43 protein-coding genes and 4 tRNA genes are annotated in these 47948 nt (G+C 65.9%); 25 read left to right on the forward strand and 22 right to left on the reverse strand.

What is annotated here, in order from left to right:
• Positions 1-90 precede the first annotated feature (90 nt).
• The 5 genes from RBT54_RS15060 to RBT54_RS15080 form a co-directional block, all read right to left on the reverse strand.
• On the reverse strand, positions 91-3627 hold the full coding sequence (locus RBT54_RS15060; RefSeq protein ID WP_320367878.1) for a PAS domain S-box protein: 3537 nt from the start codon (positions 3625-3627) through the stop codon (positions 91-93).
• A complete protein-coding gene (locus tag RBT54_RS15065; protein ID WP_320367879.1) occupies positions 3624-3914 on the reverse strand; it encodes a circadian clock KaiB family protein in 291 nt (96 codons plus the stop codon). The genes RBT54_RS15060 and RBT54_RS15065 overlap by 4 nt, the downstream gene beginning before the upstream one ends.
• Positions 3911-5662, reverse strand: coding sequence for a circadian clock protein KaiC (gene kaiC, locus RBT54_RS15070; RefSeq protein ID WP_320367880.1), 1752 nt, complete (start codon positions 5660-5662; stop codon positions 3911-3913). Before kaiC ends, RBT54_RS15065 begins: the two co-directional genes overlap by 4 nt.
• A gap of 117 nt (positions 5663-5779) precedes the next feature.
• Positions 5780-6388, reverse strand: coding sequence for a chemotaxis protein CheB (locus RBT54_RS15075; protein ID WP_320367881.1), 609 nt, complete (start codon positions 6386-6388; stop codon positions 5780-5782).
• Positions 6378-6713 (reverse strand): J domain-containing protein, encoded by a 336-nt coding sequence (locus tag RBT54_RS15080; protein WP_320367882.1) that lies wholly within the window; start codon positions 6711-6713, stop codon positions 6378-6380. Before RBT54_RS15080 ends, RBT54_RS15075 begins: the two co-directional genes overlap by 11 nt.
• A gap of 427 nt (positions 6714-7140) precedes the next feature.
• Here RBT54_RS15080 and RBT54_RS15085 point away from each other — a divergent pair, with 427 nt between their 5' ends.
• The 3 genes from RBT54_RS15085 to RBT54_RS15095 all read left to right on the forward strand — a co-directional run bounded on the left by RBT54_RS15085 (position 7141) and on the right by RBT54_RS15095 (position 11162).
• The gene (locus tag RBT54_RS15085; protein ID WP_320367883.1) at positions 7141-7653 is read left to right on the forward strand and encodes a DUF421 domain-containing protein; all 513 of its coding nucleotides are present in this window, start codon (positions 7141-7143) and stop codon (positions 7651-7653) included.
• The gene (ligD, locus tag RBT54_RS15090) at positions 7650-10205 is read left to right on the forward strand and encodes a DNA ligase D (RefSeq protein WP_320367884.1); all 2556 of its coding nucleotides are present in this window, start codon (positions 7650-7652) and stop codon (positions 10203-10205) included. The genes RBT54_RS15085 and ligD overlap by 4 nt, the downstream gene beginning before the upstream one ends.
• Before the next feature lie 75 nt (positions 10206-10280).
• Positions 10281-11162 (forward strand): Ku protein, encoded by an 882-nt coding sequence (locus RBT54_RS15095; RefSeq protein WP_320367885.1) that lies wholly within the window; start codon positions 10281-10283, stop codon positions 11160-11162.
• Between the two features lie 19 nt (positions 11163-11181).
• Here RBT54_RS15095 and RBT54_RS15100 read toward each other — a convergent pair whose 3' ends face one another.
• Complete coding sequence (locus tag RBT54_RS15100; RefSeq protein ID WP_320367886.1) at positions 11182-12687, reverse strand: NAD(P)H-dependent oxidoreductase; 1506 nt, start codon at positions 12685-12687, stop codon at positions 11182-11184.
• 246 nt (positions 12688-12933) lie between these two features.
• Between RBT54_RS15100 and RBT54_RS15105 the strand changes: the two genes are divergently transcribed.
• Positions 12934-13422 carry a hemerythrin domain-containing protein gene (locus RBT54_RS15105; protein WP_320367887.1) on the forward strand — a complete coding sequence of 163 codons (489 nt, stop codon included), beginning with the start codon at positions 12934-12936 and terminating at the stop codon, positions 13420-13422.
• 406 nt (positions 13423-13828) lie between these two features.
• Here RBT54_RS15105 and RBT54_RS15110 read toward each other — a convergent pair whose 3' ends face one another.
• Positions 13829-14848 (reverse strand): alpha/beta hydrolase, encoded by a 1020-nt coding sequence (locus tag RBT54_RS15110; RefSeq protein WP_320367918.1) that lies wholly within the window; start codon positions 14846-14848, stop codon positions 13829-13831.
• A gap of 256 nt (positions 14849-15104) precedes the next feature.
• On the opposite strand from RBT54_RS15110, the gene RBT54_RS15115 reads away from it, so the two are divergent.
• Positions 15105-15563 (forward strand): hypothetical protein, encoded by a 459-nt coding sequence (locus tag RBT54_RS15115; protein ID WP_320367888.1) that lies wholly within the window; start codon positions 15105-15107, stop codon positions 15561-15563.
• Between the two features lie 72 nt (positions 15564-15635).
• Here the strand turns inward: RBT54_RS15115 and RBT54_RS15120 are convergent, their stop codons facing one another.
• From RBT54_RS15120 to RBT54_RS15130, 3 genes are all read right to left on the reverse strand, one after another.
• On the reverse strand, positions 15636-16910 hold the full coding sequence (locus RBT54_RS15120; RefSeq protein ID WP_320367889.1) for a PHB depolymerase family esterase: 1275 nt from the start codon (positions 16908-16910) through the stop codon (positions 15636-15638).
• A 22-nt stretch (positions 16911-16932) separates the two neighbouring features.
• A complete protein-coding gene (locus RBT54_RS15125; RefSeq protein ID WP_320367890.1) occupies positions 16933-17301 on the reverse strand; it encodes a CopG family transcriptional regulator in 369 nt (122 codons plus the stop codon).
• Between the two features lie 169 nt (positions 17302-17470).
• Complete coding sequence (locus tag RBT54_RS15130) at positions 17471-18973, reverse strand: sorbosone dehydrogenase family protein (protein ID WP_320367891.1); 1503 nt, start codon at positions 18971-18973, stop codon at positions 17471-17473.
• 215 nt (positions 18974-19188) lie between these two features.
• On the opposite strand from RBT54_RS15130, the gene RBT54_RS15135 reads away from it, so the two are divergent.
• Positions 19189-19899 carry a PRC-barrel domain-containing protein gene (locus RBT54_RS15135; RefSeq protein ID WP_320367892.1) on the forward strand — a complete coding sequence of 237 codons (711 nt, stop codon included), beginning with the start codon at positions 19189-19191 and terminating at the stop codon, positions 19897-19899.
• Between the two features lie 96 nt (positions 19900-19995).
• Here RBT54_RS15135 and RBT54_RS15140 read toward each other — a convergent pair whose 3' ends face one another.
• Positions 19996-20502 (reverse strand): retropepsin-like aspartic protease, encoded by a 507-nt coding sequence (locus tag RBT54_RS15140; RefSeq protein WP_320367893.1) that lies wholly within the window; start codon positions 20500-20502, stop codon positions 19996-19998.
• A gap of 298 nt (positions 20503-20800) precedes the next feature.
• Between RBT54_RS15140 and RBT54_RS15145 the strand changes: the two genes are divergently transcribed.
• Positions 20801-21361 (forward strand): glycine zipper 2TM domain-containing protein, encoded by a 561-nt coding sequence (locus RBT54_RS15145; RefSeq protein ID WP_320367894.1) that lies wholly within the window; start codon positions 20801-20803, stop codon positions 21359-21361.
• Here the strand turns inward: RBT54_RS15145 and RBT54_RS18470 are convergent.
• The gene (locus RBT54_RS18470) at positions 21277-22290 is read right to left on the reverse strand and encodes a hypothetical protein (protein ID WP_413788464.1); all 1014 of its coding nucleotides are present in this window, start codon (positions 22288-22290) and stop codon (positions 21277-21279) included. The two genes, RBT54_RS15145 and RBT54_RS18470, sit on opposite strands and share 85 nt — an antisense overlap.
• Positions 22233-22577, reverse strand: coding sequence for a hypothetical protein (locus RBT54_RS15155; protein WP_320367896.1), 345 nt, complete (start codon positions 22575-22577; stop codon positions 22233-22235). The genes RBT54_RS18470 and RBT54_RS15155 overlap by 58 nt, the downstream gene beginning before the upstream one ends.
• A 318-nt stretch (positions 22578-22895) precedes the next feature.
• Between RBT54_RS15155 and RBT54_RS15160 the strand changes: the two genes are divergently transcribed.
• Positions 22896-24071, forward strand: a complete 1176-nt coding sequence (locus RBT54_RS15160) for an AI-2E family transporter (RefSeq protein WP_320367897.1) — start codon at positions 22896-22898, stop codon at positions 24069-24071.
• Between the two features lie 85 nt (positions 24072-24156).
• Here RBT54_RS15160 and RBT54_RS15165 read toward each other — a convergent pair whose 3' ends face one another.
• Both RBT54_RS15165 and RBT54_RS15170 read right to left on the reverse strand, forming a co-directional pair.
• On the reverse strand, positions 24157-24699 hold the full coding sequence (locus RBT54_RS15165; protein WP_320367898.1) for a ferritin-like domain-containing protein: 543 nt from the start codon (positions 24697-24699) through the stop codon (positions 24157-24159).
• A gap of 78 nt (positions 24700-24777) precedes the next feature.
• Positions 24778-26424: a peptidoglycan-binding protein gene (locus RBT54_RS15170; protein WP_320367899.1), complete on the reverse strand. Its 1647-nt coding sequence runs from the start codon at positions 26422-26424 to the stop codon at positions 24778-24780.
• A 398-nt stretch (positions 26425-26822) separates the two neighbouring features.
• Here RBT54_RS15170 and RBT54_RS15175 point away from each other — a divergent pair, with 398 nt between their 5' ends.
• The 4 genes from RBT54_RS15175 to serB all read left to right on the forward strand — a co-directional run bounded on the left by RBT54_RS15175 (position 26823) and on the right by serB (position 30164).
• Positions 26823-27260 carry a PRC-barrel domain-containing protein gene (locus RBT54_RS15175; protein WP_320367900.1) on the forward strand — a complete coding sequence of 146 codons (438 nt, stop codon included), beginning with the start codon at positions 26823-26825 and terminating at the stop codon, positions 27258-27260.
• 162 nt (positions 27261-27422) lie between these two features.
• On the forward strand, positions 27423-28094 hold the full coding sequence (locus RBT54_RS15180; protein ID WP_320367901.1) for a hypothetical protein: 672 nt from the start codon (positions 27423-27425) through the stop codon (positions 28092-28094).
• 160 nt (positions 28095-28254) lie between these two features.
• Positions 28255-29334 carry a 3-deoxy-7-phosphoheptulonate synthase gene (locus tag RBT54_RS15185; RefSeq protein WP_320367902.1) on the forward strand — a complete coding sequence of 360 codons (1080 nt, stop codon included), beginning with the start codon at positions 28255-28257 and terminating at the stop codon, positions 29332-29334.
• Entirely contained in the window at positions 29331-30164 is an 834-nt protein-coding gene (gene serB / locus RBT54_RS15190) for a phosphoserine phosphatase SerB (protein ID WP_320367903.1), read from the forward strand. Before RBT54_RS15185 ends, serB begins: the two co-directional genes overlap by 4 nt.
• Positions 30165-30279: 115 nt before the next feature.
• Here serB and RBT54_RS15195 read toward each other — a convergent pair whose 3' ends face one another.
• Positions 30280-30990, reverse strand: a complete 711-nt coding sequence (locus RBT54_RS15195) for an ABC transporter ATP-binding protein (RefSeq protein ID WP_320367919.1) — start codon at positions 30988-30990, stop codon at positions 30280-30282.
• Between RBT54_RS15195 and RBT54_RS15200 the strand changes: the two genes are divergently transcribed.
• Positions 30974-31612 carry an arylesterase gene (locus tag RBT54_RS15200; RefSeq protein WP_320367904.1) on the forward strand — a complete coding sequence of 213 codons (639 nt, stop codon included), beginning with the start codon at positions 30974-30976 and terminating at the stop codon, positions 31610-31612. The genes RBT54_RS15195 and RBT54_RS15200 overlap by 17 nt on opposite strands.
• Before the next feature lie 7 nt (positions 31613-31619).
• Here RBT54_RS15200 and selD read toward each other — a convergent pair whose 3' ends face one another.
• On the reverse strand, positions 31620-32660 hold the full coding sequence (selD, locus tag RBT54_RS15205; RefSeq protein WP_320367905.1) for a selenide, water dikinase SelD: 1041 nt from the start codon (positions 32658-32660) through the stop codon (positions 31620-31622).
• Positions 32661-32718: 58 nt separating this feature from the next.
• On the opposite strand from selD, the gene mnmH reads away from it, so the two are divergent.
• The gene (mnmH, locus tag RBT54_RS15210; protein ID WP_320367906.1) at positions 32719-33795 is read left to right on the forward strand and encodes a tRNA 2-selenouridine(34) synthase MnmH; all 1077 of its coding nucleotides are present in this window, start codon (positions 32719-32721) and stop codon (positions 33793-33795) included.
• Between the two features lie 46 nt (positions 33796-33841).
• Here the strand turns inward: mnmH and RBT54_RS15215 are convergent, their stop codons facing one another.
• A complete protein-coding gene (locus tag RBT54_RS15215; protein WP_320367907.1) occupies positions 33842-34435 on the reverse strand; it encodes a class I SAM-dependent methyltransferase in 594 nt (197 codons plus the stop codon).
• 164 nt (positions 34436-34599) lie between these two features.
• Here RBT54_RS15215 and RBT54_RS15220 point away from each other — a divergent pair, with 164 nt between their 5' ends.
• From RBT54_RS15220 to RBT54_RS15270, 11 genes are all read left to right on the forward strand, one after another.
• A complete protein-coding gene (locus tag RBT54_RS15220; RefSeq protein WP_320367908.1) occupies positions 34600-35997 on the forward strand; it encodes a sensor histidine kinase in 1398 nt (465 codons plus the stop codon).
• Between the two features lie 183 nt (positions 35998-36180).
• Positions 36181-38868, forward strand: a complete 2688-nt coding sequence (locus RBT54_RS15225) for a GNAT family N-acetyltransferase (protein ID WP_320367909.1) — start codon at positions 36181-36183, stop codon at positions 38866-38868.
• A gap of 3 nt (positions 38869-38871) precedes the next feature.
• Positions 38872-39723, forward strand: a complete 852-nt coding sequence (locus RBT54_RS15230) for a D-hexose-6-phosphate mutarotase (protein WP_320367910.1) — start codon at positions 38872-38874, stop codon at positions 39721-39723.
• 152 nt (positions 39724-39875) lie between these two features.
• Complete coding sequence (locus RBT54_RS15235; protein WP_320367911.1) at positions 39876-42236, forward strand: Tex family protein; 2361 nt, start codon at positions 39876-39878, stop codon at positions 42234-42236.
• Between the two features lie 20 nt (positions 42237-42256).
• Complete coding sequence (locus RBT54_RS15240) at positions 42257-42610, forward strand: ArsC family reductase (RefSeq protein ID WP_320367920.1); 354 nt, start codon at positions 42257-42259, stop codon at positions 42608-42610.
• A 56-nt stretch (positions 42611-42666) separates the two neighbouring features.
• A complete protein-coding gene (locus RBT54_RS15245; RefSeq protein ID WP_320367912.1) occupies positions 42667-43530 on the forward strand; it encodes an Hsp33 family molecular chaperone HslO in 864 nt (287 codons plus the stop codon).
• A 141-nt stretch (positions 43531-43671) separates the two neighbouring features.
• Positions 43672-44457 (forward strand): septum site-determining protein MinC, encoded by a 786-nt coding sequence (gene minC, locus RBT54_RS15250; RefSeq protein WP_320367913.1) that lies wholly within the window; start codon positions 43672-43674, stop codon positions 44455-44457.
• Positions 44458-44485: 28 nt separating this feature from the next.
• Positions 44486-45301, forward strand: coding sequence for a septum site-determining protein MinD (gene minD / locus RBT54_RS15255; RefSeq protein WP_413788465.1), 816 nt, complete (start codon positions 44486-44488; stop codon positions 45299-45301).
• A gap of 1 nt (position 45302) precedes the next feature.
• Positions 45303-45563: a cell division topological specificity factor MinE gene (gene minE, locus RBT54_RS15260; protein ID WP_320367915.1), complete on the forward strand. Its 261-nt coding sequence runs from the start codon at positions 45303-45305 to the stop codon at positions 45561-45563.
• Positions 45564-45572: 9 nt separating this feature from the next.
• Positions 45573-45657 (forward strand) — tRNA-Leu (locus RBT54_RS15265).
• Positions 45658-45726: 69 nt separating this feature from the next.
• Positions 45727-46212 carry a DUF1178 family protein gene (locus RBT54_RS15270; RefSeq protein ID WP_320367916.1) on the forward strand — a complete coding sequence of 162 codons (486 nt, stop codon included), beginning with the start codon at positions 45727-45729 and terminating at the stop codon, positions 46210-46212.
• A gap of 12 nt (positions 46213-46224) precedes the next feature.
• Here the strand turns inward: RBT54_RS15270 and RBT54_RS15275 are convergent, their stop codons facing one another.
• The 4 genes from RBT54_RS15275 to RBT54_RS15290 form a co-directional block, all read right to left on the reverse strand.
• Entirely contained in the window at positions 46225-47412 is a 1188-nt protein-coding gene (locus RBT54_RS15275) for an alkaline phosphatase family protein (RefSeq protein WP_320367917.1), read from the reverse strand.
• Positions 47413-47502: 90 nt separating this feature from the next.
• A tRNA-Gly gene (locus tag RBT54_RS15280) sits at positions 47503-47578 on the reverse strand.
• Between the two features lie 69 nt (positions 47579-47647).
• Positions 47648-47721: transfer RNA gene (locus RBT54_RS15285), tRNA-Cys, on the reverse strand.
• A gap of 73 nt (positions 47722-47794) precedes the next feature.
• A tRNA-Gly gene (locus RBT54_RS15290) sits at positions 47795-47870 on the reverse strand.
• Positions 47871-47948: the final 78 nt, after the last annotated feature.

Raw genomic sequence — 47948 nt, forward strand, 5'->3', positions numbered from 1 at the left:
TTTGTGCGAGGGCCTCGACGAGCACGACATGGGTCAGCGCGTCGATGAGGCCGTTTTCCTCGGCCACGCCGATGAAGTCGTCCGGGAATATCAGGCCGTCGTCAGGGTGTTGCCAACGCACCGGGTTTCAACCCCGGTGAGGGCACCGCTCGCCACGTCCACCTTGGGCTGGTAGTGATTCACCAGCTCGCCGCCGCCTATGGCGCGCCGGACCTCCTCGGCGCCATAGCGCCGGCTGGCCTTGCCGGCGGCCTCTGGCGCCGTGCTGTGCCAGCCGTCCAGCAGCGCTTCGAGGTGCTCTGACTGGACCGGTTTGTTCAGGTAACCGAGCACGTTCAGGTGATGGGCGCGGGCAAGACGTTCCGCGGTCTCCAGGATTCGCGCGTCCTCGCCGCTGACCAGCACCAGGGCGCCGGCGTACCCGCGCTCCACCAGCCGACGGATGAATTCCACCCCGTCCATATGAGGCATGTTGAGGTCGAGAAGGATCAACTGTTCGCCGCCCGCCTGTGCGTCCAGCCAGTCCAGCGCCTCCTGGCCGGACGCGCGGGCCACCACCCGGTCCATTCCGAGGATGGCGAGCTGGCGCGCCAGCAGTTGCAACTGAAAGACATCGTCGTCGACGAGCAGCACGTCCGCCGGCGCCACGTCCTTCCGGCTCAGGGCACCGAGGGTGGCGACCAGGGCATGTTCGAACTCGAGCGCCAGCGTGGCATCGGCAACGCCATCCGTGCCCGCCTGCTCCAGCCGCGCGCAGACATCCCCCAGGGCCAGGGCGCCGACGGCGCGCGACGAGGATTTGAGCTTGTGGCCACCCTCGCCCGCCGTTTTCCAGTCGCCCTGGATGATCGCCGCGCGAATCTCGTCGGCCGTCTCCTGCGCCGAACGCCGGTAGTCGACGAAAAAACGCGCAATCAGCGCCGGATCGTCACCGATCTGCCTCGGCAGCACTGATCTGTCCAGCACGGCCAGCGGTTGCTCGACGGGAGGCACCTCGTCGTCGTCGGGGGTTCCATCCTGACCCGGGGTCGGCAGCCATTTTTCCAGCATGGCCTGGAGCTGGTCGAGGAGCACCGGCTTGGTCAGGTAATCGTCCATCCCGGCGGCCATGCAACGAAGCGCCTCGCTCTTCAGAGCGTTGGCGGTGAGGGCGATGATGGGCAGATGCTGGCCACTGCCTTCGGCGCCCCGGATGGCGGCGGTGAGGCCGTAGCCATCCATTTCCGGCATGTGCAGATCGGTCAGCAACAGGGCGTGGCCCCCCTGACGCCAGCGCGCCAGGGCCTCGCCACCGTTGTCGGCAATATCGGCAACGTAGCCCAGGAGGGCCAGCTGATGCTGAATGACACTCCGGTTGATCTCGTTGTCCTCGGCGACCAGTATCCGCTCGCCGCGTCGCCGCAGCATTTCGCTGGACAAGGACTTGAGGGGGGTTTTGGTCACACCGGCCACCTCCTCGCGCGGCGTCGGGACCAGGCCGGCGGCAATCGCCACCGCATCGAGCACGGTCCGGCGCGTCAGTGCGTTACCGTCCACCGACACCAGATGGCTGTCCTCCTCGCGCAGCCCCCGGCGCAGCCCCCTCCGGATGACCACGAAGTGGGTGTCGCTTTCCGGCTGGGCGCGGGCCGTGGCGCGCAGTTCATCGAGCGGTGGGTTGGGGACATGGGCATCGATGACGACGATGAGCCGACCGGACGGTCGACTGGCGATCCATTGCCGGGCGATCGCCGGATCCGCCGTGCGTTCCACAACGGCTTCGTCATACGCCAGGTAGGTGGCCAGATCGCTCGCCATGCCATCGGGAGCGCCGAGCACGAGACAGGACAGCCCGGCGAGCCGGCCGGGGTGCCGTGCGGCAGCGTTGGGGCCCGGCGCTAGCTCGAGGGGCAGGCTGAAACTGAACAGCGAACCGACACCCGGCTCGCTGCTCACGCGGATCTCACCGCCCAGCATGTGTGCCAACTGACGCGAGATGGCCAGCCCCAATCCGGTCCCGCCATATTCGCGGGTGGTGGACACGTCAGCCTGAACGAAGGGTGAGAAGATCCGCGCCAGACTGTTCGCATCGAGGCCGATGCCGTTGTCGGCGACCTCGAACTCCAGCCGAGGGCCTTCGGCGTCGCTTTCAACCAACAGCGCGCGAACGGAGACCTGCCCCGGGCGCGGGGTCGCACTGGAAAACTTGATCGCGTTGTTGGTGAGATTGATCAGGATCTGGCGCAGCCGCCCCGGATCGCCCATCACCTGCTCAGGGATGGCAGGGTCGGTGAACAGGGTCAACTCCACGTTCTTCTTCAGGGCCATGCGGTCGACGATCCCGCAGACCTTCTCGACCACGTCGGCGACACTCATCACGACCTTGTCGACCTCGAGCCTGCCGGCCTCGATCTTGGAGAAGTCGAGGATATCGTTGATCACGTCCAGCAGCGCAAACGACGAGTCGCGGATGATGTTGGCCATCTCCATCTGCGGGCCGCTGAGGCTGCTTTGCTGCAACACCTCGATCATGCCGATGACGCCATTCATCGGCGTGCGGATCTCATGGCTCATGTTGGCGAGGAAGGTGTTCTTGGCCGCATTGGCGCGCTCCGCCTCGACCCGGGCGGTGACCAGTTCCCGCTCCACCGCCTTGCGCTCGGTGATGTCGCGCACCACGCCGGTGAAGTGGCGCTCGCCGCCCAGTGTCATCTCGCTGACCGAAAGATCGAGCGGAACCGTGCTGCCATCCTTGCGCAGCCCCATGACCTCACGCCCGATGCCGACGATGCGTGCCTCGCCGGTGCTGCGGTAACGCGCGAGATGGCCGTCTTCCTGACTACGATCCGGCTCGGGCATCAGCATCCTGAGTTTGTGCCCGACCACCTCGTCGGCCGCATACCCGAAAATCCGCTCGGCGGCCGGATTGAACGTCTCCACCTCGCCGTGCTTGTCGATGGTGATGACGCCGTCCGCCACGGTGTCGAGGATCGCCTGCAGGCGCGCGGCGATGTCGCGCACCGCCGCAGCGTCGGCCCTGGATTCCATCGAAATACGCTCGCTTTCGCGTGATTCCTGCTCGGCCTGCTTGCGTTCGGTGATGTCCAGGTGCATGACCACAACGCCAGTGGGGCGCTCGTCGGTCAGGGGGCTTGCGGTCATCAGGAACCAACGCTGCCGGGTGGGCGAATGGCAGGGGTATTCCATCGAAAAGTGATCTGTCGCGCCATTGAGCAGCGCACGGATTCCCCTCGCGGCCCGTTGCGCGGTGGCGGTGTCGTCGCCCTGCGTGCCGTCGCAAGCGTCAAGATAATTGGCCCCGACCCCGAAGCCCGCGCACTGCAGCCCATTCGCGTCGGCAAAGCGCTGCCAGGCCTGGTTGACCGAGACGATGCGCCCCTGGCTGTCGAGCAGGGCGATATGCGCGGGTAACGCGTCGAGGATGGTGGTCTGCCTGGCGGCCTCGTTGTCGCGCACCCGCTGCTGGACGTGGCGCAACAGGAAGGTCTGGCCGTCCTCGTCTGCCACCCCGTCTACCTCTCCGGCCGTCAGCTCCTCCAGGCGTCGCCCGGTCGAGTGCAAGGTGTCGATCAGCGCGGAGATCTCTTCGTTGTCCGCTTGCAGCGGCGGCGGCTTGGCGGGCTTCATGGCGCGCTGTCCAGCAGGCCCAAGGTCAGCAACACGGTCTGCGTATGGCTGAGGGTACCGACGATTCGTCGCACCGGCGGCGGCGTCATCGCGACCAGCGTCGGGGTCATGAAGATGCCTTCCGCCAGCGCGCGCTTTGGCTCGCGAAAGACATCGACGATCTCGATTTCAAAGCGATCCGCCAGGTGGTCGCGGCAGAACGCCGCGAGGTTGGCGACCGCCTGGAGGGAGTTTGGCGCATCGCCGGCGACGAACAGGCGGAATGTGAACTGGGGCGGGCGGGTCATCGCGGGCTCCCCTTTTCGTCCGCGATCGTCTCATCGTCGCCACGCAACTCCTTGATCTCGCTGCGGCCGCGCGACATCTCGCCTTCACGGCGCTGCGTGGAGCGGACCAACAAGGCAATTTCGGCCTGTGTCGAGACGAGTTCGGCCTGCAAGGACTTCACGCGCAACGCGAGCTGGGCCTCCTCGGCATCGAGCTTGAGCCGCTTGAGTTTCGCAGCGGTCTCGGCGGCCTCGGCGGCGATCCGCTCGGCGCGTTCCTTCTCCCAGCGCAGGGTGCCCATCAACACCTCGCCGCCGGCCGTGTAGGTGTCGGTCAGCGTCACCCCCTTGTCGCTCAGGATCAGTTCGCGCACCTGGTTCGAATGTGCCGTGCCTCGCGATTTGATGATGGACAGGCCGCGGTTGCGCTCGCCGGCCTGGACCAGGTAGTTGAGGTGGATCCAGGTATCGGCCAGGGTGGAGATCTGCAGCGTCGAACCCCTTTCGATGCGGGTGGTCATTTCGTCAAACAGGCTGGTGCAGATCAGGGTGATGCCTTTGCCCTTGGTCCAGTCGATCAGGTGGTCCGCCACGCTGTGCGCGTTGGTGTCGTAGCTGGATTTGTACCAGGTGGACACCGGATCGGCGACCAGGCAGCGGGCGCCATGCTCTTGCGCGAGGTTCTTGATGCGGACCAGATAAGACTCCGCGCTACCGGAAATGGCGCGCGCGGAGATCATGCGCAGACAGCCGTTCTTGACGTATCGATCCAGCCCGATCCCGACCGAGGCCAGGTTGCGGATGACCTCGTTGCAATCCGAATCGAAGCTGACGAACAGGGTGGGTTCGCCGCGCTTGCAGGCGGCCTCCGCGAAGGCAGCGCTCAGGGTGGTCTTGGCGGTGCCGGAGTAGCCGGTGATCAGGATGCTGGCGCCGCGGTAGTAGCCGCCTTCAAGCATGGTATCGAGCCGCTCGACGCCGGTGGACACGCGCTCGTTGCTGATCTTGGGGTCGACATGGGTGCGGCTGCGGGCGACGTTGACCACCACCCCGCCGTTTTCGATCAGGAAAGGTGATGCATTTTCGTCAAAGCCGGAGCCGCGATACTTCTGCACCCGCAGCGTGCGATGCGATACACCCAGCGTCACGCAATGGTCGAGAATGACGGTGCAGTCCACCATGAACTGCATGACGGAAAACGGTTGGTGGATGACATCGCTGTCTTCGTCTCCGCCCGACTTCGCGGTGATGGTGGCGGTCAGCTCGTGCGCCAGTAACCACTCATGCAGCCGGTAAACCTCGCGCCGCCTCGCCGCCGGGTCGGGCAGCAGCGCCAGGACGACATCGAGCGCGTCGAACACGATCCGCCGCGCGCGCATCGCCTTGGTCTGTGCCTCCAGTGCCGCGAGCATCCCACCGAGATCGAAATCGCCAGACTGGATGAGATCGGCCTTCGGTTGCGCGTCGAGGAAGAACAGTTTTTTCTTGCGCAGCAACTCGGCGAGTCCCCAGCCGAAGCTCTCGGCATTGGACTCGATGCGCCCCGAGGTCTCCTCGAAGGCGACGAAGATGCCCGGCTCCTTGCAGTCCCTTGCGCCATGCGCGAGGGACTGCAGCGCGATGATGGTCTTGCCTGAGCCGGGCCCCCCGACCAGCAAGGTTGAGCGCGCACGCGGCAAACCACCACGGGTGATCTCGTCGAAACCCACGATGCCGGTCGGCGCCTTGCTGGACTCTTGCGCGGTCTGCGCGGGCCGGTTGGATTCCATGCGGCTTTTCCATTTCGTGATGTGCCATGCACCATCCCGCCTTGTGCTCAAGGCTGTCTGTGCGCTGGCAAACATGTTCGCCCCTCTTTCGGTCATCCCACCTCGTGCGGATCCGGGCTAGTCCGCACGCGCAATCCGCACAATTTCGGCGGCAATCTCCTCGGGTGACAGGATCTGATCGATGCAGCCGCTGGCGATCGCACTTTCCGGCATGTCGGGCTGCTTTGCGGTCGCCGGCCTTTGCGCAAAAGTGATGCCGCCGTTTTCCTTGATGTCGCACAGCGCGTCGGCGCCATCACCGTCGTAGCCGGAGACGATGACAGCGATCAGCCTTCCGTCCCAGTTTTCGGTGAGCGAGCGCAAAAACACCGTGATCACGTCAGGCCAGCCCCGTGGCTTCGAGATTGGCTCGAGGTGAAACTCATCGTCCTTGACGTGCAAGTCCCGATTGGCAGGAATGATGAAGACGTGGTTCGGCTCGATCGACAGCTCGTCGGTGATCAGATCGACCGGCATCGTGGTGAAGCGCGGCAGCACTTCATGGAGCTGCGTAGGCATGATCGTGATGTGATTCACGATGACGATGGCCACTCCCATGTCGCACGGCAGGTTCTGCAATAGCCGGATATAGGCGTCAAGGCCGCCGGCTGAACCACCAACGCAGACGACTGGAAATTTTTTCACTTCAGTCTCCGATCGGGCGTCGATGAAATCTTCATTCTCCATGTCCGCCTGGATGGATCCAGAACCACGAAAAATATTGAATCAGGGCCCATCCCCAGTCGAGATTCGCGATGCCTGGATCGCTTCTGGTGAAGACGGCCTTATCAGCGCAATCATTGCTTATCTGATGATCGTAGGCGACCTTCGAGTCGGCGCGTCTGAGCGTTCGATAGGCTTCGGCGACCTCCTTGAATTTGCGCTCGCCATCCCGGTCCTTGGTCACATCGGGATGAAAGCGTTGGGCCAGGGTGCGGAAAGCCGACTTGATCTCAGCACACGAGGCGCATCGATCGATGTGCAAGGTCGCGTAGTGGTTCTGGTAGTTCATTGCCTTCTCCTTCGTGCTGGCGGCCCGCTTCGATGGGTGGCGCCTTCCGGGGAGAGGTGCAACTGTCGCCATTGCCTCAAACCTACTCGTTCCTGAATCTTCGTCTGTTCGCCACCCCGCATAGGCCTGATCCTGAGCCCGCGGAGCCCGCCCCTGCCCTCCCATGGTGCGGGCTACACGGACCTTCAGGCGGTGCCAGCGCGTGGTGCCCGCGAACAGCCTGCTCGACGATTTCAGGGCGATTTTGAGCGTGCACCGTGTGACCGTGCTTTGTGCCCCAGCAAACAGACACAGGTTCTGAGTCCGCCCAACGTCCATGCATGAAATCGCACCTGGGCAGCGCTCTACTGATCGTTCGCACGCACAGCATCTGCGCCAAGCGGTGCTTGTTGTCCAGGCCCGCGGCCATGCGCTCGGGGAGCATCCGGTGAACATCTTGGATTTCGACCAGGCCAGCATCGTGTACTTCACGGTGTCACCCCTGGAGCTGATGCTGCGCGGAACGCTGTTGTACTGGTTCCTCTTCATTGTCCTGCGCTTCATCCTGCGCCGCGACGTGGGATCGTTGGGCATCAGCGACTTCCTGTTCATCGTGATCATTGGCGATGCGGCACAGAACGGCATGATCGGCAGCGCCACTTCGGTCACCGACGGCATGGTGCTGATCTGCACGCTCGTCTTCTGGAGCTATCTGCTCGACTTCGCGAGCTTCCGGTTTCCGCTCATCCAGCGCTTCACGGCCGCACCTCGCCTGTGCCTGGTGCGCGATGGCAAGCTGCTGCGCAAGAACATGCGCCGAGAGTTCATCACCGATGAGGAGTTGAACGCAAAGATCCGCCATGAGGGCATCGAAGACATCACCACGGTCAAGCGCATGTACCTCGAAGCGGACGGCGAGATGAGCCTGATCCGCAACGACGAGCCGGGGACAGCCGCATGAACGAGGGCTCAAGGCGCTCGTTCGAGTCGGCGCCCGATCCGCTGCGCGCCTACCGGGCGAAGCGTGACTTCGCGCTGACGCCGGAGCCGGCAGCGACAACGGGCGGCCAGCCCGCTGGCGGGGAGTTGCAGTTCGTCGTTCAGAAGCATTGGGCGAGCAGCCTGCACTACGACTTCCGGCTGGAGCTCGACGGCACGATGAAGAGCTGGGCGGTGCCCAGGGGACCGAGTCTCGACCCGAGCGTCAAACGCATGGCCGTGCAGGTCGAGGACCACCCGCTGGCCTATGCGGGCTTCGAAGGAACCATCCCCGCCAGGCAGTACGGCGCCGGCAAGGTCATCGTGTGGGACGCCGGTACGTGGCTCCCTTTGCATGACCCGCAGCAAGGGGTTCGCGACGGCAATCTGAAGTTCGAGCTGCATGGCCACAAGCTGCACGGCCGCTGGGTGTTGGTGCGCATGAAGGGCAAAGGCGAGAAACAGCCCGCCTGGCTGCTGATCAAGGAGAAGGACGCGTACGCTCAGGCCTCCGCCGCCTACAGCGTGGTCGATGCGCTGCCCGAGAGCGTGAAGGCACTGGGTCCCGCGCGAAGCGGTGGCAGCACCGACGGCGGTGGCCACCGCTCGGCGGCCGATCACGACTTGCCCGCCGAGGCCGTGCCATCGGCTCTGCCGAGCTCGCTTGCGCCGCAACTGGCCACCCTGGTGGCGGGCCTGCCAGCGGACGCCGGCGCGTGGCTCTTCGAGATCAAGTTCGATGGCTATCGCATGCTGGTGCGTAACGACGCCGCGGGCGTGCGCCTGTTCACCCGCAATGGCCATGACTGGACCGCGAAGCTGCGACCCCTGCAAAGCGCCCTCGAAGGGCTGAAGCTCCCGCCGGGCTGGTACGACGGTGAGATCGTCGTGCCTGACGAAGCGGGCATCCCGGATTTCGGCGCGCTGCAGCAGGCGTTCGACAGCGAACGGACGAGCGAGGTGGTGCTGTATCTCTTCGACGTGCCCTATGTTGCGGGGCACGACCTGCGCAGCGCGCCCCTGCATGCGCGGCGTGTGTATCTGAAGGGGCTGCTCGCGGCTTCGGGCACCGAGCAGATCCTCTTCAGCGAGGCCTTCGATGGCAGCGCGCAAAGTGTCATCACCTCCGCCTGCAAGTTGGGCCTCGAGGGCATCGTCGCCAAACGCCGCAGTAGCACCTACCGGTCTTCGCGGTCGGCAGACTGGGTCAAGCTCAAGTGCAGTCAGCGCCAGGAATTCGTCATCGGCGGCTACACCGCGCCCCAGGGCGCGCGCACCGGCTTCGGCGCGCTGCTGCTCGGCGTGAACGATGCGCACGGCGTGCTGCAGTACGCCGGCGATGTCGGCACGGGTTTCAGCGAGAAGGTCTTGACAGACCTCAAGGACGTCCTCGATGCGAACGCGGGCAGCAGCAGCCCTTTCGCAGTCGGCGCGAAGATCGACGGCAGACCAACCTGGGTCGCCCCGACCCTGGTCGCCGAGGTGAGCTTCTGGGAATGGACAGCCGCCGGCCATATCCGCCACGCCGTTTTTCGCGGCCTGCGTACCGACAAGGAGGCCAGCATGATCGTCCGTGAAAAGCCGCTGCGTGTGCCTTCCGCCAGGGCGACGAACGTCAGTGCTGCGCGCAAACGGCCTGCCCTGTCCGATCGTCTCAAGGTGACGAGCCCCGAGCGGGTGATCGACCCCCGCAGCGGCACGACCAAGCTCGAACTGGTGCGCTACTACGGCCTGGTTGCTGAGCTGATGATTAAGCACCTGAAGGGTCGGCCGGTGTCGCTGGTGCGCGCGCCGGACGGCGTTGATGGCCAGCAGTTCTTCCAGAAGCACGTCGAAACCGAAAATCTGCCCGGCATCCGCCAGCTCGATCCAGCGCTGGACCCCGAACATCCGCCGTTGATCGCGGTGGCCAGCCCGCAAGGCCTGCTCTCCGCCGCGCAATGGAACGTCGTCGAGTTCCACACGATGAACGCCGGTTCGGCGCCGTTCGAGCACCCGGACCGCATGGTGTTCGACCTCGATCCCGGTGAGGGGGTGCCCTGGGCCCAGGTTCTGGAGGCGGCGCAGCTCATGCATGCGTTCCTCGACCAGCTCGGCCTGCCATCCTTCCTGAAGACCAGCGGCGGCAAGGGGCTGCACGTCGTGGTGCCGGTCAGGCGCGTGCACGACTGGGACACCGTCAAGGGCTTCTCGCAAGCCGTCGTCACGCACATGGCCAGGACGATACCGCAGCGCTTCGTTGCCCGCAGGGGCCCGAAGAACCGCGTCGGCAGGATCTTCATCGACTACTTGCGCAACGGGCGCGGAGCCACCACGGTGTGCGCCTGGTCGGCCCGAGCGCGACCCGGCCTGGGCATCTCCGTGCCGGTGGCCCGGGAAGAACTGCCCGCGCTGCGCGGGGGAGACCACTGGTCGGTGAAGACGGTTCACGAACGCCTGGACATGGGCAACGAGCCATGGAAGGGCTACGCCAGGGCGGCACGCAGCCTCACGACTGCGATGTCAGCCTTGGGCTACGCCCCGCCTGATGCATGAGCCGCGCGTGCGCCACCCTCCCCGCCGTCCTCTCCATACGCCCACTTCCGGCCCTGTGCCGAACAAGGAGTTCCCATGCCCCGCGTGATCTGGAAAGGCGCCATCACCTTCGGCCTGGTGCATGTGCCGGTCGCCTTGTACCCGGCCTCGCGGGACGTCGACATCGACTTCGACTGGCTCGACAAGCGCTCGATGGACCCGGTGGGCTACAAGCGCGTGAACAAGCGCACCGGCAAGGACATCCAGGGTGACGACATCGTCAAGGGCATCAAGCAGGACGACGGCGATTACGTGATCCTGAGCGAAGAGCAGATCAAGGCGGCGTATCCCAAGTCGACGCAAACGATCGAGATCGAGACCTTCGTCAAGGCCGGCGAGATCCCGTTTACGCTCATGGACACCCCCTACTACCTGGAGCCGGTGGGCAAGGGCGAGAAGGTCTACGCCCTGCTCCGGGAGGCGATGCTCGAGGCCGACGTGATCGGTATCGCGCGGGTGGTGATGCACACCAAGGAACGCCTGGCGGCGCTGATACCTTACGGCGCGGCGCTGGTGCTCAATACCATCCGCTGGGCCGGCGAGATCCGCCCCCTGGAGGAGCTGAAGCTGCCGGCCGAAGGCAAGAGCGCAGCGGGGCTGAAGCCGGGCGAACTGAAGATGGCCACCCAACTCATCGGCGACATGACCGGCCCCTGGAAGTCGGACGACTACGCCGACCAGTTCAGCGCAGCCATTCTGGCGCTGGTGAGCAAGAAGGTCGAAGCCGGCGAGACCGCCACGGTGACGACGCTCGAAGATGCACCGGCGGAGGGGACCAACGTCGTCGATCTCACCGACTTGCTGGCGAAGAGTCTGGCCAAACGCAAACCCGGGAACAGCGTCGGGGACAGCAGCGGCAGCAAGCTGGCCAACGCCAGGACGTCCGCGCCCAAGGCCTCGACCCGACAGCGGGGATGAAGGCGCATGCACGTGCCCATCAGCTGGCAGCGCTCGCCAGCACGATGAGCGGCGGCACGCAGAACCAGAGGATGAAGCTCAAGGCCAAAACGATCGGGCCATCGATGCGATCGGGCAGTGTCTCGTTGGCGAGACGGCCCAGACATCGCCACAGCCAGATGGCATGCAGCGCGCCGCCCGCAGCGCTCCATCCGAGCAGCGCCGGCGTGTCCAGGCGGGTCAGCGCTAACAGCGCGGCGATGACGGGTGCGGCAAGGCAGGCGGCCATCGCCAGGCGGATGGCAGTTCGTGGACCAAGGATGACCACCAGCGTGCGCTTGCCAACCGCCTGATCGGCCGCCCGATCGGGGCAACCGGCGAGCAGGATCGCCGGCAGCACCGCCAGACCCAGCGGCAGCGCCAGCAGCCACGGCGTGCTGGCGCTCCAGTGGCCGCCCTGCGCCACATAGCCGGCGAGGATCGCGCCGGCGCTATGGGTGAGCGCGACGTCGAGTTCGCCGAGACCGCGGTGCGAGAGCTTCAGCGGCGGCACGGTGTAAGACAGTGCGAGCAAGGCCAACGGCAGGTAGATGGCGACAATCGATCCACTCGAGCTCGCGGGGGCCATGGCGACCAGGAGGGCGAGCGCCGCCGCGGCGCCGAGCAGCGCCAGACCAATGCCCCGGCGCATCGCCGGGCGGTCGAGCCGGCCGTCCACCAGCACGCGCGAGCCCCCGGTGAAGGGGCCACCCAGACGGTTGATCCGGTCGCTGTCGAAGTCGAACCAATCGTTGAGAAACACCGTGGCCGCCTCGAGCAGGAACAGCACGAGATAGCCGAGCAGGTAAGGTGCCATCGCCAGCGACCCGCCCACGGTGGCGGCCAACGCCCCGACGGTGTAGGCGATCCACGTCATCGGATAGAACTGCAGCCGCAGCGCGGCTAGCCAGGCGGCGGCGCGCTGCATGGTCGACAGCGCGCCCTCGGCGAGGCGCGAGCCGACGGACCGCGCCCGTTCCAGCCATTGCTGGCGTTGTGCGGCGGTGGCGGCGATCACCGACCCGAATGTCTCGATGCGCGCGCAGCGGATGCCGCAGTAGCCGAGCGTCGCGCGCACCAGGGCCTGTTGCCCCGGCGCACGATAGATGAATCGATAGATCCAGGGTGGCGTGTCCATGGTCGTGATCAGGTCCGCCGTGCGACCGCTGAGCAACTTGTCCCACCGGTCGTGCGTGACATGACGGAAGGCGAACCCTGGCGTCAACACGCGATCGAGGAAGCCCTTGAGCCGGGCCGGGAAGGTGCCCCACCAGGTGGGGTAGACGAAGATCAGGTGCTCGGCCCACTGAATGTCCTGCTGCGCGCGCAGCAGGTCCGGCTCCAGCGGCTGCAGTTCAGGAGAGACGACGTGCACGTCGAGATCGAAGTGCATCTCGCTGAGGATCAGCTCGCGGCACTCTACGCCGGCCGTGCGCGCTCCATCGCCGCAGGCATCGAAGAGCGCGCCGCACAGGCTGTCGCGGCGGGGGTGGGCAAGGATCAGCAAGCAGCGCATTTTCCCGAACCGATCAAGGGAACCGCATGGAGGTCGTATCAGCGCTGTATCGTTGGCTTTACCGCGCGTGCCGTCAGTGGGCTAGCGAACATAGCGGACCCTCCGCGCCCATTTCCGACCCGCGGCCGTACCGGATTGCAAGCCAGGGCCCCTCCCCTATGTTGGTCATCGTACAGATCCGTCCGAGCTGAGGGCCTACCGTGCAATTCCTGTCTGTCGACGAAGCAAGGAATTGCCATGACCACCCTCACCAAGACCCCCGCCACACCGAAGACCCCGGCTGTTGCAAAGGATGCCATCGCCTTGCTCAAGGCTGACCACGAAACGGTGAGCGGTCTGTTTGCCGAGTACGAAAAAACCAACTCCAGCAGCAAGAAGAAGGCGTTCGTCGCCGAGGTCTGCAGCGAACTGAGCGCGCATATGCAGATCGAGGAAGAGATCTTCTACCCGGCGATCAAGGCGGCATTGAAGGACAAACTTCTGGTGCCGGAAGCGACAGTTGAGCATGGCGGCATCAAGGAGCTGATCGCCCAGCTCGAAGGGGTCGAACCCGACGGTGCGATCTACGATGCCAAGGTCAAGGTGCTCTCGGAATACGTCGAACACCACGTCAAGGAAGAGCACACCGAAATGTTCCCCAAGGTCAAGGCCAGCTCGCTGGACCTCGTCGAACTCGGCGCCCGGATGGCGGCGCGCAAGGCCGATCTCCTCGCCGCCCGCGGCTGAAGGAAAGCAGAGGAAAAAAAGCATCGCGGCCACGTGCGGTGACTCGTCGCAGCGCACATCAGGAGGCCTCCTTCTATTTGCTTATCCCCGTGCGCAACTTCAGCGAACGCACTGGCTTTCCCTGAACTGCGCGTGGCGTTTTACCTACGACGACGAACGTCGGCATGCCCGTCCGGTCGATATCGGCGCCTGGGCCTTGACCATGGCCTGGCAGCAGGCGCCGACCGACGGGCAACCCCATCCCGAGGCTCCTCTGCAAGGCGAGTTCCATCCCCATACCGCAGTCGCGATCGCCTGAAATATCTGGCCGGAACCGAGATCTGCTCAGGGTTGCTCGCCGTCGACGCCCCGCCCGAGGATGTTGGCACTCGCGGCGCAAGTCGCACTCGAGTAGCGCTGGCGTTCGCTAAGCCGTGATGTCGGGCCAGCTTTCGCCTTGTCGCTCGACGCTGTTTCCGGCCGTGGTCTGGTTTGATCTTACGGCGGCCACCAGCTGTTCCGGAACTGCGTGATGCAGCATGTGCCCGAGGCCCGGGATGATGTGCAGGTCGCTGTTGCTCAACGCTGCGTGCAGGCGACGCGCATGCGCCTCTGGATCGACGACCTTATCGGCTTCGCCGGCAAAGATCGTGACGGGGATGGTGAGCTTGTCGTAGCGCTCGCGCAGGCCCGCAGCCGCCGGAACCATGAAGGCCGCGTCTTCCGCGTTGGCACGGATCTGCACAGGGCGCACCAGCATCTCGCGCACGAGCACGGGCAGGAAATCTGCGGGAACGGGCTGCGGCGCGAACATGGCTTTCACCGTCTGGCCCAGGAGCAGGCGCGCGAAGACCGCTGATACGGTGTAGCGCATGACGTCGCCCAGGACAGGGATAGCCACAGGCGCGACAAGCGCCGCGTCCGCCCGAGCGGTCGGAAAATAGTAGCCCGAGACCAGAATCAGCTGCTGCACGGCGGCGTCTTCGCGGAGGGCAAGCTCGAGCGCAACCAGCGTGCCCCAGGAGTGACCGATCACCACGGCTTGCTCCAGACCGAGCTGTGCCATCGCCTCGTGTAGAAGCTCGGCCTGAGCCTCGGCTGTCCACAGCCGATCCCGAGGACGCTCACTGTAGCCAAATCCTGGCCGATCAAAGGCGACGACGCGATAGTGCTGAGCCAGTCGATCGATCAAGCCACTGGCGACGAAGTCCTGGAGACGGACCGCATTGCCGTGCAGCAGCACGACGGGTTTTCCACGGCCACGGTCGAGATAGTGGACGCGCACGCCGTCGACGTCGACGAATGCGCCCTGAGGCGGCTGGTCCTCCTCCGCCCGCCGCGCCTTGCTTGCGACCCAGCCAGCGGTCGCGGCGAGGGCCGCGGCCACTCCGGCGACGATGACGCCTTTGCCGCGAGGCGGCCGATCATTTGATTTTGTCGCTGCCATGTCGATCACCTTCTGTTGCGTTGGGCCTGTATGCAGCCGACGCCGCGTGATGCAAGACCGAAGTGATCGCGCCTTGACCGTTACGCCGTGCCTACGGTGATCACCAAGCTAGGCCTGCTTGGCGGCCCGGTCTGTTCGCCGTCCCACAGAGGCTGACGCGCCGGGCCACTGCCCAATCCTGCCGAAAAGGACTGCTTCCGTTCGTCCTCGCATGGCGATGGTCTGCGTTCCCTAATCCCGACGAGGTGATCGTGCCATGACCCACACCCACACTGACAATTTCCGTGCAAGCGTTCTCAGTGATCCGCGCCTGGAATCCTTCGATGCGGTCGTCTGCTTCTCGCCCCTGCGGTGGGCCTTCGTGTTCCAACGCCCGCGGCATTTGATGACGCGTTTCTCGAAGGCCATTCCGGTCTATTTTTTCGCGGAACCGATCGTCTTCGCCGATTCGCGAGTGCTTCGCCCGGAACTACCTGTCGCGCTTCACCGCCTGGCGACCGTACGAGCACCGGGTCCTCGCAAATTGGTGAACATCGATTACCGCGAGGTCGTCAAGAGCCTGCGCCGCGACCGGCTGATCCATACCGGTCCGATCGACGAGTTCTTCAACGACCGATTCGGGCCAGACCAGGCATTGACGCTTTATCGCCAGCTGAGCGAGCTCGACGTTCGGGTCGGTCAGGATCAGCGCATCCCGCAATCGGCACTCGTCTGAGCGGTGGGGCGGGGTCAAGCTCAAGTGCCTGACCCCGCCCCTGTCGTCCCGGACTGCGGGCTCCACGTGCCTTCAGGCGGTGCCCGCGCGTGGCTGCGAATGGAAGAATCGGATCATTTCGACCGAAGCGTCCGGCCCGCCTGGGGCGGTGAACGACCCCTGCGGGCTGCCTCCCGACCACGCGTGACCCGCACCGTGGAGCACCCATTGCTCGACGACCGGCTGGTTGGCCGCATCGGCGTAGACGGTATGGGTGTATTGCCGGCCTCCCGCCGCCGAGCCGCGACGGATGCTGGACTTCAGACGTGCAGCGTCCGAATGCCCGCGAACCGCCTGCTCGACGATTTCAGCGCCATTTTGCGCGTGCACCGTGTGATCGCGGTCGCCATGAAAGACGATGGTCGGCACGCCACGCCCCCCTGCTGCGCGATGCGCGCCAGCTCCGCTTCGATCCGGCATCCCGGCCAGACCGGTGCTGCGCTTCATCGCCCCGAAGGCAGAGGGCATGTCGTGGGCGGCGCCATAGGGCAGGCCGGAATGGGCACCGACCGCGGCGTAGATGTCCGGGTAGGTGGCGCCGAGAATGACGGCCATGGCCGCCCCCGATGACAGTCCGGCGACAAAGACGCGGCGTTCATCCACGCGATGGCTGGCCACGACCTCGCGCGTGATGCCGGCGATCAGCGCGGGTTCGCCACGGTCGCGATCCTGATCTTCCGTGCGGAACCAGTTCCAGCACTTCGAGCCATTCGCATTGGCGCTCTGGGCGGGATAAACCACCAGAAACCCACGCTGCTCGGCGAGCGCATTCATGCGCGTGCCGGCGGCAAAGTCATCGGGCGATTGGGTGCAGCCATGCAACATCACGACCACCGCCGCCGGGTCGCCCGAGTGGGCCGAGTAACTGGACGGGATGTAGAGCTTGTAGGCGCGCGTGCCGGCATGGTTGGTGAACGAGCGGCTGAGGAACTGCCCGGGTGTGGCCTGATCGGGCGGAGCGGTCGGTCTGGCGGGCCCCTCATCGATACGCTCATCGATCTGCTCGTCGGTCCGCGCATCGGTGCGTCCATCGGGCGTGAAGATCTCGCGGGCGAACCCGTCGATGGTCACACCCTCCTCGTGCGCCGCCGGCCCGGCCGGGTTCAAGCCGGCTGCGGCGAGCGATTGCTGGATCGTGTCCATGACGTTCTTCATCGGACCCGTCTGTGTGTTCAGCCCGGCCGAGTTGAGCGCCTGCGTGATCGTGTCGTTGATCGACGCGATATCGAACGCGCCCATCGGGAATGAGGTTTCGGGCAAGGGCATTGCCTTGAATAGTTTGCGCCGCAGCGCATCGGAAAAATTCATGGTTCTCTCCTTGAGAGTGAGTTCAGCGCATGCGATCGGCCAGTGCACTACGCACCGCCGCGCTCGCCTGAAAGGCGCCGAGAACAACAACGGATTCGATGGTGGCGCGAGCCAGTTCGGGCGATACGTCGTCGGCAATTCGCGCCAGGCCGACGACCTGGATCTGCAGCATTTCTCCTGCGGCCAGCGCCCGCTCGAGGTCGGCCCGGCTGAGGTGCTGCAGACCCAGCACCAGGGTCCGGCGCGCGATGGTCCGCTTGACCTCGTCGGCGTGCACGGTCAACTGGTTGCGGATGGCGGTACGGATCAGGTCGGTGCGGTTGGAATAAAACCCCTCCTGCACCAGCAGGTCGATCTGCCCCAGGTCGACGACGCCCAGATTGATCGTCATCTTTTCTGTTTCGCCGACCCGGGGTCGGACTTCAATATCGCCTCTTGCCATCTCTAAACCATCCATAAACCATCTGTGTGGATGGTATAGAAGCACACAGAGCGGCAAAGCGCAACGTGTTTCGGAATTGCACGCTCACGACGCCAATGGTGAGATGTTCGTGCGGACCTCACGGTTTTGCGCTGACGCGCCAGATCACGTTGCCCACATCGTCCGCTACCAGCAATCCACCACGCGCGTCGATGGCCACGCCCACGGGCCGGCCCATCGCCTCGCCCGCTTCATTGAGGAAGCCAGTCAGGACATCCAGCGGCGCACCTGCAGGTTTGCCGTCCTGAAACGGCACGAAGATCACCTTGTAGCCGCTGTGCGGTCGGCGGTTCCACGAGCCATGCTGGCCGATGAACATGCCATCGGCGAACGCCGCCGGCAGCTTGCCGCCCGCAGAACGGGCCAGCCCGAGCGATGCGGTGTGCGGACCCAGCGCGTAATCCGGCACCAGCGCAGCGGCCACCAGCGCCGGCTGCGACTGTTCGACTCGCGCATCCGTGTTGTTGCCGAAGTAGCTGTAAGGCCAGCCGTAGAAGCCACCGTCCTGCACCGCGGTCAAGTAATCGGGCACCAGGTCGCTACCGACCTCATCGCGCTCGTTGACCACCGTCCACAGCACCTGGCCCGCCGCGTCCCAAGCCATGCCCACAGGGTTGCGCAGGCCTGAAGCGAAGACACGATGTGCGCCGCTGTCGACCTGCACCTCCCAGATCGCGGCACGGCCTTCCTCGAGCAGCATGCCGCGCTCGCCGACATTGCTGTTCGAGCCCACGCTGACATACAGCTTGCTGCCGTCGATGCTGGCCAGCAGGTTCTTCGTCCAATGGTGGTTGATGGGACCGCCCGGCAGATCGAGCAGTTTGGTGCCGGATGAATTGATGACGGTGTCGCCGGGGCGGTAGGGAAAACTCAACACTGCGTCGGCATTGGCCACGAACAGGCGTTCGCCGATCAGGGCCATGCCGAAAGGTGAATACAGACCGCTCAGCAGGACCGAGCGGGTTTCGGCAATGCCGTCGCCGTCGGCGTCGCGCAGCAAGGTGATGCGGTTGGCGCTCGGCGTGCCGGCGCCAGCACGCTTCATCACCAGCCCCATGATGTAGTCCTTGATGCCCTTCACGCGCTCCGGCTTGGGCGGCGCGTTGCTTTCAGCGACCAGTACGTCGCCGTTAGGCAGCACCAGCAGCCAGCGCGGATGATCCAGCCCGCTGGCGAAGGCCACCACACGCAGCGCGGCCGCCGCCTGCGGCGTAGCGCCTTGCGGCCAGCCGATGGCAGGCGCGATGTTTACCGTCGGCAGCAGCGTCCTGTTCGGCGGCGGCAGTTCGGGCCGGGGCCCGGTGCCTTGGGCAACCGACAGCGTCGCAGTCTCGGCGCACCCCCACATCGTTGCGCCCACCAGAACGTAAATCGCCAGCGCCGCCAGCCGCTTGCAGGCGCTTACTGACCCGTCATAAGCAGAGTATTCAGAGTGATAGTCCATTGCCGCGTCGTCAGATGGAGGGGGAAGCCCCAACCGAAGCGGGATGATCAGGCCCGCCCGCCCCACCCGTCTGTGCGCTGTGCGACGCAACCAGGCGTGCCCGCGCGCAGACGGCGGCGAGGACGGCACCTGCTGCACGGCGCTCCGCTCACCGAGAAAAGGTCCACGGCCACGACCTCGCCCCAAGGGCGGACATAGAAATGTTCAATAGCTGAACTGCTTAGTGGGTCACCGTACATACGTGAGTCTCAATTGCGAACATCGTGGGTTCGCAGCAGGTCTCGGCCTGATGCTGGTCTGATGGTTCGTGACACGGACACCATTCGGCTCTAAACACATCACAGGAGCACGACATGAAACTGAAAATTGGTACGACCTTGATTGCCGGCACGATCGCTGCGCTGCTGGCCGGCCCCACATTGGCCGCCACCGACAACTCAAAAGTGGATGTGCCGTCCCCGGCCTCGACCAAGGCAGAGATCGGGCAAACTGAGCGCGACCATCCCGCACTCGCGCAACCGATGAGTGACAAGTCGCGAATGGGCACAGCCAACGGTGGCGCAACCGCCAGAACGACGACCGGCGGCAATCCGCTATACACGCGGACTGCTGACGACCTTAACGGCATGGAAGTGATCGATCGCACGGGCGACAAGGTCGGAGAGATCAAACGCGTCGTTCTCGCCCCGGATCGCAAGAGCGCTCATGCGGTAATTTCCGTGGGCGGTGTCCTCGGCATGGGGGCACGCGACATCACGGTATCACTCGATGAGCTCAAGCCGCTGGACGACAAGCTGCAGATGAGCGCCAGCAAGGAAGAAATCGCGACACTGAAGGATGCGACGCAAGGCGCCGATAAGTACACCGACCTGAAAGGCAGCACGCCAATCAGCGGCTCGATCGTCGAATTCTCGGCATTCGAGCAGGACAAGGACGCCAACAAGCCGGGTGCATCGATGATGCCGAACGCGGACTCCGACAAGTCCGGACGCACATCGATGACGCCGCAGGTCGACACCGACAAGCCCGCGACGGCGCCCGCAACACCGCGAGTGCCCCAGTAAGGAGCGTGCTCCACTAACCCTGCGTCGCAATTAGTCGCGGCGATGCGCCGACGACGGCGCAGTGCAACCCCAGCGCTCAAGTCCGGGCGCTGGGGTTCATTCCTGGGGCGTAGCCAGCCCAATCGCAAGGGCATCGAGCGCCCTGTCGCAATGGCTCAGCACAAGCTGGGGCGGTTCGAACGAAAAGATGAAGGGTGCGGCTCGTTGCAGGACGTTGAGTCCAAGAATCGGTCGGGTATTGCCCGGAAACACGGCGACCTCCACGTCACGCAACCAGCACGCGTCGCCGATGCTGATGGCGTCGATCGAATACACCGGCACCTCCCGCTCGCTGCCATCCGCCAGTCGACCGCGCAGGTGCTTGACGAATTGCGCCAGGCCGTTTTCCTTCAGCAACGCAAGAATTTCTTCGTTGATGGTCATATACCCTGAGCCGGTATCGACCATCCAGTGCACGGCCCCTAGCCCGGTAATGAGTCCCGGGACATAGAAGGTCGATCCGTTCTTTACCTCCATCTCGATCGTGGTGCCGAACTGCCCGGCGATTGCCGATGGCATCGTGCCAGTCAGGAGGACGAACAGCAGGCAGGCGAATCTGGACATCGAGCGTCCTTCGCAAGGAGACGGTGAAACAGCAGGAAAACACAACACACCCATCGCGTTACGGCCGGAAGACGCAGAACTTTAGCCGCCTCGAGCTGCACCCCAGCGCCCTCCCACCCACAGGCGTGCCAGCGCACAGACACCGCCGTTGCAGCTCGCCAAGCTTAAAGTAGATCGACCCGATCCACGGTCATCCTCCCGCGTCTGTCTGCTGACAATCCGGGCGGCTGCGGGGAGGTCGACCGGCACCGGCAGCATCAAGCGGTCGCCCCTTTCAGTCCAGACGAAGAGGATCACCATGAAATCAAACATGCTAAACGGCCCCGCGCTCGGCCTGCTGGCCGCGCTGACACTCGGGGCATGCGGGACGATGAACGACCCACTGTATGGCGGCAGCCCTGCCCCCTCATACCCGTCGGCCACGTCGGGCAGCTATCCAGCCAGCACCTATCCGGTGACGACGCAGCCGGCCGAGACCTATCCAGCCCGGATCGCCACCGGATACGGCGTAGTGCATTCGGTCGAACGAGTTAGCCAGGAACCGACGGCGACTGGCGGCAGCGGTAGTGGCATCGGTCTCGGGACCGTCGCGGGCGCCGTGGTCGGCGGTCTGGTAGGCAGTCAGATCGGCGGCGGAAGCGGCAGGACCGCGGCGGCGGTGATCGGCGCGGCCGGTGGCGCCTATGTCGGCCACGAGATGGAGAACCGGCCGCAGCAAGCGCAGGCCCAGCCCGATCTGCTCAAGATCACGGTACGGATGAGCGATGGATCGTATCAGGCCATGCTGCAGCCACTTGAAGCAGACTTCCGCGTCGGTGACCGGGTACGGGTCGGAGAGGGTGTACTGCAGCGGTATTGAAAGGACCCGTCCGGCGAGCGGGGCAATCGGCTCGCCGGAACCACCCACACCTGACCACCCTTGCTCACAACCATTTCGCCCAGGGCGTCAAGGATGTCATCGACCAACGGGTCGTCGAGTTCGCCTTTGACGACCTGTCCGGTCGTCTCGTCGAGGTGGCCCGCAATCAGTCGATCCGCCTCGATCAGGAGTGTTTCGCCGCGACCGGCCACCGCCGCCGCCGCAACCTCGGCGAGGGCCTCGCTACCCAGTCCGTTGGCGCGGGCTTGCCCGAATGCTTCGCCGAGGGCCGCAAGCCGCGCGCGATACTCGGGTTCAACGACTTCCCATGCACGGCCACGCAGCTCCTCGATGGATACCGCATCGGGGTTAACCGTGACATCGCATCTCGGCTCAATCCGAGCACTTGGTAACGGCCGGCGCTTTGCAGCAGACGCCGTAGCGGCTTGGGGTGAAAGCTGTCGGCCACCACGACCAGTTCCTCCACCGGGCGCTGGGTGGCCAGAACCCGGAACAGCCCAGGCGCTGCGAACACCACCAGCCCGTCCAGCGTGTGATTCCAGTGTGCCTCGTCGTTGGCGAGGGCTTCGAAGGGTACCAGCAGACTGGCGATTTCCGCCTCGGGGTATTGCTGCCGGAGTGTGTGCTCGAGCGCCTTCACCAGATTGCGGAAGCGAATCGGGCCCTGCTGATTCGCGGGATGGGAACGGTGCGTGGGCTGGTAAAGCTATACGGAGGGCGCTTCGGCGCCCTCGAGCGCGCTGGCAAAATCGTGGGTAAGGAGGGTCATTGTCGGTTTCCTTGCAGTGAATCGGAGATCGAGCGTCGCTGGCGTGCGCGAGTGCATGTCGCGCCTCGTGTGGAGCGACGGTCAGCCGTGTAGCGCCCTGTTCCGATCGACCGAAATACAGTGTGAAGTCTTGCCACAGTCGACGTCGATTTGCGCGGGCTCCCCGGACTCGTAGGCGGGTACCTTTATTAGATCCGCAAAGCGCTCTACCGTTTTCAGCCCCCTCAATACCGTAAGCCGTCCATTGTTGGAGAACAACCAGCGCCCATCGACCGTGATCCCGTAATAACGCTTGTCCCTGCGTTTGTGCGGAATCTCGTCGGCCGCCTGCACGAGTGGATGAACACGCAAGCTGACGCGCTTGTCACGCGAATACACAGCTGCCGCGACTTCCAGCCACGTTGCGACCTTTCCGATCGTTCTCATGATCTCGCCTCCCGGACGTTATAAGAGTGCGCATCACGCGCATGAAGCAGGCAAGCTCAGCAAACAAGCCCGCACCAGGCACGATCAGCGCCCGCTCATGATCGGTTGGACTCTCGTACCGATCTGTCTGCTGGCGCACATCTGCACGCGAGGGGTGAGGTGCGATGCCGGGGCGACGGCGCATGACCGCTGGCTACCGCGCCTTGGGCCTGTCGCAGCATGGTCTGCCACCGCACAGAGAAGGCAGGCTCCGGCGTACCATCCTGAACTTCCGCGCAGTCATCGGGCGGCGCGCAATCGCCTACGGAGCATTCGCCAATGAAGAGCGAGATTTCGCCCCTGAAAGAGGATGCCCTTGACGAGGACGAGGCGAAGGCACCGCCCCTCCAGGCGACCCTGCAAATGCCAAGGGACGCCAACAGCGTCGCGCTGACCGTGCTGGCCGTCATCGCTGTCGTCTTTGCGCTGCACTGGGCGCAGGCGATCTTCATCCCGCTGATGCTCGCCGTGATGATCAGCTACGCGCTCTCGGGGCCGGTCAACCTGCTGCAACGGTGGCACATCCCACGCGCGCTTGGTGCGGCAGTGCTCTTGCTTGCCATCCTCGGCGGGACGGGCTCCGCCGTCTATTCGCTCGCTGACGAAACCAGCAACCTGATCGAAACCCTGCCGGCTGCGGTGGAAAAGCTTCGCGACGCCCTCCCCACACGGATCGGCGCCTCGGAAGGCAAGATGGAAAAAGTGCAGCGCGCCGCCACGGAACTCGAGCAAGTTGCGAGCGAGACTAGCGCGCCGGCACCCGCCGCACCCCACGGTGTAACCCGGGTCCAGATCGAGAAACCCATGCTCAACGTGCAGGACTACCTGTGGATGGGCACCAAAGGGGCGATCGGGTTTGCCGCACAGCTCGGTATGGTCATGTTTCTGGCCTTCTTCGTGCTGGTGTCGGGCGACAAGTTCCGACGCAAGCTGGTCGGACTGGCCGGTCCCACGCTGACCAACAAGAAGATCACGCTGCAGGTGCTCGATGACATCAACGGGCAGATTCAGCGTTTCATGCTGGTCCAGACTCTCACCAGCATTGCGGTCGGTCTGGCCACCTGGCTCGCCTTCGTATCCATTGGCATGGAACACGCGGCTATCTGGGGCATCGCCGCCGGCGTGCTCAAGATCATCCCCTATATCGGCCCGGTGATCGTGTCCGGTGCAACACTGCTCGTCGCCTTTATGCAGTTCGGAACCCTCGGCATGGCCTTGTTCGTTTCCGGGATCGCGCTGCTCATCACCTCACTCGAAGGCTACCTGCTGACACCCTGGCTGATCGGCCGGGCAAGCCGGATGAACCCGGTCGTCATCTTCACGGCGGTGCTTTTCTGGGGTTGGCTGTGGGGCCTGTGGGGACTGCTGCTGGGTCTGCCCATCCTGATGGCCATCAAGGCAGTGTGCGACCGCGTCGAGGATCTGAAACCCGTCGGCGAATTGCTCGGCGACTAGCCCCGCGCTCCTCGGCCCGGGACTGCTCGGCCCCGGGCCGGCGCCAACCGTCATTCGTTGCGAGTGCTTCGGCAAGCCGCGCGCACTATCGCTGCGGAATCTCGTCGCGCAGGGCGGCCAGTTCATCCGCATGCGCCTCTTCCATTGCGAGAATGGATTCGAGCAGGCGCCGTGTGGTGGGGTCCTGATCGCCGATGTACTGGATGAAGTCGCGATAGCTGTCGATCGCGATCCGTTCGGCGACCAGATTCTCGGTGATCATGTCGGCCAGCGTCGCGCCTTCCACATACTCGGCGTGGCTGCGGCGGACCAGCGTGTCCGGCGAAAAATCGGGTTCGCCGCCCAGTTGCACGATGCGGGCCGCCAGCTGGTCGGCGTGCGTCTGCTCCTCGTTCGAGTGCACCAGGAACTCCGCCGCCACCGCCTGCGAATGAATCCCGCGCGCCATGAAGTGATGCCGCCGATAGCGCAGCACGCATACCAGCTCGGTCGCGAGCGCATCGTTGAGGCGCTTCAGCACGGTAACGAGATGGCCGCTGTAGCGCGAGGTCACCGCACCCTGTTCGATGTTCTGGCGGGCACGTGCGCGCACGCCCTGCACATCGGATTGAACCGCTGTCGTCGTCATCTGTTCCTCCATCGTCGTCTGTTTTCTTGCCATGGTGGCGCGCGGGCGGGCACGCTGCGCGCCGAATCCGGAGACATGTCAGCTGCGGTCTTCGACGACGAGCTCGTGCAGTGTCCATTCGCCACCGGCATTGATCAGCGAGAAGCCATCGAATCCCTCGCCCGCCTTGCGGTCGACGACGTCGATGAGCACCTCACCGTCGCGGCTCACCGTCATGCGGCCTTCGGCGTCGCGCTGCCAGATCAGGCGTTGCGGCACGCTGTTCTCGAGCCGGTAGCGGGCGCTGGCAATGACCGACGCGCCGCGCTCGTCGGCAAAGACGAGCTGCAGCGGCTGGTCGCCACGTTGGCTGAGACGATAGCCGTGGTTCAACCCGTTGCCGCGATAGGGGCCCAGTTCCAGGTGGCTGTAAGGCTCGGCGGAACCCGAGACCAGCATCGTCATGCGGAACACCGGTGCCAGGCGGATCGGCAGATAGGCCACCGCGGCCACCGCCCCCTCCTGGCCGGGGCGCCCGACGCCGAGCTGCTGCTTGAGCAAATCCTCGATCAACTGGCGACCCGCGTCCTGCGGACGTGCCGCAGACGGGGTGACCACCGAATTCAAGCCGCCGTTACGCACCTCGAGACGGCCCGACGCGATGCGCCAGGCCGGATTGCGGGTGTGGTCGCCGTCGGAGAAGTCGTCGCGCACTCGCACACGGTAGGACGAAGCGGTGGCTGGCGGCGATGCCGCGAGCGTGGCCGCCACGCCGAGCCCTTTCATCGTCTGCGCATCGAGCGTGCCGGTTGCGCCGAGCTGGTTTGCGGCCTGGAAGGTCCGGATCGCGACCCGGCTGCGCGGCCCGAGCACGCCGTCGGGCGGCCCGGCGTCGTAGCCGCGCTCGTTCAGCGCACGCTGCGCGGCTGCGCGTTGTTCGCGGCTCAGGCCGAGCTCGGGGGTCGTGTCGGCACTGCCGGTGCGCAGCGCGTCGAGCAGCGCCTGGCTGGGCTCGCCGGTCACCGACACCCCCTGGCCCTGTTGATACTCACGGATGGCCTGGCGGGTCGGGGCATCCATGCGGCCGCTGATCAGCGGAATCGGGTAGCCGCGCTCGCGCAGTTCGGCCTGTATGCGCGCCAGCGTGTTCGCATCCACCGGCAGCGCGCTCGGGGCTGGGGCCGGTGCTGCGTTGGCACGCTCGCGCATGTGCCGGAGCAGCTCGACGCTCGGCTCACCCGACATCAGCAAGCCATGGTCCGATTCATAGCTGCGGATCGCCGCACGGGTCTGATCGTCCAGCCGACCGGATTCGCGCCCGGGCGTGTAACCGGACCCGCGCAGCGCCTCCTGGATGTCCGCGACCATCTGGAATGAAGCCCCGGTTGTCGACGTGGCAGGTGGGGGCGTCCGGCCTTGGCCGGTGGCGCGTACATGCGACAGCAGGCTAGCGCTAGGCTGACCGTCCACCAGCAGCTCGTTGTCCGCCTGGTAGGCCCGGATTGCACTGCGGGTGCGCGCACCCATCACGCCGTCCGCCGGTCCGGCATTGAAACCGAGCTGGTTCAGTTCGCGCTGCAGCTCGAGAACGGTATTGGAGTATTGGGCGACCTGAAAGGCCGACCCGGTGAGCTGCGTGGCCGCCTCCGCCTGCGCGAGCAGCGGCCCGGACCAGCCAAAGGATGCGGAGAGACCGAGCACCAGCGCGGCAAAAGGACCAGGCAAACCATTGCGTCGATCGAACATGATGCACCCCTCGTGCGGGAGAAAATTCCCATAGCGTGTCGGCACATCGTAGGAGGGGCACGCCAGACCCATCTGTACGGCATCGCACAGAGTGGGTGTGATCGCGCGACTAGACTGTGTTCTACCGAACTGCGCGTCGATGCGCGTCGGTCACTCAATCCGCGTAAGGGGCACCATCATGAACAACATCATCTACATCATTGGTCTCGTCGTCGTCGTGCTGTTCATCCTGGGATTCTTCGGACTGCGCTGAGCGCGCACCAGGGTGCGCCGGCGCACAGACCGCAAGGGCCCAGGCGACCATTGTCGTCACTCCGGGCACCGAGTGATCGGCTGGCGCCCGGCTCGGACTTGTGCCGATCAACGGTTGTTGAATGAATCACAGCAAGGAGTTGAACATGACTATGGAAACCAGAGCGGGCGATCTCGGCCTTGTGAATCCCGATCGGCCTGCCACCTTCGAACACGGCGAGGCCGGACATACGCTGCTGAGCTACTCAAGCCTTGCCAGCAACGATGTCGTCAATCTGCAGAACGAAGACCTGGGGGGGATCAAGGATGTGATGCTGGAGCCCCGCACCGGCCAGATCAGCTACGCCGTGCTGTCCTTCGGCGGGTTTCTGGGGTTGGGCGAAAAGCTCTTCGCCGTGCCTTGGCGCGCGATGACGCTGGATCGCGACAGGCGATGCTTCGTGCTCAACGTGGACAAGGATCGTCTCAAGGACGCCCCGGGCTTCGACAAGGATGTCTGGCCCGACATGGCCGACCCTGAGTGGACCGCGAAGATTCACACCTATTACGGCACCAAACCCGATCAATACGGGCCGACGCTCTAAGTCCGGCACGACCTGCCCCACCACGGGATCCGGCAAACCGCAGTCGTGGTGGGGCAGGAACTCAGGAAGCACTGAACATTGACGACTGGCGGATGCGAAGCCAGGACACGGCTTCGCGTCGTCATCGAGCACCATCGAGCACCAGATACACAGGAGGTCATCATGAACGTGCCATCAGAACGCAATCCAGACAGTGATTCCGGCGGCGGGACCATCGTGCCCCCGATCCTGCCGATTGATGCGGGCACCTTGATACCGACGGCAGGCTCGGACAGGTTCGCCGCACTCGCACCGTCCGGCGACAGTCTTCACACCGTATCGGCGATCTATCCCAGCCGCGCGGAGGCCGAAGGTGTTCGGCAGCATCTCATCGAACTCGGCTTTACGGACTCGGCACTGCGCATCATCGATGATCCATCCCAATCGCTGATGTGGACCGGCCCCGGTGAAACGGACCGCGATGAGGTCCTCAGGGACCTATTGGTGGACGGGGCGATCGGCACCGCAGTAGGCACGGGTATCGGAGCCATCGGAGCAGTGGCGCTCGCCGCGGCAAGCGTGACCCTGTTCGTTGCCAGTCCGGTGGTTGCACCCCTGGCCATGCTCGGCTGGTTCGCCGGCCTGGGCGGCGTTGTCGGTGCAGCGGTCGGCGCGAACCGCAAGGACGGTGGCGATGCGCGCGAGGGCAAGTTCTCCGAGTTGGTGATGGATGCCGTCGAGAAGGGCAATACCGCCCTGGTGGTGCGTACCCATAACGAAGCCGAGCGCGAACTGGCCAAACGAATCATCACCGACTCGCTCCAGGGCACCGATCAGCTTCCTGCCCAGTCCTGAGATCTCGGGGGCATTCGAGTTCCTGCGCTGGCATCCCGCCGGCCCGGCAGGCACGACAGCCCTGTCTGTGGCCAGCCTCCGCACCCCAATTCGAGAGGGACATGCCCCGCCTCGGGCGTTACAATCCCGGAATTTCCAGGCCGCGTTCCGGAGCCCAGCAATGCCCCTCACCCAGACCGAAAACCTCAACGTCCTCGCCTTCGACCACATGCCCTCACCCGAGGAGATCAAGGCGCGGGTCCCGCTCACCGAGCGCGCTGCCGCGTCGGTGGTCGCCGGGCGCAAGGCGGTGATGGACATTCTCGATCGCAAGGATCCGCGCGTGTTCGTGGTGGTCGGGCCGTGCTCGATCCATGATCCGGAGGCCGGGCTGGACTATGCGCGCCGGCTCAAGACGCTGGCCGACGAGGTGTCGGACACGTTGCTGCTGGTGATGCGAGTGTATTTCGAGAAGCCGCGCACCTCGACCGGGTGGAAGGGCTTCATCAACGATCCGTTCATGGACGACTCCTTCCGCATCGACGTCGGCATGGAGCGCGCGCGCAAGTTCCTGCTCGATGTGTGCGAGATCGGCCTGCCAACCGCCACCGAGGCGCTCGACCCGATCGCGCCGCAGTATTACGGCGACCTGATCGCGTGGACCGCGATCGGCGCACGCACCTCGGAATCGCAAACCCACCGCGAGATGGCCTCGGGCCTGTCGACACCGGTCGGCTTCAAGAACGCCACCGACGGCGACATGGACGTGGCGATCAACGCGATCATCTCGGCGGGCAGCCCGCACAGCTTCCTCGGCATCAACAACCAGGGCCAGTCGGCGGTCACCCGCACGCGCGGTAACCGCTACGGCCACGCGGTGCTGCGCGGTGGCGGCGGCCGGCCGAACTACGACACGGTGTCGATCTCGCTCGCCGAACAGGCGCTGGCCAAGGCCAGGCTGGCGAAGAACATCGTGGTCGACTGCTCGCACGCCAACTCGTGGAAGAAGCCCGAGTTCCAGCCGCTGGTGATGAAGGACGTGATGCACCAGATCCGCGAGGGCAACCAGTCGGTGGTCGGGCTGATGATCGAGAGCAACATCGAAGCCGGCAACCAGCCGATTCCGGCCGACCTGTCGCAGTTGAAGTACGGCTGCTCGGTCACCGACGCCTGCGTGGGCTGGGACACGACCGAAGAGATGATCCGCAACGCCGCCGCCGTGCTGCGCGACGTGCTTCCCAAAGTGGAGCGGCGGGCATGAACCTGGTCGTGCTGGCGGGCGACGTCGATAGCGTTGCGCTGAAGAACGTCGCCAAGCTCACCGAGACGCGCGAGATCGAGCAGATCACCACGCGTTCGTTCCGGCTCGTCGGCGCCAAGCCGCACGAGGCGCTGGTCGCCACCTGCGCCGAGGGCGGGCTGGATCACGTCTGGCTGCCCGAAGGCAGTCAGTTGAGCGATTTCGGTCTCTTCGTCACCGACATGGACTCGACGCTGATCAACATCGAGTGCATCGACGAGATCGCCGACATGCAGGGCCTCAAGCGCGAGGTGGCGGCGATCACCGAGGCGGCGATGCAGGGCGAGATCGATTTCAGCGAATCACTCACGCGCCGGGTGGCGCTGCTCGCGGGCTTGCCCGAGAGCGCGCTGGCCGAGGTCTTCGATCACCGCCTGCAGCTCAACCCCGGTGCCGAGCGCCTGCTGCAAGGCCTGCAGCGCGCGGGCATTCGTACCGTGCTGGTGTCGGGCGGCTTCACCTATTTCACCGAGCGGCTCAAGGCGCGCCTGGGCTTCGACTACGCCTATGCGAACGAGCTTGAGGTGCTCGATGGCAAGCTCACCGGCAAGGTGGTGGGCGATGTGGTGGATGGCGAAGCCAAGGCCGCGCACCTGGAGCGCGTGCGCGATGAACTCGGCCTCAAGGCCGAGCAGGTGATCGCGGCGGGTGACGGCGCGAACGACATCCCGATGCTGCGTGCAGCGGGGTTCGGCGTCGCCTTCCACGCCAAGCCGGTGCTACGCGACGTGGCGCACTGCTGCCTGGATCACACCGGGCTGGACGGCATTCTCGACATCTTCGGCGCCTGACTGTTCAGCGCGTCGATCCATTCGCGGGCAAGCCCGCTCCCACAGTGCTGGGCATCTCGGCGCTTACCCGTAGGACCGGGCTCGCCCGTGAATGCGCGCAGCGTGTGCCCCCGCCTCAGCGGGCGCCCTCCTCCAACAAGCGCCCGGCCTGCATGCGCAGCACGCGCCCGCAACGACGCGCGAGCGATTCGTCGTGGGTGACCAGAATCAAGGTCGTGCCCGCCTCGCGGTTGAGGGTGAACATCAGCTCGATGATTGCCTTGCCGGTCTCGGCGTCGAGGTTGCCGGTCGGCTCGTCGGCGAGCAGCACGCGCGGGTTGGGCGCAAAGGCACGCGCCAGCGCCACGCGCTGCTGTTCGCCGCCCGAGAGGTGCTTCGGATAGTGGCGCAGGCGGCTACCGAGGCCCACCCGCTCGAGCCACTGGGTGGCGACCGCACGCGCATCGTCCGCACCGGCCAGCTCCAGCGGCAGCATGACGTTCTCCAGCGCGGTGAGCGCCGGCAGCAACTGGAATGACTGGAACACGAAACCGATCGACTCCCCGCGCAGCGCGGCCCGTGAGTCCTCGTCGAGCGCAATGAGATCGGTGCCCTGCAGCCGCACCGCGCCGCGCGTGGGAACATCGAGCCCGGCGAGCAATCCCAGCAGGGTCGATTTTCCCGAGCCCGAGGCGCCGACGATCGCCACCGACTCGCCGGCCCCCACCGCAAAACTCACGTCCTGCAGAATATGCAGATCGCCCTGGCCGTCGGCCAGCCCCACCTGCTTTGACAGGCCATCGACCTCGATGACCGGATTGGAGAGCGCAATGCCGCTGAGATTCATCGCTACCTTCGTATTCATGTTGTTCTTTGCCGGTATGGCCCAAGCCGGAGGAACCATCCTGGTGTGGGGCGACAGTCTGTCGGCCGGCTACGGTCTGGAAAAAGGACAGGATTGGCCCACCCTGTTGCAGACGCGCCTCGACGACAAAGGGTTCCGCCATGTCGTCGTCAATGCCAGTGTATCGGGCGAAACGTCTTCCGGTGGCCGCTCGCGCCTGCCCGCGGCGCTGGAACAGCACGCGCCCGACATCGTGATCCTGGAGCTCGGCGCCAACGACGGCCTGCGCGGCCTGCCGCCGCAACTGCTGGCCGACAACCTCAAGGCGATGATCGCCGCGGCCAGCGGGTCGGGCGCCCGCGTGCTGCTGGTCGGCATGCAGATGCCGCCGAATTACGGGCCGGCGTACACGCGGCGCTTCAGCGCGGTCTTTCGTGAGCTGGCCGAGAGCGAAGACCTGCCCCTCGTTCCCTTCCTGATGGACGGCTTCGCCGACCGCCCCGAGCTGTTCCTCGCCGACGGCATCCATCCGACGGCCGAAGCGCAGGCGCGGATCCTGGACACCGTGTGGGCCAAGCTGCAACCGATGCTCACCCAGGCAGAAGCGCGCGCGCAGCGACGCTAAGCAGCGGTCAGGCAACCACGACGCGCGCAGCCCCTGCCCGCATCTCGCCGATCACGACACCTTCCTCGCCCTGTTCGGCCTTGATCGCGGCCTGCACGGCCTCGACCGCGCCGGGCGCGCAGGCGATCAGCAGCCCGCCCGAGGTCTGCGGGTCGGTGACGAGCTTGCGCTGCCACTCCGGCGCATCCGCCGGCAACTCGACGCTGGCGCCATAGCTCGCCCAGTTGCGCGTCGAGGCACCGGTCGCCACCCCGTCCTGCACCAATGCGAGCGCCTCCTCGATCACCGGCAGCGCGTCGAAGTTCACCGCACCGGTCAGCGACGCGCCGCGGCACATCTCGAGCAGATGGCCGGCGAGGCCGAAGCCGGTGACGTCGGTCACCGCATGCACGCCGTCGATGTCGGCGAGCTTGGCGCCGACGCGGTTGAGCGTGGTGGTCCACCGGATCATCTGCGCGTAGCCGTCTTCCGACAGCCGGCCCTTCTTCAAGCCCGCCGACAGGATGCCGATGCCCAGCGGCTTGGACAGGATCAGCACGTCGCCGGCCTTGGCGCCTGCGTTGGTGCGCACGCGCGCCGGATCGACCACGCCCAGGCCGACGAGGCCGTAGATCGGCTCGAGCACGTCGATCGAGTGCCCGCCCGCGATCGGGATGCCCGCCTCGCGGCAGATCTCGGCGCCGCCCTTGAGGATCTCGCCGATCACTTCGGGCGGCAGCTTGTCGAGCGGCATGCCGACGATCGCCAGCGCCATGATCGGCGTCGCGCCCATGGCGTAGACGTCCGACAGCGCGTTGGTGGCGGCGATGCGGCCGAAGTCGCGCGGGTTGTCGACGATCGGGGTGAAGAAGTCGGTGGTGGCGACGATGGCCTGGCGCTCGTTGAGCTTGTACACCGCGGCGTCGTCGGCCGTGTCGGTGCCGACCAGCAATTCGGGTGGCACGAGGCCGGCGGGCATGGTAGCCAGCAGATCGGAGAGCACGCCGGGCGCGATTTTGCAGCCGCAGCCGCCGCCGTGGGAGAATTCGGTCAGTCTGATTTCGTTCATGTTTCCGAGGGAGAAAGCGACGCGCGGCGCAAGAGGCGCCGCGCGTCGTGTCAACACTATGCAAAAAGGCGTCGCGACCGTAGCACAGCTATCCAGCTTTGACGAGATCATCGACGCGCGCACGCCCGCCGAGTTCGCCGAAGACCACATTCCCGGCGCGATCAATCTGCCGGTGCTCGACAACGAAGAGCGCATCATCGTCGGCACCATGTACAAGCAGCAGTCGGCCTTCGACGCGCGCCGGCTGGGCGGCGCGCTGGTGGCGGCAAACATCTCGCGCCACATGCTCGCCGCGCTGCAGGGCAAACCCAAGAACTGGCGCCCGCTGATCTACTGCTGGCGCGGCGGCCAGCGCAGCGGCTCGTTCGCGACCTGGCTGCGCATGGTGGGCTGGGATGCCTGCCAGCTCGAGGGCGGCTACAAGGCGTTTCGCCACCACGTGATCGCCGAGATCGAGCGCATCACACCCGCGCTCGACCTGCGCATCGTCTGCGGCCCCACCGGCAGCGCCAAGACGCGCGTGCTCGAGGCGCTCGCCGAACTGGGCGCGCAGACCCTGGACCTGGAAGACCTCGCCGCGCACAAGGGCTCGGTGCTCGGCGGCCTGCCCGACCGCCCGCAGCCGGCGCAGAAGCACTTCGAGACCACGCTGTGCGCTCGCATGCAGGCGCTCGACCCCTCACGCCCGGTGTATGTCGAGGCCGAGAGCCGCAAGATCGGCCTGGTCTTCGTGCCCGAGCCGCTGATCATGGCGATGCGGCGCGCGCCCTGCGTGATGATCGACGCCAGCCGCGACGCCCGCCTCGACTTCCTGGTGCGCGACTACGCCTATCTGGGCGACGACATCGCCACGCTGCAGGCCAACCTCCACCGCCTGCGCGAACACCAGAGCCGCGAAACGCTCGAGCGCTGGCAGGCGCTTGCCGCCGGCCACGCCCTGCCCGAACTCTTCGGCGAACTCATCGACCAGCATTACGACCCGCTCTACCGGCGCTCGCAGAACGGCAACTACGCCGGATTCGGCACTGCGCCGCACGTCGCCACGGAGGACCTGAGTGAAGCGGGGATCCGGCGCCTCGCTGCCGACGTCATCGCGCTCGAACGGTCAGCCGCAGGCGCGACCAACGCGGCCTGACCTCCGCCCGCGGCAGAAGGTCACGGAACCCGACCAGGGCAGACGATCACGGCAGCCGGCAGATCGTACTGCCCTTGACCGCGCACACGCGCTGGACGACGGCCGGGCGCGGCCCCGCAACCTCGCCTTGCTCGAAAGCGACTACCGTCCATTCCCCACTCAGACGCTCGAGCAACTCGCCGGGCTGGAGCAGGAAGGCCGGGCTGGAGGGCTTGCCGAAGCGCTCGTTGCCGACCATGAAGGTCTCGTAGATCAGCACCCCACCGGGCGGCAGCAGCGCGAGCACGGCGTCCAGGCGCGGGCGGTGGAGGTAGTTGGTGACCACCACGGCGGCGTAGCGCTCGCCTTCGAGCGGCCAGTCATCCCCCTCGAGGTCGAGTTCGCGCACCCGCACGCCGGTCACGCCCTGCAGTCGATCCAGCGCGGAACGGTCACGATCGACCGCGTCGACCTGCATCCCGCGCTCGGCCAGCCAGCGTGCGTGACGACCACTGCCGCAGGCGAAATCCAGCACCCTCCCAGCCGGCGCGATCAGCGCTGCAAAGCGCACCAGCCACCCGGACGGCGCAGACAGCCCCGGGGGCTCGGCATCGACCGGGGCAGGCGTTGCGACACCCGGCGCGGACAGGTTCTTGGACATCTGGCGAGACCTCATGACACGACCCCGCCATTCTATGCGGACTCCCCGGGGGCCGGGCTGCGGGGAACTGTGCTATACAGGGGCACCAAGCGCCGGGTTCTCCCCGTCACCGGTTTCCAGGACACCTCATACGTGCCTTCGTGAAACAACTTCTGCAGCGATTCATGTCCTTTGCACCAGCGTGCCGCCGGCTCGTCGCGGCAGGTTTGCTGCTGTCGGCCCCAGCGGCACTGGCGGCAGGCGACACCCGGCAGATGACGCTCACCGCCGTCGCGTTCCTGTTCGCTGGCCTGCTTGCGGGCTACCTGCTGGCCTCGCGCCGATCGCAACACCGATCCCGATCGGGCCAGGCGCAAGCCACGACGACGAGCGAGCGGCTCACCCCGGCAGCGCATGCCGCCCCCGCAGTGAAGTCCTCCACGCCCGCCGGCGAGGCCACCACCCCGGAGGATCCGCCCCATCAGCCCTATCTCGAGGTGGTCGATTCGGTGCATCAGGTCCTTTTCCGGACCGATGGCGAAGGCAGGCTGGTCTTTCTGAATGATTACTGGAATGCCCTCTCCGGCTTCACCGTCGAGCAGAGTCGTCTTCGCGCGCTGTGCGACTTCCTCCACCCCGACGACCGTACCAGGGCACGGGACGCCTTGCGGGACCTGCTCTCCGGCGAAACCGACGCATGGTCGGGCGAACTGCGCCTGCGCACCCGCGGCGGTGAGATTCGCTGGATCGGCGTCGACTGCCGGCGCGTCACCGACAAGGCCGGTGGCGATGCCTGGGTCGCCGGCACGCTCGACGACATCTCGTCGCGCAAGATCGCCGAATTGAGCCTGCGCAACCTCAACCAGGAGCTCGAAGCCCGTGTGCGTGCGCGCACCGCTGAACTCGAGGCCGCAAACAGCGAACTCGAGGCCTTCTCGTATTCGGTTTCACACGACCTGCGCGCGCCATTGCGCGCCATCGATGGCTTCGCGCGCATCCTTGCCGAAGAGACGGGCGATCGACTCGAAGCAAGTGAGCGTGACCACCTCGAGCGCATCCGAAGCGCGGCCGAACGCATGGCCATCCTGATCGACGCCATGATCGACCTCGCCACCGTCACCCGCCAGCCGCTGCGGCGCGACACGGTCGACCTGTCGCAACTGGCCGAAACGGTGATCCGGGAACTGCACGCGGAGGAGCCCGAGCGTGTGGTCGCGGTCGAGATCACGCGCGACCTCGTGGTCAATGCCGACCCGGCGCTGATGCACGTCCTGCTCGACAACCTGCTGCGCAACGCCTGGAAATTCACCTCGCGCACCCCGGATGCCCGCATCAGCTTCGGCGCCCGGCGCGAAGGCGGACGCACGGTGTTCTGCGTCGAGGACAACGGCGCCGGTTTCGACATGCATTACGCCAACAAACTATTCAAGCCCTTCCAGCGCCTGCATGCGCAGCATGACTTCCCGGGCACCGGCATCGGCCTGGCGACGATCCAGCGCATCATCGGACGCCACGACGGACGCATCTGGGTGGACGCCGAGCCCGGAGCGGGCGCACGCTTTTCATTTGTGCTCGGGCACTGAATTAAACTGAGTCCATTGATTGAGGAATGTGAAACGGGTCGTGACGTAGTTGAGAAAAAGCGACAGACCGCGTTCAGGTGTATTGTGCACCGCAGTATAATTTTGAATTGATCCAGCAGGCTGACGCGCTCCGCCGCGCCCTGCCGGACACACCGCATTAACCAAGTCAGTCGGGTTCCAATCATGAAAGAAAAGCACTATCTCACTCCGCTTCTGGAACCGCGCTCCGTCGGCATCATCGGCGCAAGCGAACGCGAGGCCTCGCTCGGCAACGTGCTCATGCGCAACATGCTCGAGGCCGGCTACAAGGGAAAACTGTTCGCCATCAACCCAAAGCACGAAAAAGTGCATGGGGTCACCTGCTACAAATCGGTCGAGGACGTACCGCAACGTCTCGACCTGGCGGTAATCGCCGTGCGCGCCGAAAAGGCACCGGCCATCATCGACGCCTGCGGGCGCGCCGGCGTCAAGGCGGCGATCCTGCTGTCCTCGGGCTTTTCCGAAGCCGGCCCGCGCGGTGCGCTGCTCGAGCGCCAGGTCATGGAGGCCGCTCACCGCCACCGCATCCGCCTGCTCGGCCCGAACTGCCTGGGCATCATGCGCCCGCAACTCGGCGTCAACGCCACCTTCGCGCACGCCAGCGCGCTCAAGGGCAGCATCGGCCTGATCTCGCAGTCGGGCGCGCTGTGCGCCGCCATCCTCGACTGGGCCAAGCCCAACAACGTCGGCTTCTCCACCGTCGTCTCGCTCGGCTCCTCGTCCGACATCGACTTCGGCGAAGTACTCGAATACATGATTTCGGACCCGCGCACCGAGAGCATCTTCCTGTACGTCGAAGGCATCCGCGACGCCCGCCGCTTCATGAGCGCGCTGCGTGGCGCCGCGCGCGTCAAGCCGGTGCTGCTGATCAAGGCCGGCCGCCATCCCAATGCCTCGCGCGCAATCCTGTCGCACAGTGGCGCCCCCCTCGGTGACGACGCGGTGTTCGACGCCGCGCTGCGCCGTTCGGGCGTGATCCGCCTGTACAACATGGGCCAGCTCTTCGCGGCCGCCAACGCGCTGTTCTCGCACTTCCGTCCGCGCGGCAACCGCCTCGCCATCATCACCAACGGCGGCGGACCGGGCGTCATGGCGGCCGACCGCGCCTCCGACATCGGCATTCCGCTCGCCGAGCTGTCCGAAGGCACGATGGAGAAGCTCAATACGGCGCTGCCCGCGGGCTGGTCGCACGGCAACCCGATCGACATCCTCGGCGACGCCGATCCCGAGCGCTACCAGAAGGCCCTGCGCGCGGTGCTCGACGGCCCCAACGTCGACGGTGTGATGGTCATGCTGACCCCGCAGGCGATGAGCAACCCCACCGGTGTCGCCGAGGCCGTGATCGAACTCGAAAAGACCGCCGACAAGCCGGTCGTGACCTGCTGGATGGGCGAGGAACTGGTGAAGGAAGCGCGGCAGAAGTTCAACCTCGCCGGCATCCCCAACTTCCGTACTCCCGAGCCTGCGGTCGAGCTCTTCAGCCACATCTCCGCTTACTACCAGAACCAGAAGCTGCTGATGCAGACGCCGGCCTCGCTGTCGCACCTGCCCCCGCCCTCGATCGAGAGCGCGCGCCTGGTGATCGAGATGGCCCTGTCCGAGCGGCGCAAGAAGCTCAACGAGATGGAATCGAAGGCCCTGCTCGCGGCCTTCCGCATTCCGATCGCGCAGACCGTCGTGGCCCGCTCGGCGGCCGAAGCCATGGTGCTCTCCGCCGAGATCGGCCTGCCGATCGTGATGAAGATCGATTCGCCCAGCATCGTGCACAAGTCCGACGTCGGCGGCGTACGGCTGAACATCCGCAGCCTGGCCGCGGTGCGCTCGACCTATCAGGAGATCCTGGACGAGGTGAAGCGCGTGCAGCCCGATGCCATCATCAACGGCATCGCCATCGAACCGATGATCCAGAAGCGTAACGGCCGCGAGCTGGTCGTGGGGGTCAAGCGCGATCCGGTGTTCGGCCCCGCGATCACCTTTGGTGAAGGCGGCAACCAGGTCGAGGCCAACCGCGACATCGCCGTCGCGCTGCCGCCGCTCAACAGCTACCTGGTGGCGGACATGATCCGCTCGACGCACATTTCCACCCGCCTCGGTGAATTCCGCAACATGCCGGCGGTGGACATGAATGCGCTCGAGCTGGTGCTGCTGCGCATCTCCGAGATGGTTTGCGAGCTGCCGTGGATCACCTCGATGGAGATCAACCCGCTGATCGTGGACGAGAACGGCGTGGTCGCGGTCGACGCCAGCATCAGCGTCGATAACGTGTCGCCGACGGCTGACCGCTACGACCACATGGCGATCCACCCCTACCCCTCGCACCTGATCACCACGTGGTTGGTGCCCGACGGCACCGCGGTGACGATCCGCCCGATCAAGCCCGAGGACGCCGAGCTCGAGGCCGACTTCGTGCGCAGTCTGTCGGCCGAGACCAAGTACTACCGCTTCATGAACACCATGCGCGAGCTGCCGCCGGCGATGGTCGCGCGGCTGACCCAGATCGACTACGACCGTGAGATGGCCTTCCTCGCCACGCTCACCGTCGAGGGCCTCGAGAAGGAGATCGGCGTATGCCGTTACGCGGTCAACCCGGACGGTGAATCCTGCGAATTCGCGGTGGTGGTGGCCGACGACTGGCAGCACCGCGGCTTGGCACGCAAGCTGATGGGCGTGCTGATCGAAACCGCGCGCAGCCGTGGCATCCAGTACATGAACGGGGTATTCCTGGCCAACAACGAGCGCATGCTCAAGTTCGTGCAGAAGCTCGGCTTCGTGCTCAGCAACGACCCGGAAGACAGCTCGGTCAAGCTGGGCGTGCTCGCCCTGCAGGACTGATCGATGGCGGCAACGATCGAGCACATCGACTTCCGCGGCCTGCCCGCGCTGCGCTTGCGCACCACGAGTGGGGCCGCGGCGGTGGTCAGCCTGCACGGCGCACAGGTGCTGTCGTGGACACCGCCCGGCGGCGCAGAGCGCCTGTACCTGAGCCCGAAGGCCGTCGTCGACGGCAGGACGCCGATCCGTGGCGGCATTCCAATCTGTTTTCCGCAGTTCGCCGACCTCGGCAGCCTGCCGGCGCACGGCTTCGCGCGCACTGCCGCGTGGTCAGTGCTCACCGAGCGCACCGGGGACGATTTCGCGCTGCTCACCCTCGGGCTGTCGGACGATGAGGCCACCCGGGCCGTATGGCCGCATTCCTTCCGCGCCGAACTCGGCATCCTGATCGAGGACGGCCGACTCGACCTCGAGCTGGAAATCGTCAACACCGGCGAGCAGGCACTGGAATTCACCGCCGCGCTCCACACCTATGTTGCCCTGCGCGAGGTGGAAGAGTCCCGGCTCGAAGGCCTGCACGGCTTTGAATACCGCGACAAGACCGACGCCAACCGCATCAAGCGCGACAGCGGTGACGTGCTGCTGATCGAGGCCGAGACCGACCGCGTCTATCACGGCGTCAACCGTCCGCTGCTGTTGCGCGAATACAACCGCAGCCTGGGCATCAACAATGCCGACGGCTTTCCGGATGTCGTGGTGTGGAACCCCTGGGTGGAGCGCAGCGCGGCAATCGCCGATCTGCCCGACGACGGCTTCCGGCGCATGCTGTGCGTCGAAGCCGCCGCCGCGCAAGAACCCGTACATTTGCCCGCGGGCGAAACCTGGTGGGGACGGCAAACGCTGGTTGCACTCTGACGGCTTTCGTCGGAGCAACTGTCTGTGGAAGCGTTCGCGCACGGCGGCCAGGCGTCTGGCCGGACATCGCGTGGTGCCTGCCGGGTTGATCCTGTCGAGCCGCCTGTTGCACTATCGCGCCCTTCCCTTTCTGCAACACCGCCTCAGCCTCCATGCTCCCTCCGATCGAATACCGCATCGCCGATGAACTCGGCGTCTCGCCGCGCCAGGTCATCGCCGCCGTCCAGCTCCTCGACGACGGCGCCACCGTGCCCTTCATCGCCCGCTACCGCAAGGAAGTCACCGGCGGGCTGGACGACACCCAGCTGCGCACGCTGGAAGAGCGCCTGGGCTACCTGCGCGAGCTCGAGGATCGCCGCGCCACCGTGCTCGCCTCGATCGAGGAACAGGGCAAGCTCAGCGCCGAGCTGCGCGCCGAGGTCGAGCATGCCGACACCAAGCAGCGCCTCGAAGACCTGTACCTGCCCTACAAGCCCAAGCGCCGCACCAAGGCTCAGATCGCGCGCGAGGCCGGCATCGGTCCGCTGGCCGAGGCGCTGCTCGCCGACCCCAAGCTGACGCCCGAAACCGAAGCCGAAAAGTACCTCGACGCCGAGGCCGGCTTCGCCGACACCAAGGCGGTGCTCGACGGCGCGCGCCAGATCCTGATGGAGCACTTCGCCGAAGATGCCACCCTGCTCGGCGAGCTGCGCGCGTACCTGCACGATCACGGCCAGGTGCGCTCGGCGGTGATCGAGGGCAAGGAAACCGAAGGCGCCAAGTTCCGCGACTGGTTCGACTTTGCCGAGCCGATCGCCACCATGCCCTCGCACCGCGCGCTGGCGCTGCTGCGCGGGCGCAACGAGGGGGTGCTGCGCCTGACGCTGGATGTGGACCGACCCGATCCCGACCCCGGCGCGCCCCACCCCTGCGAGGGCCGCATCGCGGTGCGCTTCGGTATCCGCAACCAGGGCCGCCCGGGCGACCGCTGGTTGGGTGAAACCGCGCGCTGGGCGTGGAGCGTGAAGATTTCCATCCACCTCGAGCTCGAGCTGATGAGCGAGCTGCGCGAGCGCGCCGAGGAAGAGGCGATCCGCGTGTTTGCGCGCAACCTCAAGGACCTGCTGCTCGCGGCCCCCGCCGGCACGCGCGCCACCATCGGCCTCGACCCCGGCATCCGCACCGGAGTGAAGGTGGCGGTGGTGGACGCCACCGGCAAGCTGGTCGATACCGCGACGGTGTACCCCTTCGAGCCGCGCCGCGACCGCGAATCCTCGATCGCCGCCATTGCTGCGCTGGCGAAGAGGCACAACGCCGAGCTGCTCGCGATCGGCAACGGCACCGCTTCGCGCGAGACCGACGCACTGGCGGCGGAGCTCATGCAGCGCCATCCCGAGCTCGGCCTCACCAAGGTGATGGTGTCCGAAGCAGGCGCCTCGGTGTATTCGGCGTCCGAGCTGGCGGCTAAGGAGTTCCCCGATGTCGACGTGAGCCTGCGCGGCGCGGTGTCGATCGCCCGCCGCCTGCAGGACCCGCTCGCCGAGCTGGTCAAGATCGACCCCAAGTCGATCGGTGTCGGCCAGTACCAGCACGACGTCAACCAGGGCCGGCTGGCGAAGAGCCTGGACGCGGTGGTGGAAGACTGCGTGAACGCAGTCGGCGTGGATGTGAACACCGCCTCGGCGCCGCTGCTCGCGCGCATCTCGGGCCTCAACCCCACGCTCGCCGGCAACATCGTCGAATACCGCAACAGCAAGGGTCCGTTCCGCAGCCGCAATGCATTGAAGGACGTGCCGCGCCTCGGGCCCAAGACCTTCGAGCAGGCCGCCGGATTCCTGCGCATCCCGAGCGGTGACAACCCGCTCGATGCCTCGTCGGTACACCCGGAAGCCTATCCGGTGGTCGAGCGCATCCTCGCCAGGGTGCAAAAGAGCGTGCGCGAGCTGATGGGCAACGGCAGCTTCCTCAAGAGCCTGAAGCCGACGGAGTTCACCGACGAGCGCTTCGGCCTGCCCACCGTGCAGGACATCCTGTCCGAGCTCGAAAAACCCGGCCGCGACCCGCGCCCGGAGTTCCGCACTGCCAGCTTCCGCGAAGGCGTGGAGACGCTGAAGGACCTGCAGCCGGGCATGCTGCTCGAGGGCGTGGTCACCAACGTCACCAACTTCGGCGCCTTCGTCGACATCGGCGTGCATCAGGACGGTCTGGTGCATATCTCGGCGCTGTCCAACACCTTCGTCAAGGACCCGCACAGCGTGGTCAAGGCCGGCCAGGTGGTGAAGGTTAAGGTGCTCGAAGTGGACATCCCGCGCCACCGCATCGCGCTGACCATGCGCCTGGGTGACGAGACGCCGCGGCGCGAAGGCGGCGCCCGCAATGAAGCCCGCCCCAACCCGCCCGCCCGCGAGGGGGGCCGCGACCGCCGTCCGCCCAACAACGCCCGGGTCAGCAACAAGCCCGCCAGCCGCACCGGCCCGCCGGCCGCCGGCAATGCCCTCGCCGACGCCTTCGCGCGCGCCCGCAACGGCAAGTGAACGACCAGACATACGAGCCCATGAACCCGACGATCCACGGCATCAAGAGCTGCGACACCATGAAGAAGGCCTTCGCCTGGTTCGACAGCGCGGGCGTCGCCTACAGCTTCCACGACTACAAGAAATCCGGCATCGACGCCGCCACCCTGGCGCGCTGGTGCGAGCAACTCGGCTGGGAGGCGCTGGTGAACAAGCGCGGCACCACCTGGCGCAAACTGACGCCCGAGCAGCAGGCGATCACTGACACCGCGGCGGCGATTGCGCTGATGCAGGCGCAGCCCAGCCTGATCCGTCGCCCGGTTGTCGAGTTCGGCGGCGGCGACTTGGTCGTCGGCCTGAACACCACCGCCTTCGAACGCCTGACCGGGCGCTGAGCTGCGGCCCATCCTGCGCCACCCCGCACGCGCCCCCCTTTTCCGGAATCACACCAATGAGCGACACCTTCCCCACAAGCTATGTCCAGCGCTTCTTGCTGGAAGACCTCGATATCCGTGGCGCCGTGGTCCGCCTCACCGACGTCTGGCAAGCCATGCAGGCCGGGCGTGATTACCCGCCGGCGGTGGCGCGCCTGCTCGGTGAGATGAGCGCAGTGTCGGCCGTGATCGCCGGCAACCTCAAGCAGCCCGGCCGGCTCACCTTCCAGATCAGCGGTCACGGCCCGGTACGCCTGCTGGTGATCGACTGCGCCGAAACGCTCAACCTGCGCGGTTACGCCAAGGCCGAGGCGGCGCCGGCCGGCGGGACCCTGACCGAGCTCGTGGGCGACGGTCGCCTGCAGCTCTCGCTCGACATCGAGGGGCTCGACCAGCCTTACCAGAGTGTGGTGCCGCTGGAAGGCGACAGCATCTGCGAAGTCTTCAAGCACTACCTCGTGCAGTCCGAGCAGCAACCCGCCGGGCTCTGGCTGGCGTGCAGCGCCGAGGCCGCGGTCGCGCTCTTCGTGCAGAAGCTGCCGGGCGCAGACGCCAAGGACCTCGACGGTTGGGCACGCGTGCAACAGCTCGCCCACACCGTACGCGATGACGAGTTGCTCAGTCTCGATGCTGCACAGATCCTGCGCCGCCTCTTTGCCGAAGAAGACGTGCGCCTGTTCGAGGCGCGACCGATCACGCACGACTGGCCAGCCGATCCGGAAAAGGTCGCCGGCATGATGCGCGCGCTTGGCGAGGAGGAGGTGCGCGCGATCCTGACCGAGCACGGCGAGATCGTGGTGCACGACGACCTCTCCAATCACACCTACCGCTTCGACGCCGCCGATGTCGACGCCCTCTTCCGCCCGCCCACCCTGCACTGATTCGTCAGCGCGAGCGCGCTTGAGCGCGAACATCGTCGCGAAGCGCTGCCCCGGGGTGACGCTCGGTAACGCCTCGGTAACGCCCTTGCCCGATCGCCTGTCGATCAGTACACTTCCTTGATTTTGAAGACCCTTCAGCCCATGTCCGCCATCGCGTCCGCACGCCCGATCGAGTTCCGCAATACGACGCTTGGTGTAACCCTCGCCGTGATCCAGGCCGCCGAGCCCAGCACGCTGGCCGATGCGATGCACAAGATGCTTGGCGGGATGCCGGACTTCTTCAACGGCGAAGCGGTCATCCTCGATTTCGGCGCGCTCGCGCACGCCCCTGAGCGGGTCGACTGGGCAGGACTCCAGTCGCTGCTGCGGCGCTATCGCCTGCAGCCGATCGGGGTCATCCGATTGCCTGAAGCGCATCACGAATCGGCCCGTCGCGCCGGTCTCGCATTGATCGATGCGTCGCAGCTCGTCGCCCAGCCGCCCGCCGAAGCGCCGCGCCAACCTGTCGCGGCGCCGGCCCCGGCGCCTGCTGCCCCTGCAAGCACCGCTCCGAGCCCCTCGCAGTCAGCAGCCGGCAACGCCACGCCGACCATGTTCGTCGACCGTCCGCTGCGCTCGGGCCAGCAGGTTTATGCGCGCGGCACCGACCTCGTCCTGCTCGCGGGCGTCAGCCCGGGCGCCGAAGTCATCGCCGACGGCAGCATCCACTGCTACGGCCCGCTGCGTGGCCGTGCAGTCGCGGGCGCCCAGGGCGACCACGCGGCCCGCATCCTGGCCAGCAACTTCGGCCCCGAGCTCGTCTCCATCGCCGGCGTCTATCGCACCTTCGATCGCGGCATCCCGGAAGCCTTTGCCGGCAAACCGACCCTGGTCCGCCTCAACGGGACCGACCACACACTCAACATCGACGCGCTGAAGCTCGACTGAGCCAGCTGCACAGCATCAACAAGGGGAAATCGTGAGAGTCATCGTTGTAACCTCCGGCAAGGGCGGCGTCGGCAAGACCACCACCAGTGCAGCATTCGCCTCGGGCCTGGCCCTGCGCGGCTTCAAGACCGCGGTCATCGACTTCGACGTCGGCCTGCGCAACCTCGACCTCATCATGGGCTGCGAGCGCCGCGTGGTGTACGACCTGGTCAACGTGGTCAATGGCGAAGCACGCCTCAACCAGGCACTGATCAAGGACAAGCACTGCGAGAACCTCTTTGTTCTGCCTGCCTCGCAGACGCGCGACAAGGATGCGCTGACCGAGGAAGGTGTCGATAAGGTGCTGGCCGAACTCGAGCACATGGCCTTCGACTACGTCGTGTGCGACTCCCCCGCCGGCATCGAGCGCGGCGCCGTGATGGCGCTTACGTTCGCCGACGAGGCCATCGTCACCACCAACCCCGAGGTCTCGTCGGTGCGCGACTCGGACCGCATCCTCGGCATCCTGCAGAGCAAGTCCAAGCGCGCCCGCGAAGGCGGCGAGCCGGTCAAGGAGCACCTGCTGATCACGCGCTACTCGCCCAAGCGCGTCGACGACGGCGAGATGCTGTCGTACAAGGACGTACAGGAGTTGCTGCGCGTACCGCTGATCGGCGTCATCCCCGAGTCCGAATCGGTGCTGCACGCCTCCAACCAGGGCACGCCGGCCATCCACCTCAAGGGCACGGATGTCGCCGAGGCTTACGCCGACGTGGTCAGCCGCTTCCTCGGCGAGGACCGCCCGCTGCGCTTCGTCAATTACGAGAAGCCCGGCCTGATCAAGCGCCTGTTCGGAGGAAAGTGACATGTCCTTCCTGTCCAAGCTGTTCGGCGAAAAGAAGAAGACCGCGGAGATCGCCAAGAACCGCCTGTCGCTGCTGATCGCCCACGAGCGCTCCGGCGGCAGCCCGACGGCCGATTTCCTGCCCGCGCTGCAGCGCGAACTGATCGAGGTCATCTCCAAGTACGTCTCGGTCAACCCGGACGACATCAAGGTCCACCTCGACAAGCAGGACAACATGGACGTGCTCGAGGTCAACATCGTGCTCCCGGAGCAGAACCGCTGAAGCACATTCGCCCGGATGGTGAAACTGGTAGACACAAGGGACTTAAAATCCCTCGGCGAAAGCCGTGCGGGTTCGATTCCCGCTCCGGGCACCAGGCTGCAGTGCGCACTGTCAACGCGATGCATGGCACCTGCCTGCCATTGCGCTTGCATGGTGGCCTGACATGATCGTTCTCGACCTCTGCTGCACCAACGAACACCGCTTCGAGGGCTGGTTCGCCTCCAGCGAGGCGTTCGAGGCCCAGCGTTCGCGAGGCCTGGTCACCTGTCCGGTGTGCAACGCCACCGAGGTGCGGCGGCTGCCGAGCGCGCCTTACGTGCAGACGCGCAGCGCGCAGCCCCCCGCCTCCACAGTCGCGCGGACATCTGCGGCGCCGGCCGTGCCCACGCGGGCACCCGTAGCACCTGCTGCCAATCCTGCAATGCCTTCCGCAGCAGCCGTGGCCGAACTCCTGGGGACCTTGCGCCGCATGGCGAAATCCGCCGAGGACGTGGGCGAACGCCTGCCCGAAGAGGCGCGTCGCATCCATTACGGTGAGACCGAAGCACGCGATATCCGTGGCGCGGCGTCGCGCGACGAGGTCGAGGAGCTGCTCGAAGAGGGCATCATGGTCCTGCCGGTGCCGCCGCTCGACGACGATCTGCACTGAAAAAGGCAGAGCTCAGGTCCGCGCCAGGATCAATGGCACGAGCATCTCGTCGGCGCTGAGTCCGCCGTGCACACCGATCATCTCGTGTGTTGTTTCGCCCTCGACGTGATCGACGATGGTCCATCCCGGCTCCATGAGCAGCGCGTGCGTGCCGACCCGTTCGCGCAGCCGGGGATGCGGCACGCCGGGGCCGAGCAACCCCGACGCCAGGAATGCCTCGCCCTTGACCGCCACACCCTTGCCTGCGAGTGCAACCGCCGCCCAGGCCTCGAAGTCCGCCTCTGCCCCTTGCCGCAGCTTGCAGAACGCCAGGCGGCGCTCGCCGAACAGTGGCGCCGCCAGCATCCGTGCGACCTCACCCTCGGGCGCAATATCGACGCAGCGTGAGGGTGCCGCATCGGTGAAGCCGTGATCCGCAGTGACCACGATGCGCACGTCGCGCCCGGCCAACGCGCGCTGCAGGCGGACGAACAGGTCATCCAGGCGCGCGAAGCAGACCCCGGCCTCGGCCGAGCGGCAACCGAAGGCGTGGCTGAGCGCATCGAAAGTCGGGTAGTAGGCGTGGATCAGCCCGCCGCTGCCTGCCAGGGCGTCCGCCATGGCGAGGATCGCGGCGCCAAGGTCTTCCAGCCCGTCATAGGGCTCGATGTGGGCGCCGCGGGCGTGATGCCGCGAAAAGCGTGAGAACGCGATCTCGGCCGGCGAGACGAGATTTACCGGCCGGCGGGCATGATGGAACATCGGTGGCGTCGGGCACAGCCGCGGCAGCAGGCGGAAGGCCTCGAGCGGCGGGCCGCCGCGCTGCATCAGGGGCAAAGGGGCAATGACGCCACCGAAGCGGTGGTCGTGGATGAACCAGCCATTGAGTCCATGCACTGCAGGCGGAACACCGGTCATCAGCGTGGTGACCGCGCTCGCGGTCGTGCTGGGGCAGACCGAGGTCAGCGTCTGCCGCCGCGCGCCCTGCAGGGCCGAGCCCTGCCCCACCGTGTCGAGGAAATGGTCGCCCAGCCCGTCGATGAGCAGCAGGATGACCACCGCCCGTTCGCCCGCGGAGACCTCTCCAGGCAGCCAGGCCGCGTCGCGGTCATGCAGCCAGTGGCGCAGGCTGCTGGCCAGGCCGTAAAGGCCGTCCGTGCCGTAATCCGGCAAGATGGTGGCGGACGGGAGCGGAAACCGGATATCGAGCGTGGGGAGCATGGCGTATTGCGCCGGTCGGGCTGAGCGACAGATCGGCGCCGTGAACGGAAAAGCCGGACACGCACATTGTACGCATCCGGCTTCTTGTTCTGGAGCGGGAAACGAGTCTCGAACTCGCGACCTCAACCTTGGCAAGGTTGCGCTCTACCAACTGAGCTATTCCCGCTTTGACGACAGCGCGCGAAATATAACAACTTCCGCACCGCATCGCAATACTGCAAAACCACTTTGATACTGGAGGCGCGACTCGGAATCGAACCGGGGTACACGGCTTTGCAGGCCGCTGCATAACCACTCTGCCATCGCGCCACGACCGTTTCGGCCGGTTGCCCCTGAACCACTGGAGCCTCCGGATCAGACATCTGCCTGACCGTCGAATTCTTGGAGCGGGAAACGAGTCTCGAACTCGAGACCTCAACCTTGGCAAGGTTGCGCTCTACCAACTGAGCTATTCCCGCTCGGGAAAGACCGCCATTATAGGCAAGGATTTTTCGGTGTCAACTTTTTTAAAACGCGTTTTTGCAATGCGTCATTTG

It is taken from the genome of Thauera sp. (assembly GCF_034003485.1).
Lineage (GTDB): Bacteria > Pseudomonadota > Gammaproteobacteria > Burkholderiales > Rhodocyclaceae > Thauera.

Excerpts from the sequence above, each read along its gene's own strand:
- RBT54_RS15060 (WP_320367878.1), bottom strand. The coding sequence starts at position 3,627 with ATGAAGCCCGCCAAGCCGCCGCCGCTGCAAGCGGACAACGAAGAGATC.
- RBT54_RS15065 (WP_320367879.1), bottom strand. The coding sequence starts at position 3,914 with ATGACCCGCCCGCCCCAGTTCACATTCCGCCTGTTCGTCGCCGGCGAT.
- kaiC (WP_320367880.1), bottom strand. The coding sequence starts at position 5,662 with ATGGAATCCAACCGGCCCGCGCAGACCGCGCAAGAGTCCAGCAAGGCG.
- RBT54_RS15075 (WP_320367881.1), bottom strand. The coding sequence starts at position 6,388 with ATGGAGAATGAAGATTTCATCGACGCCCGATCGGAGACTGAAGTGAAA.
- RBT54_RS15080 (WP_320367882.1), bottom strand. The coding sequence starts at position 6,713 with ATGAACTACCAGAACCACTACGCGACCTTGCACATCGATCGATGCGCC.
- ligD (WP_320367884.1), top strand. The coding sequence starts at position 7,650 with ATGAACGAGGGCTCAAGGCGCTCGTTCGAGTCGGCGCCCGATCCGCTG.
- RBT54_RS15095 (WP_320367885.1), top strand. The coding sequence starts at position 10,281 with ATGCCCCGCGTGATCTGGAAAGGCGCCATCACCTTCGGCCTGGTGCAT.
- RBT54_RS15105 (WP_320367887.1), top strand. The coding sequence starts at position 12,934 with ATGACCACCCTCACCAAGACCCCCGCCACACCGAAGACCCCGGCTGTT.
- RBT54_RS15110 (WP_320367918.1), bottom strand. The coding sequence starts at position 14,848 with ATGGCAGCGACAAAATCAAATGATCGGCCGCCTCGCGGCAAAGGCGTC.
- RBT54_RS15115 (WP_320367888.1), top strand. The coding sequence starts at position 15,105 with ATGACCCACACCCACACTGACAATTTCCGTGCAAGCGTTCTCAGTGAT.
- RBT54_RS15120 (WP_320367889.1), bottom strand. The coding sequence starts at position 16,910 with ATGAATTTTTCCGATGCGCTGCGGCGCAAACTATTCAAGGCAATGCCC.
- RBT54_RS15125 (WP_320367890.1), bottom strand. The coding sequence starts at position 17,301 with ATGACGATCAATCTGGGCGTCGTCGACCTGGGGCAGATCGACCTGCTG.
- RBT54_RS15135 (WP_320367892.1), top strand. The coding sequence starts at position 19,189 with ATGAAACTGAAAATTGGTACGACCTTGATTGCCGGCACGATCGCTGCG.
- RBT54_RS15140 (WP_320367893.1), bottom strand. The coding sequence starts at position 20,502 with ATGTCCAGATTCGCCTGCCTGCTGTTCGTCCTCCTGACTGGCACGATG.
- RBT54_RS15145 (WP_320367894.1), top strand. The coding sequence starts at position 20,801 with ATGAAATCAAACATGCTAAACGGCCCCGCGCTCGGCCTGCTGGCCGCG.
- RBT54_RS15155 (WP_320367896.1), bottom strand. The coding sequence starts at position 22,577 with ATGAGAACGATCGGAAAGGTCGCAACGTGGCTGGAAGTCGCGGCAGCT.
- RBT54_RS15160 (WP_320367897.1), top strand. The coding sequence starts at position 22,896 with ATGAAGAGCGAGATTTCGCCCCTGAAAGAGGATGCCCTTGACGAGGAC.
- RBT54_RS15165 (WP_320367898.1), bottom strand. The coding sequence starts at position 24,699 with ATGACGACGACAGCGGTTCAATCCGATGTGCAGGGCGTGCGCGCACGT.
- RBT54_RS15170 (WP_320367899.1), bottom strand. The coding sequence starts at position 26,424 with ATGTTCGATCGACGCAATGGTTTGCCTGGTCCTTTTGCCGCGCTGGTG.
- RBT54_RS15175 (WP_320367900.1), top strand. The coding sequence starts at position 26,823 with ATGACTATGGAAACCAGAGCGGGCGATCTCGGCCTTGTGAATCCCGAT.
- RBT54_RS15180 (WP_320367901.1), top strand. The coding sequence starts at position 27,423 with ATGAACGTGCCATCAGAACGCAATCCAGACAGTGATTCCGGCGGCGGG.
- RBT54_RS15185 (WP_320367902.1), top strand. The coding sequence starts at position 28,255 with ATGCCCCTCACCCAGACCGAAAACCTCAACGTCCTCGCCTTCGACCAC.
- serB (WP_320367903.1), top strand. The coding sequence starts at position 29,331 with ATGAACCTGGTCGTGCTGGCGGGCGACGTCGATAGCGTTGCGCTGAAG.
- RBT54_RS15200 (WP_320367904.1), top strand. The coding sequence starts at position 30,974 with ATGCCGCTGAGATTCATCGCTACCTTCGTATTCATGTTGTTCTTTGCC.
- RBT54_RS15195 (WP_320367919.1), bottom strand. The coding sequence starts at position 30,990 with ATGAATCTCAGCGGCATTGCGCTCTCCAATCCGGTCATCGAGGTCGAT.
- selD (WP_320367905.1), bottom strand. The coding sequence starts at position 32,660 with ATGAACGAAATCAGACTGACCGAATTCTCCCACGGCGGCGGCTGCGGC.
- mnmH (WP_320367906.1), top strand. The coding sequence starts at position 32,719 with ATGCAAAAAGGCGTCGCGACCGTAGCACAGCTATCCAGCTTTGACGAG.
- RBT54_RS15215 (WP_320367907.1), bottom strand. The coding sequence starts at position 34,435 with ATGTCCAAGAACCTGTCCGCGCCGGGTGTCGCAACGCCTGCCCCGGTC.
- RBT54_RS15220 (WP_320367908.1), top strand. The coding sequence starts at position 34,600 with ATGTCCTTTGCACCAGCGTGCCGCCGGCTCGTCGCGGCAGGTTTGCTG.
- RBT54_RS15225 (WP_320367909.1), top strand. The coding sequence starts at position 36,181 with ATGAAAGAAAAGCACTATCTCACTCCGCTTCTGGAACCGCGCTCCGTC.
- RBT54_RS15230 (WP_320367910.1), top strand. The coding sequence starts at position 38,872 with ATGGCGGCAACGATCGAGCACATCGACTTCCGCGGCCTGCCCGCGCTG.
- RBT54_RS15235 (WP_320367911.1), top strand. The coding sequence starts at position 39,876 with ATGCTCCCTCCGATCGAATACCGCATCGCCGATGAACTCGGCGTCTCG.
- RBT54_RS15240 (WP_320367920.1), top strand. The coding sequence starts at position 42,257 with ATGAACCCGACGATCCACGGCATCAAGAGCTGCGACACCATGAAGAAG.
- RBT54_RS15245 (WP_320367912.1), top strand. The coding sequence starts at position 42,667 with ATGAGCGACACCTTCCCCACAAGCTATGTCCAGCGCTTCTTGCTGGAA.
- minC (WP_320367913.1), top strand. The coding sequence starts at position 43,672 with ATGTCCGCCATCGCGTCCGCACGCCCGATCGAGTTCCGCAATACGACG.
- minE (WP_320367915.1), top strand. The coding sequence starts at position 45,303 with ATGTCCTTCCTGTCCAAGCTGTTCGGCGAAAAGAAGAAGACCGCGGAG.
- RBT54_RS15270 (WP_320367916.1), top strand. The coding sequence starts at position 45,727 with ATGATCGTTCTCGACCTCTGCTGCACCAACGAACACCGCTTCGAGGGC.
- RBT54_RS15275 (WP_320367917.1), bottom strand. The coding sequence starts at position 47,412 with ATGCTCCCCACGCTCGATATCCGGTTTCCGCTCCCGTCCGCCACCATC.